This window comes from Heliomarina sp. (genome assembly GCF_052826185.1).
The window spans coordinates 1-57,671 of record NZ_JBRBUI010000048.1; the positions used below are offsets into that span (position 1 = coordinate 1).

Genomic DNA, 57,671 nt, shown 5'->3' on the forward strand with positions numbered 1-57,671 from the left:
ATGCATGGGCATATCTTCTTGTCTTGCAAGGCCTTCCTGAACCAGTCGGCATCGTAGCCACGATCGCCGAGCAGCCCCTTCACGTTGGGCTACCCGCTGAGCAGCGCTCGCGCCTCAATGTAGTCGCTGACGGGGCTGGCGGTCAGAAACAAATCGATTGGGCGGCATTGGCTATCGTAAATGGCGTGCAGCTTCGGGTTCCGTTTTCGGGCGAAACGGTCACCCGGACCGTTTCTTAATCCCTCAAACCCTTTGGTTCGGCCAATCAAGCGTCCACGCCCCCCTTTTAAAGCCCAGGCTGTGCGCCCTGCCATGGGCCTTCAGATGTGTAGTGTCGATCATCACAGTCGTTTCTTCACCATGCTCGGCGGCCAGACCCGCTATGATCTGGGCGAAGACGCCCTTATCGCTCCATCGTTTCCAACGGTTGTAGAGTGTCTTGTGGGGGCCGCACTCCGTTGGGGCGTCGCGCCACCGCAAACCGTTGCGATTAATGAAGATAATGCCACTTGGAAGACGTCGATCATACACTCGGGGCTTGCCATGAGACTACAGAAAGTAAGGCTCTAGACCTCCCATCTGTGCGGCGCTCAAACAGAAAAAATCAGACATTGTCACCACTCGTTTTCAAACGGTGGACCATGCACGCCCAACCAATCCAATGAGGCATGAGAATGAGATTTAGCTACCGCCGCTTCGATGGCTTCAACAGGGTAATCACGTTGAAGGAGTCCAAAAACATGATCTATACCAATTGCACCAGGTACACCGGATCGTGCTTCGGCGACTTCATTCAATAGCCTCGCTGCACTTGCATTTTCGCGGACCTTTAACTCTTTTAAAATGTCCGAAGCCAAGCCCAAAAAATTTGAAAGTTTTGCTTTGGCTTGTGATACTCCTTCCCCACAAAAGAAGACGACTCGGCCTGGATCGCGAGACCAAAGCAGTTCGTTAAGTAGAATCGGATCATCCGTCAGAAATCTCATTTCCCACCTTAATCGGGTTCGGAGGCTAAAGTTCGCCGCCCACCCCCTCCATTGACCTTAGCGTGGTCTAGTTTTGATTTACATTGGCTTCTGGCTGTTTCAGGCGTCAACTCGGTCAAGGCAACAAAATCCTTCTGAATCAGATATTTGCCTTGCCACTGCAACTCCGTGTGCAAATTGCGCCAATGTGTCAATTTGAGAGAAATCAAAGGTTGGAGGCGACTAGCTTGGCCCTGAAGGTCGAATAGTTCTCAACAGTCATGAAACGAGAAACCGTGGAGTTACTAATTGTTCGCAGGCTAACTATTTTTTGATCTGTGGATGTAGTCTGGATATCAGAACAGTGCGCCGGCTTCAATTCTCGCCCATACGGAGAAGCAAACTTCGCTTACAGGTACTTAAAGTATCGCAAGTAAGGGATATTTCTTGGTATTCTACCATCTTCCAATTGATTATTTATCAGTCGAACGTCCCGGTTTAGATACCAAGATTTCGGCCGAAAGTATTAAAAAAAAGGGAGATTCATCCGTAGATCGTAAGCCAATGTGCGACGAGCAAGTGTATAAAAGAATTCTAAGTTCGCGCACCGAAAAAAGTGTGCGGAAATTGTTTCTTAGACTAATTGTAGCTATATCAACCTCTTATGTTGATCTGGAGAGGGTTCTGTTTTGAGGCCACGAAACGCCGCCGCACACTCTCGGCGTTCAATTGCTACATTCCAAAAAAATTAGTCAGAATATCGGTCGTAGGTATCTGATTTTGTCTCATAAATTTGGTGCCCCCACACGGACTCGAACCGCGGACCTACTGATTACAAATCAGTTGCTCTACCAGCTGAGCTATAGGGGCTGCCGTGACACGAAGTGTCTCGACAAAGCGTAACACGCTTTTTCCTTTTCCCGCCTGTGCAGCAAAGGTTCAGGTGCGGCCCGTTTAGCAGGGGTTCTTAGTTCGGACAAGGGCAATTGCTGCAGAATCCGGAGGTAGAGTGCCACGCCGCGTCGACGAGGGAGAGATGGTTGTGTGGGACGTTTGAACGCCTGTTCCAGCGATAAATTTAGCGGCTGACCAGGGCGCAGGTAACTCTGATCTGATTTCTCAAAAAGGACCGTTTGCAGACTTCGGAAACTGAAGCGGCTTTTGCCTATCGATCGGCAAGTGCGCGGGCAAGATATAGCGGCGGCATGAAGATTCGGCGGATCGATGCAAGCGGGAAGGTTGCGAGAGGTTGCTTCATCGCGGCCGGATAACGATCTCTTCCTTGGATCAGTTCAGCAAGAAGCATACCGGAATAACTGCCCATGGCGACGCCGTTGCCATGATAGGCCATGCCCGCGTATAGACCAGGATGCCCGGGAACCTGACCGACAAAGGGAAGCCTGTTTTTGGCTATGCAAACCATGCCGGACCAGCTGTGTGGCGATTCCACATTGCGCCAAGCCGGGAACATCTGTTCGAAGTCTCGGCGATTATTGGCCCGGGCCCGTTGCTCTGCCTGGGGCGACGATTGCAAACCTCCTCTCATGCCGAAGAGAAAGCGCCTGTCTGGCATCAGCCGGAAATAGTGAAGAAGGTTCCGCGTATCGTAGCTCGCCTGCTCACTGGTCCATCCTTGCGAGTCCAGTTCTTCTTGCGTGAGCGGCCGTGTCACCAGCACGTTTGATTGCGCAGGCATGTAGCGCCCGCGCAGCCAGTCAGGGATATCTTCGCTCGAGTATCCGTTCGTGCCGATAATCACCCGTCGTGCACTCACCTTGCCGGAAGGAGTGGTAAGCTGAAAGGTCTCCGACAATCGCTTGATGTCGGAGACAGGTGCGTTGCGAAACAGTCTCGCGCCGTTATTCCCGGCAGCTTCGGCGATACCGAAAAGGTACTTCCTTGGATTCAGCCCAAAGCCGATCGGCAATGTCAGGGCTCCGTGGAAAGGCCCGCCAAGCCCATGCGCGGCCAGATCCTTTTTTTCGATCAGGATCGGCTCAACGCCGGAGGCGGAAATTGCTTCGGCCGATTTCCGCAAATCCTCCATGTCCTTTGGGCGGTGAGCAAGTTTAGTTTCACCGTTGGAATGCCGGTCAACGTCCATATCGAAGCGGTTGATCAGGTCTTCGGCAAAACTGACTGCATCTTGCTCGGCCTGCCAGTATTCGCTCGCAGCATTGGATCCAATCCGTCTGCTAAGGGCCTTCTCGGAAATCATTGACCCGCCCAGACAACAGAAACCACCATTGCGACCTGATGCACCCCATCCCGGATAATGGGCTTCCAGAAGAGCAACTGAAATTCCCGCCTCGGCAAGGTGCAGCGCTGCGGAGACACCGGTGAATCCGCCGCCTATGATGGCAACATCGGTATGTAGGTCGCCCTCAAGCTGCGGCCATTCAGGCGCTTCGATAGTCTCGTCCCACCAGCATCCCGACCGCGGGCCGCTTCCATAGGCATAGTCTGAATAGATGCGTTTCATCAGCTTCGCGCAGCCATAAATTCTTCCTCGCGCTCCCGCACCAATTTGCGCTTGGACAATAGAGAGGCCGTGATCACTCCAACGGTTACGATTGCTATCATAATAGTCGACAGAGCGTTAATTTCGGGACTGACCCCAAGCCGCACGGCAGAGAAAATCTTAATCGGAAGCGTCGTTGCCGAAGGACCGGTTGCGAACGAAGCAATGACCAGATCGTCAAGCGACAGGGTGAAAGCCAGCAACCATCCCGAAATGACTGCCGGGGCGATGATCGGCAGAGTGACAAGCCGAAACGCCTGTGCAGACGAACATCCAAGGTCAAGCGCTGCTTCCTCGAGCGACTTGTCGAATGTTGCAAGTCGCGACGACACGACAACCGAGACGTAGCACATCGAGAATGTCGTATGAGCAAGAACGATGGTTAGAACGCCCCGCTCCAACCCGATCCCGATGAAGAGCAGCAGTAGTGACAATCCGGTAATGACCTCTGGCATGACCAGTGGCGCGTAGATCATTCCCGAGAAAAGTGTACGTCCGAAAAAACGCCCGGAACGGATCAGTACGTAAGCTGCCGCTGTGCCAAGGACTGTGGCAAGCGTCGATGAAAAGACGGCCACGCGCAGTGTCACCCATGCCGCATCGAGAAAGGCTTCGTTGGCAAGCAACTCTCCGTACCACTTGGTCGAGAAACCGGCCCAAACAGTGACAAGCTTGGATTCATTGAAACTGAAGATGACCAGAATGATCATCGGGATATACAGGAACGCGAACCCGAGGGTGAGCGATACCGCGTTGAACCAGCTGAACCTGCTCATTGATCAGCCTCCGATGCACGCTGCTGGTTACGCTGGAAAAGCACGATCGGGATGATGAGGATCAACAGCAATACCACTGCGACGGCAGAGGCCACGGGCCAGTCGCGGTTTGAGAAAAATTCTTCCCAAAGAACCTTACCAATCATCAATGTCCCTGAACCACCAAGCAGCGAGGGGATTACGAATTCACCCAAAGCCGGAATGAAAACAAGGAAGCAGCCAGCAATGATCCCGTTGCGCGACATTGGCACCGTCACGAGCCAGAAGGCACTTAGCCGCGAACAACCAAGATCTTCGGCAGCCTCTATCAATGACCCATCAAGCCGGTCGAGGGCTGCATATATTGGCAGAACCATGAACGGCAGATAGGTGTAGACGATCCCGATATACACCGCCGTGGTGGTGTTAAGAATCGTCAGTGGCGTCGAAATGATGCCGGTCCACAGGAGGAATTGGTTCAGGAAACCTTCCTGGCTAAGGATGCCCATCCATGCGTAAACGCGGATAAGGAAAGACGTCCAGAACGGCAGGATGATCAGCATCATCAGCGTCGGGCGCCATTCTTCCGGTGCGCGGGCCATTCCGTAGGCGACCGGATATCCGATCATCAATGTCAGGGCAGTTGAAACCAGCGCGATGAAAAGGCTCGAGAGATACGCTTTCCAGTACAGGCTGTCCTGCGTCAGAAAGACGAAGTTTTCGAAATCCAGTTCGGCCAGAAACGCGCCGATGCCTTCATCCCAGCTGAACTGGGGAAAATACGGCGGGATGGAAAGGGCAACGTCTGACAGCGAGATCTTAACGACGATGAGGAACGGCACCAGGAACAGCGCAAGCAGCCAGGCATAGGGCAGGGCAATCAGGGCAAACCGACGCATCAGGATGCTCCTCGTTTCATCGTGCCAGCATCACGCCAGCAGTCGCAGTCCATGACAGCCAGACCTGATCTTCCCAGGTGAAAGAACGGCGTGCGATGCGGCGAGTGTTGGCCGTCTGAGCCTTGATAATCGTGCCGTTCGGCAATTCGACATGATAGGTCGAGAGGTTGCCGAGATAGGCGATGTCGTGGATCTTTCCTTGAACGCAATTGTCGGCAGCCTCAGGCCTGTCAGCCGTGATCGTAATCTTTTCGGGGCGGATCGCCATATAGCAGGTTTGCCCGTTGTCGAACTTTGCCGAGGTCGCAGCATGGAGCGCTTGCTGACCCTCTGCCCAGTCGATTTCGTACTGTCCTTCTTCAAGGAATCGGGCACGGCCTTCGATGATGTTCACGTCACCGATGAAGTCGGCGACATAGACGGAATTGGGCGTTTCATAAATGCGGTCAGGGGTTGCGACCTGCATCAGCTTTCCTTCGTCCATGACGGCGACCCGGCTGGCGACGGTCATCGCCTCTTCCTGGTCGTGTGTCACGATGACAAACGTGGTCCCGGTCTTCTCCTGAATGTCCATCAGTTCGAACTGGGTATCCTGACGCAGTTTTGCGTCCAAAGCGCCAAGCGGTTCATCAAGCAACAGAAGTGTTGGCGCTTTTGCCAGTGATCGGGCAAGCGCAACGCGTTGCCGCTGACCGCCGGAAATCTGGTGCGGTTTCCTTTTGGCAAACCGCTCAAGTCGTGTCAGGCGCAGCATTTCATGTACGCGTGTCGCGATGGTTTCTTTGTCTTTGCCTTCGCGCTTCAGACCAAATGCGATGTTTTCCCAGATGGTCAGATGCGGAAACAGCGCATAGGACTGGAACATCATGTTCACGGCGCGCTTGTTCGGGGGTACGGGTACGATATTTCTTCCAGAAAGCTCGATCTGGCCGGACGACGGATTCTCGAACCCTGCAAGCATGCGCATCATCGTCGTCTTGCCGCAGCCAGAAGGGCCGAGCAAAGCAAAGAATTCCCGCTCGTAGATATCGAGCGACAAGTTGTCGATGGCGGTAAAGCTACCGAATTTCTTTGTAACGTTTTGAAACCGGATTAGTGGTTTCTGTTCCGGGTCTTCCCATGGGGCGAATACGGTCGAATTCAAAAGCCGTCCCTCGTTTTGATTGTCGGGGCAGGCCACTGTAAGCCCGCCCCGAAGCCCGGTATCAGGTGCCGGATTTTACCTTGGTCCACAGGCGCGTCACGACACGCTGCACTTTGGCACCGTAGGGTGTCGTGGTGTACAGGTTTTCCAGCGTCGCCTCATCCGGGTAGATCGCCGGATCGCCGATCACATCCTCTTCGAGGAATTCCTGCGATGCCTTGTTGCCGTTCGCGTAGTAGACGTAGTTCGACGCAGCGGCCATGTTCTGCGCGTCCATGATAAAGTTCAAAAAGGTATGCGCGGCTTCCGGATTGGGCGCATCCACCGGAATCGCCATCTGGTCGAACCACATCAGGGCGCCTTCGTTAGGTGCGTTATAGGCAATTTCGACACCGTTATCGGCTTCCGCTGCACGGTCGCGCGCCTGAAGGATGTCACCGGACCATCCGAAGGCGACACAGATATCACCATTGGCAAGCGCGTTGATGTATTCAGAGTTGTGGAATTTCTGAACATAGGGGCGAACAGCGGCAAACACCTCTTCGGTTTTCGCGATGGTGTCCGGGTCTTGGCTGTCGGGGTCTTCCCCGATGTACTTTAGCGCAGCCGGGATCATTTCGGTTGGCGCGTCAAGGAAATGGACACCGCATTCGGCCAGTTTTTCCATGTTGGCCGGATCGAAAATCAATTCAAGCGAGCCCATTGGGGCGTCCTCGCCGAGAATCTCGGTTACTTTGCCTACATTGACGCCAATTCCCGTGGTGCCCCACATGTAGTTGATGGAATATTCGTTGCCCGGGTCATATTGCTCGGTACGCTTGGCCACCACGTCCCACATGTTTTCGATGTTGGGCAGCTTGGACATGTCAAGCTTCTGAAATGCTCCGGCGCTGATTTGGCGCTGCAGGAATGTACCGGAGGGAACGACGACATCATAACCCGATCCGCCTGCCAGCATCTTGGTCTCGAGAACCTCGTTGCTGTCGAAAACGTCATAAATCAGATCAATGCCTGTTTCCTGCTCGAATTTCTCAAGGAGGGACTCGTCGATATAGTCAGACCAGTTATAAACGCGAACCTCATCGGCCGACGCCATCGCGCTGGTCAAAGCAAGCAGCGAAGCCATTGTCAAAGTGTGCAGTCTCATGAGTATCTCCCTAGGCGCCCCGGGTTGTTCCCGGTGGCTTGGATTTGATCAAGTTTTGCCCTTCCTGGCAATGTCCGATATGTTTCCACGGGGGCAGAGACAGCGCAAGGGACGTTGTTTGATCGATGTTTGATCGGAGCAGGGCGGGAATGAAGTTGGTGAAAAATACGGCAGATCAGGCAGGCGTACCTATCCGATCACTGCCCGTGCATGAGCAGGTTTATCAGGATCTTCGCTCACGGATCCTTTTCGGAGAAGCCGCGCCGGGGCAGGCGGTTACCATTCAGGGGCTCGCCGATGCGCTGGGCGCTGGCATGACACCCGTGCGGGAAGCAATCCGCCGGCTGATCTCTGACGGTGCCCTGCTATTTCAGGGTAACCGTCGCGTCATCGTTCCGACCTTGGATATCGCCGCATTGGAACAGCTTGTTTTTATAAGGAAATCAATAGAATCCGAACTTGCTCGCAGAGCGGCCAGACATGTCGGTCCAGAATTCGTGGACCGGCTGAGTGAGATCGATGCGGCGCTGGATGCAGCCATTTCACAAGGTGACGTTCCGGGTTACTTGCGCTTGAACTACCAGTTTCACATGGCGCTCTATGCGCAGGCCAAGGCCCCAATCATGGCCGAACAGGCCGACCGTCTGTGGCTCCGGTTCGGCCCCTCGCTAAGGGTCGTTTGCGGTCGCTTCGGCACACAGAATCTGCCGGACCGGCATAAGGATCTGCTTAGTGCTCTCGCAGCAGGTGACGAAGATGGCGCAGCCGTCGCCGTGACCCAGGATGTGACCCAGGGCATGGAGCAGATTGCCGCTGTCCTTGAAATCCGGGAGTGATTCGATTGACAGTCAAAAATTTGATCATATTCTGCCCGCAACTTTTACATTGAAAGGATTCAGGCCGTGTCCGCGATAACAAACCACATGCCTACAGCCGAGTTACAAAAGCTGGATTCGGCGCATCACATGCATCCTTTTACCACGGGAAGCGAACTTGCCGCAAAAGGGGCCCGGGTCATCACGCGCGCCAAGGGCGTCTACTTGACCGATAGCGACGGTGTCGAAATCCTCGATGCGATGGCAGGCCTTTGGTGCGTGAACATCGGCTACGGTCGTGACGAACTGGCCGAGGTCGCCGCGCGCCAGATGCGCGAACTGCCGTACTACAATACCTTCTTCCAGACGACGCATGTGCCGGTGATTGCACTGGCGCAAAAGCTGGCTGAACTGGCACCGGGCGATCTGAACCATGTTTTCTTTGCCGGTTCCGGCTCCGAGGCGAATGACACTAACATCCGCATGGTACGCACCTATTGGCAGATGAAGGGCAAGCCGGAAAAGAACATCCTGATCTCGCGCAAGAACGCTTATCACGGCTCTTCGATGGGTAGCGGCTCGCTTGGCGGGATGAGCGGCATTCACGCACAGGGCGGCCTGCCGATCCCGAATATCCATCACATCAACCAGCCCGACTGGTACAGCGAAGGCGGTCAATCCACGCCCGAGGAGTTCGGTCTCGCGCGGGCGCAGGAACTCGAAACGGCTATTCTCGAACTTGGCGAAGAGCGCGTCGCGGCCTTTATCGCCGAGCCGATCCAGGGCGCGGGCGGGGTGATCATACCGCCATCGACCTATTGGCCGGAGATTCAGCGCATTTGCGACAAATACGACATACTCCTGATTGCCGATGAGGTGATCTGCGGTTTCGGGCGTACCGGCAACTGGTTCGGCAGCGAAACCGTCGGCATCCGCCCGGATATCATGACTGTCGCCAAAGGTCTGTCTTCGGGTTATGTGCCGATCGGCGGGTCGATCGTCAGTGACGAGATCGCCAGCGTGATCGACAGCGGTGAGTTCAATCACGGCTACACCTATTCCGGGCACCCGGTTGCAGCCGCTGTCGCTCTCGAAAACTTGCGTATCCTCGAAGAAGAAAACGTCGTCGATCACGTGCGCAACGTGGCCGGACCCTATCTCAAGGAAAAATGGGAAAGCCTTGCGGATCACCCGCTGGTCGGCGAAGCCAAGATCGAAGGTATGATGGGCTCGATTGCGCTGACCCCAAACAAGGCAACCCGCGCAAAATTCGCATCTGATCCGGGAACTGTCGGCTACATCTGCCGCGAGCGGTGCTTTGCGAATGCATTGGTCATGCGTCATGTCGGTGATCGTATGATCATCTCGCCGCCACTGGTCATGAGGCCAGAAGAGATCGACATCCTTATCGAGCGTGCGCGGCTTTCGCTCGATGAATGCTATGAAAAGCTCAAAGAAGACGGTCTGCTTGTCTCCGCTAGCTAAAAGCGTTCTGCGCTCTCCCGCGAGGGAGGGCGCACCCGGCGATCAAGCTGTCAGCTGATCGCCCAGACGTTCCAGCATGGTCAGGCAGCTTCTTATCTGTTCGACGCTGACGAACTCATCGGGTTTGTGCGCCTGGTCGATAGAACCGGGCCCGCAGACCACCACCGACATGCCAAGTTCCTGGAAAAGTCCGGCTTCAGTACCAAAAGGCACGACATGGGCGCCATTCGCGCCGACAAGCCGCGAGACGAGATCCCGTGCAGCATTGTCATCCATAACTTCAAGCCCGGCGACTTCACCAATGACCTCCGTCACTATATCGGCGTCGGGGTGAACGTTCTGCATAGCGGGTAGCAACTCGCGTTCGACAAAATGGTGAATTGATCTTTTTACAAACTCGCCATCGCTGTTCTGAACTGGTCGCATTTCCCATTCGACCTCTGCTTTGCCGGCGATCACGTTGTGCGCGACACCACCGTGGATGGCGCCAACATTGATGGTGGTCCAGGGCGGGGTGAATGGGCTCTGGATCGGCGCGCGCTGAACAAGATCGTTGCGCAGGCTTAAAAGATGCATGACGTATCGTGCGGCGTACTCGGCTGCATTCACGCCCAGATCCGGAGAAGACCCGTGCCCCTCAAGACCGTTGAACCGGACGGTGTATTCGCAGCATCCCTTGTGGCCTTCGATCACCCGCATTGATGTCGGTTCGCCGATGATGGCCATTGCAGGTTTGATGCCGCGTTTGCGCAGCTCGGGGATGAGTGACCGTGCGCCAAGGCAACCGACCTCTTCATCATAGGTGAAAGCGAAATGCAGTGGCCGTTTCAACTCCAATTGGCTGTATTCGCGCGCCATCATAGTTGCCGCCGCGATAAAACCCTTCATGTCGCATGTGCCACGTCCGTATAGCCGTTCCTCGTGCTCGAGCAGAACAAAAGGATCGCTGGACCAGTCCTGATCTTCGACCGGCACCACATCCGTGTGGCCAGACAAGACAAGCCCCCCATCGCCTTCTGGACCAAGTGTCGCGAACAGGTTCGCCTTGGTGCCGCTCTCGTCCGAGAACAGATCGACACGGGCCCCACAATCTCCAAGCCGGGATGCAAGGTCCGCAACCATCTCGAGATTGCTGTCCGCCGAAACGGTCGGATAACCAACCAGCGACTGCAGCAGGTCCAGGGTATCCTCCAGCCGATCCGTCACGGCTTCACGAACAGCTGACGAGGGCGGTTGCAGAAGGTTTCCGCCGCCCCGGTTTCTCGGATGAGAATGCTCTCGGTGATTTCCAGCCCCCATGTATCGCGCCACAAGCCCGGCATGAAGTGAAACGTCATTCCCGGCTCAAGTACGGTTTCGTCGGTCGAACGCAAAGATATCGTACGCTCGCCCCAGTCCGGGGGATAGCTGAGACCGATGGAATATCCGCAACGGCCAACACGGTCGATCCCGTGCCGGTTCAACGCATCTGACAAGGCATTTGCAATATCGCAGGCGCGGTTGCCTGCACGGCCTGCCTCCAGCCCGGCTTCGAGCCCTTCGACAATCGCGGCCTCGGCGGCAAGGATATCCTCGGTCGGTTTGCCAAGGAACAGGGTTCGGCAGAAGGGCGTATGATACCGGCGGTAGCATCCGGCGATTTCAAAAAATGTCGCTTCGCCGGACTTGAACGGCCTGCCGTCCCAGGTCAGGTGAGGCGCCGCGGCGTCATCGCCCGACGGTAACATGGGCACGATGGCCGGATAGTCACCCCAAGCGTCCCCCACGCCGCGAATCGCATCCCGGTAGAGTTCCGCGACAACTTCGTTCTTCGCGACACCGGGTTCGACTCGTTCCAGCAACCCGTCGATCATTTTTTCGGAAATGGCGGCTGCCTTGCGCATAAAGGCGATTTCTGCCTGCGATTTAACCGCTCTCAGGTGATTTACGACCCCTGTCGCGTCCTCGAAAGTGGCATTGGGCAGCGAAGCTTCAAGTACGTGCATGGCCTTGGCGGAGAAGTAATAATTTTCCGTCTCAACACCGATCCGGCCCGCCGAAAGGCCGAGGCTGTCGAGCAGAACCGAAAGGTCCTGCATAGGGTGCAGTTCGGTTGATTGAACGAAACTGTCTTCATACCCGACGACACGATCAAACCCCATCCAGACGGTCCGCAAGGCGCCCTGCGTATCCATCAGTCTCCCCCACCATATGGGGTCGGCATCGGGAAGAACTACAACACCTTGATGCACGTAGAACGACCAGCCGTCATACCCGGTCAGCCACGCCTGATTGGAAGGATCGGTCACGAAAAGCGCGTCCAGACCGAGTTTCGACAGGGCTTGTCGGGTCTTTTTCAGGCGCGTCGCGTATTCTTCGATCGAAAAGGGCAGGGCCGACGCTGTCATATACTTTTGATCCTTCTGTTACGTGTGTTCTGGCGCCAGCCATATCTGAAATTCTCGGGCGTGAACGTCAAGCTGCCCCATAGTTCGGTAAAACTGTTTGTTTTTCGGTCTTTTACCCCATGTTGCTGCCTTCCAAATAATCATTCTCGTCAAGTTGGTTGCACTCTGGCGGTTCTCTGTGATTACATCTGCTCATGAAAACGCAGGAAAAACTGCGAAGTCCAAGGGGAGCCGCTTTTGGCTGATACGCAAAACACAGACGCGTTCGTCGAGTTCGAACGCGTACAAAAAAGCTATGACGGCGAGAACCTGGTCGTCAAAGATTTGAACCTTTTCATGCCCAAGGGTGAATTTCTCACCATGCTGGGGCCGTCAGGTTCCGGTAAGACGACGTGTCTAATGATGCTGGCCGGTTTCGAAACCGCGACGCACGGCGATATCCGACTCGACGGCACAAGCATCAATAATATTCCGCCGCACAAACGCGGGATCGGCATGGTCTTTCAGAACTATGCCCTGTTCCCGCACATGACAGTTGCCGAAAACCTCGCTTTCCCGCTTGAGGTTCGCAAGATCGGCAAGTCCGACCGAGAAGCCAAGGTCAAGCGCGCGCTTGACATGGTTCAGATGGGCGATTTTGGCGGTCGGCGGCCAGCGCAGCTTTCGGGCGGTCAGCAGCAGCGGATCGCATTGGCCCGCGCGCTGGTTTTCGAGCCCGAGCTGGTTCTGATGGATGAACCGCTCGGCGCCCTCGACAAGCAGCTTCGCGAAACACTGCAGTTCGAAATCACGCGGCTCGCCCATGATCTAGGCATTACGGTTGTCTACGTGACACACGATCAGACCGAGGCTCTGACCATGTCAGACCGCGTGGCTGTTTTCGATGATGGCCGTATCCAGCAGCTCGCGCCGCCGGACCAGCTTTATGAGGCGCCCGAGAACAGCTTCGTCGCGCAGTTCATTGGCGAAAACAACACGCTTGAAGGCGTCGTCAAAGAGATCAACGGCGATTCCTGCCTTGTCGAACTCGATGGGGGCGAGGTCATCGCCTGCAAACCGATTAACGTGAACAAACCGGGCGATCGCACCCGCGTTTCGATCCGACCGGAACGTGTCGAATATAATAAAGACCGGCTTCAGGAAGGCGCGCACACGCTCAAGGCCGAAGTGCTTGAGTTTGTTTACATGGGAGACATCTTCCGGACGCGGCTTCGTGTGGCTGGAAACGATGACTTTGTCATCAAGACGCGGAACGCGCCGGATGTGGAACGTCTTAAACCGGGCAGCCAGATCGAAATCGGCTGGTTGCCAGAGGATTGCCGCGCGCTTGATGCGTAGCGGCTGAAATGTATCGCGATAGGCCTCGGCCCACGCGATATTCGATGCGGAGCGAGGATAACGCCCGTTCCACCGTTCCGCAGCAAACCAATCGGGCTAAAAAGTCTGGGAGTAATTATTCTATGACACTACGCAAAACTATTCTCGCAACGTCGGCACTTTCCGTGATCGCCGGTGCAGCTGTCGCTGAAATGGCCAACGACATGACCCTCGTTTCCTGGGGCGGCGCCTATCAGAACAGCCAACAGAAGGCCTACGTCGAGCCCTACCTCGAAGCTCACCCGGAAGTCAGCGCGACATGGGACGAAAGCTCTGCCGAAGCAGTTGCAAAGCTGCGCGCCATGAACGAAGCGGGCAACATCACCTGGGATCTCGTTGACGTTGTCGCCGCCGACGCCATCCGTCTCTGCGACGAAGGTCTGGCGATGGAATACGACCCGGAAGAACTGCTCGCCGAGGGCGAAGACGGCTCATCCGCCGAGGATGACTTTGGCGACCTGATCGTCAGCGACTGCTTCATCCCGCAGATCGTTTACTCGACCACCTTTGGCTATCGCACAGACATGGTTCCGGAAGGCGTCGATGCACCGAGCGAAATCTGCGACGTGTTCGATCTGGAAACATATCCGGGCAAGCGCAGCCTCGAAAAGCGTCCGATCAACAACATGGAATGGGCGCTGCTCTGTGATGGCGTTGCCAAAGAAGACGTCTACGACGTTCTGGAAACCGAAGAAGGTCAAGAGCAGGCACTGGCCAAGCTCGACACCATCAAGGATAGCGTGATCTGGTGGTCCGCGGGTGCCGACACGCCGCAGCTGCTGGCCGATGGCGAAGTCTTCATGGGCTCCACGTATAACGGTCGTCTGTTCTCGGTCATCGAAGAGCAGGACCAGCCTGTTGCAATGATGTGGGACGCGCAGGTGTTCGACCTTGACGGCTGGATCATCCCCGCCGGCTTGCCCGAAGACCGTCTGGCACGCGTGAAAGACTTTGTTAAGTTCGCCACCGACACCCAGCGTCTTGCCGATCAGGCAGCTTATATTTCCTACGGTCCGGCACGTAAGTCCTCGGCACCGCTGGTTGGCAAGCATGCCGATCTCGGTATCGACATGGGTCCGCATATGCCTACCGATCCGGACAACGCGGCCAACACCTTTGTCTATAACTATGGTTTCTGGGCTGACTACCGCGACGACATCGACGCGAAGTTCCAAGCTTGGCTGACCAAGTAAGTTACTGACACGACACGACGGGGCCCAATTGGGCCCCGTCATTAAACAAAGGAATTTCAAAGCATGCCCAAGGGTTACTGGATCGTCCACGTTACCGTTACCAACCCCGAGGAGTATGCGGAATACGTCCGGCTAGATACGCCGATCGTCGAAGAATACGGCGGCAAGTTTCTTGTTCGGGGCGGGCAAAGCGAAACGCCCGAAACACCCCAGAAAGACCGCCATGTGGTGGTAGAGTTCCCTGATCTCGCTGCCGCTCAGAAGTGTTATCATTCAGACGGCTACCAAAAGGCCGCAAAGATCAGGATGGCGCATTCAGACAGCGATATCGTCATCGTCGAGGGGACATGAAATGACCAGCACGACAGAGACCAATGTGCCACTTGAAGGTCCGACGCCGGATGACGGATTGCGCGCGGCTGAACAGTCCGGTCCGATGCTCGCCGCGGACGGGACGCCGCTGAAACGCAGTCTGGCAAGGGCGCTGCGTCGCGAAAAACTGCGGGCTTTGATGCTGATCGCCCCGCTGTTGCTGTTTGTGCTGATTACATTCATCGCGCCGATTGGCGATATGCTGCTGCGCTCCGTGCGCAACGACATCGTGGCCGACACGCTCCCGGAAACGGTCGAGCAGCTCGGCATGTGGGATTCAGCGCAACAAGAGCTTCCGGACGATGCCACATGGACGGCGCTTTACATCGATCTGGTGCTCGCCGAAGAGCAAAAGTTGCATACCCGTCTGGGCAGCCGTCTGAATTATGAACTCACCGGCGCATCCTCGCTATTCCGCAAGACCGGGCGCGCGGTGGGTAGGTTCGATACCGACGTTTATACCGATCAGTTCGTCGCGCTGGATGAAAGCTGGGAGAACGCCGCCACCTGGGTGAATATGTTTGATGACTCCGACATTGCGGAGGCATTGCCCCTGACCGCACGGACTTGGGAGCGCTGGGCTGATTATCTGGAATCCGAAGACGACATTCCCGCCGAGGAAGACGTCGAGGATTTTCTCTTTACTGCGCTTTACGCGGATCTGACCCGGGAGGGCGCCGACGTATCGGGCCTGTCTTCCAGGTTGGAGCAAGCGGCCGCAGCAGTTTCGGGCTTTGAAACCGTCGATCTGCGAGAGCAGTTCGAGGACGCGGATGATGACTGGCTAGATCCCGAAATCATGCGTACGATCCAGACCTATTCGCCGCGCTATACCTCGGGATACTTCCTGAACGCGGTGGACGCGCAACTGACAGCAGATGGCGTCAGCATGCGCCCCGAGAACCAGCAGATCTATGGTATCCTGTTCAAGCGCACGATTTTCATGTCGCTGACCATCACGCTGAGCTGCATCATTCTCGGCTATCCGGTCGCCTGGATTCTGGCCAACCTGCCAACCCGTTCGGCAAACCTGCTGATGATCCTCGTCCTTCTGCCATTCTGGACGTCGCTTCTGGTGCGTACCTCGGCGTGGAAGGTGATGCTGCAACAACAAGGGGTCATTAACGATACGCTGGTCTGGTTAGGGCTCGTCGCCGACGATGCCCGATTGGTGATGATCAACAACCAGTTCGGTACCATCGTCGCGATGACGCATATCCTGCTGCCGTTCATGATCCTGCCGATGTATTCGGTGATGCAGACAATCCCGCCCTCTTACCTTCGGGCCGCGAAAAGCCTTGGCGCAACCAACTGGACAGCCTTCTGGCGCGTGTACTTCCCGCAATCAGTTCCCGGAATTGGCGCAGGGTCGATCCTCGTGTTCATCCTGTCCATCGGTTACTACATCACGCCGGAAATCGTCGGCGGTACGACGGGTACCTTCATTTCCAACCGGATTGCCTACCACATTTCTTCGTCTCTCAACTGGGGACTGGCTGCGGCGCTGGGCACGATCCTGCTCGCCGTCGTGCTTATCCTCTACTGGGCCTATGACAAGATCGTGGGCATCGACAACGTGAAGCTGGGATAAGCCAATGACTGCGAGCGATATCGTCATCACCGCGACAGAGAAAAAGCCGGTGTCATTCTATGCGTCTGTCGCGGCAGCAGCCGGGGCATTCGCAGGTATCTTCGTCGGAGCAGCGCAAGGGTCGACCCTGCTGGGGTTGATCTGCGGTGCGATCCTTATGGCTATCGTCGCCTATGTGGCGGTCGAAGTTCTGGGGCGCGAACAGGAAAAACCGCTGCGCTGGGGGCTTGTGATCCTCTTTGCCATCGCCGGCTTTCTGTTCGGCGGCACGCCGGGGGGCGTGATCGGAGCGTTGTTTGGCTGGTTCTTTGGCTGGTTCGTCTACTGGCTTGGCTTCAACCGCTACCGCGCACATCTTGTGCCGTATCTCACACCGGGGCAGGTACTGTGGCACTACGCCTTCCGGGTGATCTGCGGAGCGATTTTCGTCTTCCTGATTACGCCGATCCTCGTCGTGATGCCGCTTTCCTTCAACGCCGAGAACTTTTTTACCTTTACGCCCGAAATGCTGCGGTTCGATCCCGAAGGATATTCGCTGCGCCATTACCGCGACTTCCTGACGAACACGGAATGGACCAACGCGGTGAAGAACTCGCTGATGATCGCGCCGGTCGCGACACTGATTTCGGTCAGTCTCGGCACGCTGGCGGCCATCGGCCTCAGCCAGTCTCATGTGCCGGCCAAGCGCGCCATCATGGCGATCATGATTTCGCCGATGATCGTTCCGCTGATCATCTCGGCGACCGGCATGTATTTCTTCTACTCGAAGATCGGGCTGGTTGGCACCTATTGGGGTATCGTGCTTGCCCATGCCGTTCTTGGTATCCCCTTCGTGATCATCACAGTCACGGCTACACTTGTTGGCTTTGACAAGTCCCTCACCCGTGCTGCGGCCAACATGGGCGCCGATCCTGTGACGACTTTCTTCCGGGTGCAGATGCCGCTGATCCTGCCGGGCGTTATCTCGGGCGGCCTGTTTGCTTTCATCACGTCCTTCGACGAGGTTGTTGTTGTCCTCTTTGTGGGCTCTGCCGAATTGCAGACCCTGCCTTGGCAGATGTTCACCGGTCTGCGAGAGCAGATCTCTCCCACGATCCTTGCCGCTGCGACAGTTCTGGTGGCGATCTCCATTGCCCTGCTGACGGTCGTGGAATTGCTGCGCCGCCGTTCCGAGCGGCTTCGCGGCATGTCACCGGGCTAAGAAACCCGTTCCGACAGAAACAAAAAAGGCGCGCCTCAGACCGAGACGCGCCTTTTTAAATTCTGCTGCTACAATTACCGCAACCGTTCAAGAAGCCTCAGCGAAGCATAACCATCCGGCTGCATGCCTTCCGCCACCTGATAGGCCCGTACCGCGTTGATGGTCAGCGGTCCGATACGCCCGTCGATCTTCTGGGTGTCATACCCCTTGGAGGTCAGACGCTGTTGCAATTCCTTGCGTTCGGTGAAGGTCAGCGCACGATCTCCGCGCGGCCAGTCTCCCTTGATCGCGGGCTTGCCGACGATCCGGTCGCTCAGGTGCCCGACACCGATCACATAGGCGTCTGCCGTATTGTAGCGCTCGATGACATCGAAGTTGCTAAAGATCATGAACGCCGTTCCCTTGCCGCCTGCTGGAAGAAGGATAGACGCTTCACCATGATTGGGCACTGCACGCCCGTCCATATCCGTGATCCCCAGCGCGGCCCATTCCGCCGGCGATTTCATGACATTGCGGTTCGCGAGCATGAAATCAAAGCTCGATGGCAGCCGCACTTCGACGCCCCACGGCTGGTCCTTGGTCCAACCGAAATGTTTCAAGTAATTCGCGGTCGATGCCAGCGCGTCGCTTGGATCGTCTGACCAGATATCCCGTTTACCATCGCCGGTGAAATCCACCGCGTGTTCCTGAAAAGACGTGGGCATGAACTGCGTATGTCCCATCGCGCCCGCCCAGCTTCCCTTCATCCGGTCCGGCGTCACGTGGCCATCCTGAAGGATGCGCAGGGCCTGCATAAGCTGCTCCTCAAAGAACTCCTTGCGTCGCGCATCATAGGCAAGGGTCGCAAGGCTGCGGATCGTGCTGTCGGTGCCCCGATAACTGCCATAGGCGCTCTCCAGCCCCCAGATCGCCACGACGACCTGCTTGTCGACGCCATATCGCGCTTCGATCCGGTCGAGAACGGCGCGGTGCTTGTTTAGCGCCGCCTGCCCGTTGGAAACGCGCGCGCTGGATACGGCGGTATCGAGATACTCCCAGATCGGTTTCGTAAACTCGGCCTGGCTGCGGTCACGACGGATGGCGTCGGGGTCAAAGGTTACACCGGCAAAAGCCCGGTTCAGGGTGTCGCGGCCAATTCCCCGCGCTTCGGCGCGCTGTCGGAACTCACCAAGCCATGTACCGAAGTCGTTTCCGTCCTTTTGCACCAACTGCGTCTCGCCCTTTGCCGCTGCCGTTTTGGGGCGATCCTCCGGTCGCGGAGATTCGTCTATTGCCGCCGCTGCGAGATGGATCAGATTATCCTGCGTAAAGGGGCGGATGTTCGGCCTGATCGAGGCGTCGGGCGCCCCGCTTATGGCTGTCGTTCCCCAAAAAGTCGCAAGGCATACTGCACTTGATAAAATGCGCATTTTCTTTGTCCTGCTTTCTGCTCAACTCCGAGTCTAGCCGCAAATCGCTTTTTCGCAAAGCGACCAATCCGGAGAATCCGCAAAGTTTCGCGCATGGCGGGTGCGAAAAGCCTGTTTGACATTTCACCACGATTGGGTCGAAATCGCTGCGAAATTGTAAAGGAAGTGCCTCGTGATTGATCTGGAAAAGGTTCGCGCCATCGATATCCACACCCATGCCGAGGAGCCATGCGGTTGCCATGCGGACGATGGGTACGATGACCTGCAAAGTGCGATGGCCAAGTACTTCGGCGCCCCGTGGGACCATCCGCCCACCATCGAGGAAACCGCCGCTCATTATCGTGAAAAGAATATCGCCGCTGTGATCTTCCCGGTCGATGCAGAACGCGAAACCGGCTACCGACGTTACAAGAACGAAGAAGTAGCCGAACTGGCGGCCCAGCATTCCGACATCCTGATCCCCTTTGCTTCGATTGACCCGCACAAGGGCAAGCTCGGCGCACGTGAGGCCCGTAACCTTGTCGAGAACTACGGCGTGCAGGGGTTCAAGCTGCATCCCACCATGCAGGGTTTCTATCCGAACGACCGCATGGCCTATACGCTGTACGAGGCGATTGCTGAAACCGGCAAACCCGCGCTTTTCCACACTGGGCAGACCGGCGTCGGTTCGGGCATGAAGGGCGGCAACGGCATGCGGCTCAAGTACTCCAACCCGATGTATATCGACGATGTGGCCGTGGATTTCCCGGACATGCCGATCATTCTCGCCCACCCGTCCTTCCCGTGGCAGGAAGAGGCGCTGGCCGTCGCCCAGCATAAACCGAACGTCTACATCGATCTGTCGGGGTGGTCGCCAAAGTACTTCCCGCCGATCCTGGTCCGCTATGCCAATACGCTCCTGAAGAAAAAGATGCTCTTCGGCTCCGACTGGCCGATGATCGCGCCCGAGAAATGGCTCGATGCCTTCGACAAGGCCGATTTCCGGGACGAGGTTCGCCCCGGTATCCTCAAAGACAACGCAGCGCGTCTGCTGGGTCTCAAGTAATCCACTGGTCAGGCGATGGGGATCAAAGGTTTCCCGTCGCTGCCGACCTGTTCGGTATCCAGCGGGGCAAAGCTTGACGCATCGGCCCGCTGCCAGCGGGTCAAGTACCCGTTGCCAAGACTTTCGCCCCGCAGCAGGAATCCTTCGGGCAAATAGGGATAGATCTGGTGACCCGTCACCATGTCCCGGTCCTTTTCACGCATCATCAGGTGGTAGGGCTGAAAGCCCCCTGGGTGGTCTAGTCCGGCAGCTCCCGTCAGCTCGCCCAGCGCGCGCAGGGTATTCTTGTGAAAACGGTAAACCCGCTCGGCCTTGGTGGGCACGTGTAGCGCCCGCTGACGCCGCTCATCCTGTGTTGCCACGCCCACCGGACAACGATTGGTATGGCAGGACTGGGCCTGAATGCATCCGACAGAGAACATGAAACCACGCGCCGAATTGGCCCAGTCCGCACCAAGCGCCAGCGCCTTGGCGATTTCGAATGCGCTGATCAGCTTGCCAGAGGCCCCGATCTTGAGCCGATGACGCAGCCCGGCGCCTCGCAAAGTATTGTGGGCGAACGTGAGGCCTTCGATCAACGGCATACCCATGTGGTTTGCGAATTCGACCGGCGCGGCCCCGGTGCCGCCCTCCTTGCCATCAATGACGATGAAATCCGGTACGATGTCGGTTTCCAGCATGGCCTTGACGATGCACATGAATTCCCGCCGGTGCCCGATGCACAGCTTAAAACCCACCGGCTTTCCGTCGCCATGCTCCCGCAGTGTGCCGATGAACTGCATCAGTTCGATTGGGGTCGAGAACTCGGGATGCGCCGAGGGCGAAACGCAATCCTGGTCCATCGGGATGTCACGGGCTTCTGCGATTTCCGCAGAAATCTTCGACGCGGGCAAGACGCCGCCATGCCCGGGTTTCGCACCTTGGCTCAGCTTCAGCTCGATCATCTTGACCTGCGGATTACGCGCCTGCTCGGCGTACTTCTCAACGTCGAACCGGCCTTCGGGCGTACGACACCCGAAATAGCCAGATCCAATCTCGTAGATCAGGTCGCCACCACCTGCCCTGTGATACTTGCTGATGCCGCCTTCCCCGGTGTCATGAGCGAACCCCCCTTTCGCCGCACCGGTGTTCAGCGCCTGGATCGCGTTGGCCGATAGCGCGCCAAAGCTCATCGCCGAGATGTTGTAGATCGATGCCTCATATGGCTTCTTGCATTGTTCTCCGCCGATCTTGACGCGAAAGTCATGACCCTCGAGGTGCTTGGGCACAACCGAATGCGTGATCCACTCGTAGCCGGAGTCATATACCCGCTGTCGCGTGCCAAAAGGTCGTTTGTCCTCGACGCCTTTCGAGCGCTGATAAACCAGCGAGCGCTGATCACGCGAAAACGGTTCTTCGTCCTGATCGCTCTCGATAAGGTACTGACGGATTTCGGGCCGGATTTCTTCGAATAGATAACGCAAATGCCCGATCACGGGGTAGTTGGCGAGAACCGCGTGACGCTTCTGGAAATAGTCGTAAACCCCCAGAAGAGCCGTAAGACCAAATACAACGGCGGGCAGCCAGAACCATGCGCTGCTCCCGATGGCAGCGATGCACAGAATGGCAATCACGGCCGAGCCGATGAATATCACGTATCTCATGTGGTCTCCTGCGGATGGCTGGCACTATCTTTATTTATCAGGTGTTTGCCTTCAACCACCTTCACATCAAACAGGAGTGACAAGAGCGCGCAATCGTTTTGATTGCGCGCCCTGCGTCAATTTCAGCCAAGCTGTCGCAGCAACTCCAGCGAAGGCTCTCCGGTTTCCGGGAGACCCCGGCTGCGCTGGTAGTCGCGAATGGCGGACTCGGTGTTGGGGCCGATGACACCATCGGCACCGCCGGTATCGAACCCACGAGCGGTCAGCCTTTGTTGCAGCGCCTTGCGATCATCGATCGTCATGCCGCGCGCATCCGGTCCGAACGAACCCTGTAGCGGCCCGCCGCCCGCGATTCGATCCGCCAGATGGCCAACCCCAATCGCGTAGCTGTCCGAGTTGTTATAGCGCTTGATGACATCGAAATTGCGGAACACGGCAAAGCGCGGCCCGCCGGGCTGCGGCTGCAGCACCCGCAGGGGTGTACCGCTGTTGGCTGCGGCAGAACCGACCTCACCACCCCAGGGCTGAGACCGGACCCAGCCAGACCGGCTGAGATAGGCCGCGGTGGAAGCCAGCGCATCCGCCGGGTCGTCCGACCAGATGTCACGACGGCCATCGCCGGTGAAATCGACAGCGTAGGCAAGGTAAGACGTCGGGATGAACTGCGTATGTCCCATCGCCCCGGCCCAGCTGCCCGTCATGCGAGAAGCCGGGATGTCGCCATTCTGCAAGATCTTCAGCGCGGCGATCAGCTGGCTTTCGAAAAATGCGCTTCGTCGGCCGTCATAGGCGAGTGTCGAAATGGCCGAGATCACCGGCACGTCACCACGTCTTTCACCGTAAAAGCTCTCAAGCCCCCAGACCGCCGTAACTATGTTCGCGGGCACGCCATAGCGCGCCTCGATGGCATTCAGCGTGCTGCGATGCCGTGACAACGCGGCCCGGCCTTTGGAGACCCTTTCGTCCGACGCGGCGATGGCAAGGTAATCCTCCAGCGTGCGGGTGAATTCGGTCTGGTTGCGGTCCCGCTCGATGACCATTGGCATGTACCCGGCCGAGCGGAAAGCCGCGTCGAGCGTGGTGCCGGAAATGCCCTGCGCCGCCGCGCGTTGCCGGAATGAAGCCACCCACGTGTCGTAACCCGAATTGTTTACGGTCTGATAATTTCGCCCTCCGGTCGGGGCACTGCTGCTGCCGGTGCGTTCAGTGCTGCACCCTGCGAGGGCCGCGCCGGCCAGCCCGGCGACCATGAACCTGCGTGTAATAACCATGCTACCTCTGCTTCTCGGCGGTATTTTCCGCTCTTGCAGCTCAACTCTAGTGGATTGTGGCGCCGGGGCAAGGAGAGGCAAAACCGCTGAGCCGAAGTCAGCTATTCGGGTTCATTGCCTTGACTGAGTTCGTTCAGCAGGTCGAGCAGCGCGTCATAGCGGTCCGGTCCCATGTCCTGACGTATTTCTTCCATCAGTTTCTGGCTGGTCTCGAGATGCGCTTCGATAAGCCGGGTGCCCTTGACCGATATCTTGACGATCTGACGACGCCGGTCGTTTTCGTCAGGCTTGCGCAGGATAAGGTGCTTTTCTTCAAGCTTCTGAAGGATGCGCGTCAGGCTCGGCAACAATAGACAGGCCTGTTCCGCGATATGTGTCGGTTCGAGCGCGCCTTTTTCGTCGAGAACGCGCAGGACGCGCCATTGCTGTTCGGTCAGCCCGACATCCGCGAGCATCGTACGGATCGGCGCCATCACCTTTTCCCGTGCCCGCAAGAGCGCGATAGGTAAAGAGCGTGAAGTGGAAAGGCTACGTTGCGACATATGTTACTGTCGCCGATTGGCCGGATTTTCGCAATCTTTCAAAATGATTGATAAAAAGAATTCTGGCCTAGGCAATTGGCGGCCGCAATTTTGAAACCGGTGCACCACCTGAGGTCGGAACTGCACGTAGTGGTTGTGCCTTAAGGGGCTTTGCCCCTCTTGGCCTCGCGGCCAATTCACCCCAGGATATTTTGGACCCAAAGAAGTTGTGACGGATCGTTTTTAGTCTGAAATGGTGCGGCGTGAAAAAGGAGTGCGTTTCGGTGGAATGGAAAGATTTTGGCGATTGGGGCGGACGGATATCCGAGTGGGCAGAGGATTATCACCTTAGCGTCGGGGACCGCCCGGTCCGGTCTCGTGTCAAACCGGGGGAAGTTCTTGCGTCATTGCCCGCGGTGCCGCCGGAGCAGTCCGAAGATATGGAGAAGATCTTCGAGGATTTTGAAACCATCGTGATGCCCGGCATCACCCATTGGCAACATCCGAGGTTTTTTGCCTATTTCAATTCCAATGCCGCGCCGGCATCCGTTCTGGCAGAATTCCTGACGGCAGCCCTCTCCCCCCAATGTATGCTATGGCAGACCTCTCCAGCGGCGACGGAGATGGAGACCTGCATGATGGGCTGGCTGCGCCAGTCTCTGGGGTTACCGGACGGGTTTTCAGGGGTGATACAGGACAGCGCGTCGTCGGCGACGCTGGCAGCGGTGCTGACCATGCGCGAGAGGGCGCTGGAGTGGACAGGCAATACGGTCGGGCTGGCGCGCAACCCGCAGCTGAGGGTCTATTGCTCTTCCGAGGTGCATACATCCGTTGATCGGGCGATCTGGGTGTCGGGCATCGGGTCGGATAACCTTGTCCGGGTGCCGATTTCGGGGGCATGGCGGGGCATGGACCCTGACAAGCTGGAGGCGCTGATCGAAGCGGATCTGGCGGCTGGTCACGTCCCGGCGGGCGTCATACTTTGTGTGGGCGGCACAGGGACCGGGGCCACCGACCCGATCGACGTCTGTATCGCGGTGGCCGAAAAATACGGGCTGTTCGTTCACGTGGATGCCGCGTGGTCGGGGTCTGCGATGATCTGCCCCGAGTATCGCCATTACTGGGAAGGTGTGGAGCGGGCCGACAGTATTGTTTTCAACCCGCACAAGTGGCTTGGGGTGCAGTTCGACTGTTCGGCGCATTTCCTGAAATCCCCGGATGATCTTGTGCGAACGCTTGCGATTCAGCCGGAATATCTCAAGACCCACGGCGCAGATGGCATCATAAATTATTCCGAGTGGTCAGTGCCTCTGGGCCGCCGGTTCCGGGCGCTGAAGATCTGGTTCGTGCTGCGGGCTTATGGCCTTGAAGGGCTGCGTGAACGGCTGCGAAACCACATCAACTGGAGCGGAGCGCTGCATGATCGGATTTCCTCCACGGAGGGGTTCGAGATCGTGACGCCGCCGATGTGGTCGCTGTTTACCTTCCGGTACTTGCGCGACGGGGTGGAACCGGACGTCCTGAACCAGCGGCTGATCAACGCGATCAATGACGATGGCCGGATCTATTTGACCCAGACGCGGGTCGACGGTGACCTTGTCATCCGATTTCAAGCCGGGCAGTTCGAGACCACCGAGGAGGATGTGAAGATGGCCTATGACGCGATCGTGGAACTGGCGGAGGCGCTTGAATGACACCGGATGAAATCGAAGACGCCGCCGATACACTTTTTGCCGCCGAGCATCTGAACAGTCAGACCGGGCTGCTGTCGCGGCGGTTTCCGGGCATGACGATGGATGACGCCTATGCGGTGCAGGCGAGGTTCGTGGCGAAGAAAATCGAAACCGGGCGCAAGAGGATCGGGTGGAAGATCGGTCTGACCAGCCGCGCTATGCAGGATGCGCTGAGTATCGATACGCCGGACAGCGGCGTTTTGCTGGACGATATGCTGTTCGAGGATGGTGCCACGGTGCCGGGCGGGCGGTTCATCCAGCCGAGGATCGAGGCCGAGATCGCCTTTGTGATGAAGGCGCCGCTGGCCGGGGAAAGCGCCACGCGGGAAGAGATGATCGCAGCGACCGATTATGTCGCGCCATCACTGGAAATCCTCGATACGCGGATCTTGCGTGCGGATCCTGAGACGGGAAAGGCGCGGGTTGTAACGGATACGATTTCCGACAATGCCGCCAATGCTGGGCTTGTTCTTGGGTCCGCGCGACATGGCGTAGATGCCCACGATCTGCGCTGGGTCGGCGCGATCGTCAGCCGCGACGGGGTCGTCGAGGAAACCGGTCTGGGGGCCGGTGTGCTGAACGATCCGATTACCTCGGTTCTATGGCTCGCGCGGCGGATGGCCGGTTACGGGCAGCAGATCGAAGCGGGGGATATCGTCTTGTCCGGGTCCTTCATCCGGCCGATAGAGGCAACGCCTGGTTCACATATTACGGCCGATTTCGGATCCTTCGGGTCTGTTTCGGTTTCATTCGACTGACAGAGGAAAAGAGATGCCCGCGCCCGAGAACAAATTCAAGAAACGCCTGCTTGCCGGTGAGGTCCAGATCGGATGCTGGCTGGCCACGGGGGACGACTACGTGGCCGAGGTCATGGGCACGGCGGGGTTCGACTGGCTCGTGGTCGATGGCGAGCACGCGCCTAATGATATCCGGTCGCTGCGTGCGCAACTGACGGCGCTTGCCGCGAGCGACTCGCATCCCGTCGTTCGGGTGCCGGTTGGCCATACGCGCATCATTAAGCAGGTGCTTGATATCGGGGCGCAAACGGTTCTGGTGCCGATGGTCGAAACCGCTGAACAGGCGGCGGAACTGGTGCGCGATTGCCGTTATGCCCCCGCCGGAAGGCGCGGTGTGGGAGCGGCCCTTGCCCGGGCCAGCGGATTTAACGCGATACCCGATTACGTCGGGACGGCGAATGACCAGATATGCCTTCTGGTGCAGGTCGAAAGCGTCTCGGGGATGCAGAATGTCGAAGAGATCGCCAGCATCGACGGCGTCGACGGGGTGTTCATCGGCCCTGCAGACCTTGCTACCGATATGGGGTTCACAGGCAATGCCGATGCGCCCGAAGTGCGCGAGGTCATTCGTGACGGGCTGGCAAAGATCGCGGCCGCTGGCAAAGCGCCCGGCATCCTCGCCATGAAGGATGAGGTCGCGCGCAGATATCTTGACGAAGGCGCGCGTTTCCTTGCGGTGGGGGCCGATATCATGCTGCTGGCTACGGCGGCGAGGGGCCTTTCGGCGAAATGGAAATCCTAAACCCGTGATTTCATGCGCGCCGCGGCCTGGGTGTATCCGCCCGCGGCGCCATCAACGAAATGGACATGGTCGCCCTTCATCGCAGAGGGTACGATACAGGTCATCATCGCCTCGTCCTGCTCGAACAGCCCAAAGTCGATGACATTGCGGTTTTGAGCGTCCACCAGCACTTCCTCAAGCCGGGCGAGCGTCGCGCTGTCACAATCCAACGTCATCTTGAGCCCGTCGTCGAACTTGCGGAAATCCGCGTTTCGTCCGACGCTTTGCCGGTATTCCGCTGGCTTGAAATCTCCGAGTTTGATGCCGGATTTCAGCACGACCCATGCGACAAAAGTTTCCACCAGCAGTTTGGCCTTGTGCCTCATATAGGATGCCTTACCGCGAAACGCCTGCACCTCGGTCTCCAGCCCGGCGGGGGGCCAGCTTACGCCAGCTCCGGCGATCGGTACCGGGTGACCGTCGCGCTCCAGCGTATGCGCAATGGCGATGATCGCATCCGCAACCCGGGCGAATTCGGAAGAACCCGCACCCTCGACCGGTTGGACAACGACCGAGACAATCCTGCCGTTACGCGCCCGCATCGGCGCCCATCGACAACTGAGCCCGGTCAGGTCGGGCTCGTTACCCGGTCCAGCAGGGGTAACGGCAAACTCGCCCGCTTTCATTTTCGCTTCGGCCCATGACACCCCGCCACCCGAGAACATGGCATAGTCCACTTCTTCCGAGACCTGATGCCGAGCAACCGATACATCGAAACCGGCGGTACGTATGGTTGAAACCGGGACCATCGCTGCCCTCAGATCAAAGCCAAATGCGTCACGTGCCCAAAGCTGGACGGAAGCAAGTGCCTCGGCGGCGGTTTCCGCGCGTTCAGGCGGAACAGCAAAGGCCGCGCCATCGCCGCCGAAGATATAGGGAAAAGCCTGACCGTCGCTGGTGTTGAGCTGAGCCGAGATGACTGCCGCGCCAACCATGTTCACGGACTTGTACTTGCCCTCGGCGATAGCCTTGGTCGACCCGACGATATCCGCCGTACCCAGAAGCCAGTCGTCTGGCAGACGGACATAGCTGGCGGGGTCCGTCAACGCCTGGAAGGAGGCAAGCCGGGGTACGGTGTCGTAAAAGGCGCGGGTATCTTTCATGCCGCCTTGTAGCACCGAGTATCTGCAATGGGGAAACACTTGCCAGCCAAATGAAGCGAATGTGTTCTTGCACCCGATTTTACCCCGTGTAACGTCGCCCGGTCAAAGGAGAGTAATACGAATGCAGACCGGCCTGATCATGCTGTGCCTTGCCTACCTGCTGAGCCAGTTCTTTCGGGCGTTTCTTGCGGTTCTCGCGACCTTCCTGGAGCGTGATCTTGGGGCGGGAGCAGATGATTTGGCTTTTGCATCAGGGCTTTGGTTCCTGTCGTTTGCGTTGATGCAATTGCCGCTGGGCTGGTTGCTGGATCGCAGCGGGCCCCGCCGAACGGCCTCGGCACTGCTACTTTTGGGCGGTGGTGGCGGGGCGGCCTTGTTCGCTCTGGCAACCACGCCTGCTCATGTCAGCGCGGCAATGTTCCTGATCGGCATCGGCTGCGCCCCGTGCTTGATGGCCTCATATTACATTTTTGCCCGCGAATACCCGCCCGCGAAATTCGCGACGCTCGGGTCGCTGATGCTGGGTGTGGGCTCGCTTGGCAATCTCATCGCCTCCTATCCCGTGGCGCTTGCGGCGGAAACCATCGGATGGCGCGCTAGTCTCTGGAGCGTTTCGGCGCTCTCCGTGCTTGTGGCGCTGGGCATTTTCCTCAAGGTCCGCGACCCTGCCCCAAGCGACAGCGAAGAGAAAGGCACGGTGCTCGATCTGCTCAAGATGCCAGTGATGTGGGCCATCCTTGCGCTGATGTTCGTGATGTACGCCCCGACCGGTGCGGTGCGGGGTCTTTGGATCGGTCCCTATCTCAGCGATGTCTTCGGCCTTGCGCCGTCGCAGATCGGAACGGCCTCGCTCATCATGGGGATATCGATGATTATCGGCACGCTGACTTTCGGGCCGCTCGACCGGATCTTCGGAACCCGCAAATGGGTCATCTTCGCAGGCAATTTCGGTAGCGCCCTGACCATGCTCGCGCTGGCCTTTTTCATTGGCACCAGTGCAACGCTCAGCATCGCCATCATGGCGACGGCGGGTTTCCTGGGCGGCACCTATGCGGTGATGATCGCCCATGGCCGCGCCTTTTGCCCACCGCATCTGGTGGGGCGAGGCGTGACCCTCGTCAATCTGGCCGGGATCGGTGGTGTCGGCGTGATGCAGTTCGTTTCGGGCCGAATACATGAAACGATGCAGGGAACAGCGACGGTCACCGCGCCCTACGCGACGATCTTTGCTTTCTTTGGCCTCGCCCTGCTGGCCGGGTCGCTGATTTTCCTCTTTGCGCGGGACAACGTGGACTGAGCTTTACCCCGCGCGACAGACCCTATATGAGACCGCTGCCGGTAAAACCCCGGCAGAGATTGGAGAACAATATGGGTTATCGCGTCGTTGTTGCGGGCGCCACGGGCAATGTGGGCCGCGAAATGCTTAACATCCTGGCCGAGCGCCAGTTTCCAGTGGATGAAATCGCCGTACTGGCGAGCCGTAAGTCCTTGGGAACAGAGGTGAGCTTTGGCGACAAGACACTGAAGACCCAGGATCTGGATACTTTCGATTTCACAGGCTGGGACATGGCGTTGTTTGCTATCGGTTCCGATGCGACCAAGACCTATGCGCCCAAAGCGGCCAAGGCCGGTTGTATCGTGATCGACAACTCGTCGCTCTACCGCTACGATTCGGAAGTGCCGTTGATCGTCCCCGAGGTGAACCCGGACGCGATCATGGGCTATTCCAAGAAGAACATCATCGCCAACCCGAACTGCTCTACCGCGCAGATGGTTGTCGCGCTTAAGCCGCTGCATGACCGCGCGCGGATCAAGCGTGTAGTGGTTTCGACCTACCAGTCGGTTTCCGGCGCGGGCAAGGCCGGCATCGATGAACTCTGGGACCAGACCAAATCGATCTACAACCCGGTTGATGACAAGCCGGCCACCAAGTTCACCAAGCAGATCGCTTTCAACGTGATTCCGCATATCGACGTCTTCATGGAAGACGGCTCGACCAAGGAAGAATGGAAAATGGTCGCCGAGACCAAGAAAATTGTCGATCCGTCGATCAAAGTCACCGCAACCTGTGTGCGGGTGCCGGTCTTTGTCGGCCATGCGGAAGCGATCAACATCGAGTTCGAGGACCATCTGGACGAGGACGAGGCCCGCGACATCCTGCGCGAAGCGCCTGGCATCATGGTGATCGACAAGCGCGAAGACGGTGGCTATGTGACCCCGGTCGAATGCGTCGGCGATTTCGCCACCTTCATCAGCCGTATCCGTCAGGATTCGACAATCGATAACGGCCTGAACCTCTGGTGCGTGTCCGACAACCTCCGCAAGGGTGCAGCGCTCAACGCGGTGCAGATCGCCGAGACACTCGGTACGCGTGTGTTGAAAAAGGGCTAAACCGTTAGCCTGTTCTTAACGGTCGATACGCATACCATGCGCGACATTTAACGTCGCGCATGGGAGCATTCATGGAAGAATTGCATTTCAACTGTCCTGCTTACCTGTCTCAACGGTTCTGGCTTTTATGCTCCGAACGCAAAGAGACGCCGGGCTCTGTCCTTCGCTCCTTCATGTACGAAGAGATCGCAAGGTCCGACGCAAGTTTCATCTATGATCTTAAGGAAGTGACCGGCATGGACGAATGGGCGGTCAGACAGGGCTTAACTCCCGGCAAGAAATAACCCTCGCCGGGCAGGTTTTCCTTATCAGACGGGTACGAAATTCCCGGTCGCAGGTTCGTAATTCGACAACCCGCCTTCACCGATTTCTGTCCAGAGGCCATGAAGGCTCAGGCTGCCTTCTTCCACCGCCGATTGGATAAAGGGAAAGGTCATCAGGTTTTCCAGTGAGGTGACGACGGCATGCTGTTCCAGTTGCCGCGCCTGTTCCTTGGGGTCTTCAACCTTTTCGACAAGATTGTACTTCGGACGCAGCAGATCCATCCAGCGCCCGACAAAGCTCTCTTTGCTTTCAAGCTCAGGGGCCTGACCGTTGCACATGTCGATGCAGCCCTGCACGCCACCGCATTGCGAATGGCCCAGCACGACCAGGTGAGAAACCTTGAGCACGGTCACCGCGTACTCGATCGTCGCCGAGGTACCGTGCTGGAACCCGTCGGGTTCATAGGGGGGCACAAGGTTCGCGATATTGCGGTGGATAAAGAACTCACCCTGATCGGCACCAAAGATGGAGGTCACATGCACCCGGCTGTCGCAGCATGAAATGACCATCGCGCGTGGCCGCTGGCCTTCGGTTGCGAGACGACGATACCAGCCCTTGTTCTCGGCATATGTGGTTGCTTTCCAGCCATGGTAGCGCTGGACGAGATAGGCGGGCAGGGGCTTGGCATGTTTCACGGAAGAATCCCACTTTCCTACAGGTTTACCCTCCAGATACAGGGCATTGGCGTAAAATTTAAGAGACTAAGTGGCGAATATTCAACCTTATGCAAACTCCGATGGTCCAAAACTGCCCGACGGTTGGGACGAAACAGGTACTTGGGGTGATATTGGTGAGTGATGTTTGTGAATTAATTCAATTTGAAAAAGTGAGGCTGGATCCGGATCGATTAAAGACGCTCTATCATCAGATGGGTGAATCCGGCGCAGAAGAGGTCGTGTGCCGCGCGATCGAGGAACTGGCCGTCCGGCTGAGCCACTGCGAAAGGTTATGGCACAAGCGCGATATCGAAGGGTTGCGCAAAAGTGCTCGTTCGCTTGTCGCGATTTCAGAGCAGATCGGCATGACAATGCTGGCACGTGTGGCGGGCGACGTCACCAGATCCATCGATCAATGTGATCTCGCGGCAATCGGCGCGACGCTATATCGGCTTCTCCGGATTGGCGAACGGTCGCTTGTCGCAGTCTGGGATCTTCAGGATCTTTCCCTCTGAACAGGACTTGCAGCGCGGGCTGGGGCGATTAGGCTGCGCGCAAGAACTGTTCAAGGAAAATGTTTAGAATGCCCCTGAGTTTCGCCGAGCCGGTAGAATCCGCTATCCCTCTTCACATCGTCGAAGGAAATACCATTGACGCATGGCTATCCGACAAACCGGCAGATGTTGCGGAATGGGTGCGTCTCAACGGGTTCGAAGGTGGCATCGGGCAGGTACTGATCGTGCCATCGGGGCCCGACCGTCCGGTTTCCGCGCTCGTCGGCTATGGTACTGCCACCAAACGCAAAAGGGGCAGGTACGCGCTTGCATCCGCCGCCGCGAAATTGCCCGAGGGCGTGTATCGCATCGCATCGGGCGCCCCGGTAACGGGTCTTGAGACCGAATGCCTTGGCTGGCTGCTCAGCGCCTATCGTTTTGATCGTTATCGCAAAAAGCCGTCGAAGCCTGCCCGGCTGATCGCGCCCGAAGGTATCGACGCGAAGCGGGTTGAAATTATCGCGGCAGGCGAAGTTCTGCTGCGTGACCTGATCAATACGCCAACGTCTGACATGGGTCCCGACAAACTTGAAGAGTCGGCATCTGCGCTCGCTTCGATGCACGGCGCACAGTTTTCCTCGATCGTCGGTGACGATTTGATCGATCATAATTTTCCGATGATTCACGCCGTTGGTCGCGCATCCGAAACGCCGCCTCGGCTGGTCGAATTCAACTGGGGCACCACGGGGCCCAAACTGACGCTGGTCGGCAAAGGCGTCTGTTTCGACACGGGCGGGCTGGACATCAAGCCGCCGTCGAACATGCTGTTGATGAAAAAGGACATGGGCGGCGCGGCCAACGTGCTGGGCCTTGCACATATGATCATGGCGCTGAACCTGCCGGTGCAGCTTCGGGTGTTGATCCCGGCCGTGGAAAATTCGATTGCGGGCAATGCCTTCCGGCCCAGTGATATCCTGATGTCGCGCAAGGGGTTGACGGTGGAGGTGAACAATACCGATGCCGAAGGCCGGCTTGTTCTGGCCGATGCGCTGGCGTTCGCGGAAGAGGGCGGGCCGGATCTGGTGATCTCGATGGCGACGCTGACAGGGGCCGCGCGGGTGGCGGTGGGTCCTGATATTGCACCGTTTTTCACCGATGACAGCGATGCAGCGACGGCGCTATCGCGGGCTGCCAGCAGCGTGGATGACCCGGTCTGGCAATTGCCCTTCCATGAACCCTATGAGGAGATGATCGAACCTGCCTATGCCGATCTCGACAACGCGCCGTCGGGCGGTTTTGCCGGAGCGACGACCGCCGCGCTCTTTCTGCGGCGCTTTGCGGGAGAGGTCCGTTACATGCATTTCGACATCTATGGCTGGTCGCCGACGGATCGGCCCGGTCGCTCCAAGGGTGGCACCGGTCAGGGCATCCGCGCGCTTCTCGAAGCAATGCCAGAGCTGCTGAAGCTGTGAGCGACCGGCGCAGTCACTTTGCCAACGCGCGCGTCGCCCATATCAGCCTGCGCGGGTATGTCGAGGCTGAGCGATTTATGGATGGCACCTGGATGCGGGTGACCCAACCGGTTGCCGATCTGCTCGCCGCGCCGGGCAGCGCTGGGCCAGACCGGCAAGTGATCTGGGGGGAGCCATTCCATGTGCTGGAAATCCATGAGGGTCTGGCCTTTGGTCGCTGCGGTCTGAACGGCCATGTGGGTTATCTCTCCGAGCAGGCACTTGGCGAAGCGGACACACCCACTCACCGCGTCAAGGTACGGCAAACGCTCGGCTTTTCCCGTCCCGACTTCAAGGACCCGCAGCCGGTTGGCCTTAGCATCGGAAGTCGTTTGAGCGTGACCGGCGAGACTGGCCGGTTTCTGGAAACCACAGACGGGATGTTCATTCCAAGGGTGCATCTCGCACCGCTGGAAACGCCCGAAAGCGATCCGGTTGCCGTGGCAGAAAGGTTGGTGGGGACGCCCTACCTGTGGGGCGGAAACAGCCATCTGGGGCTCGATTGCTCGGGTCTCGTGCAGGTTGGGATGCAGGCTTGCGACCATGCCTGTCCCGGCGACAGCGACCAGCAGCTGGCGCAGCTTGGGCCGTTATTGCCAGAAGGGACGGAGGCTTGCCGAGGTGATCTCATTTTCTGGAAAGGGCATGTGGCCTGGGTTGCGGGGCCAGACATGTTGCTGCATGCGAATGCCTATCACATGGCGGTGGCATACGAACCGCTGAAAGAGGCAACCACCCGGATCATCGATCAGGGCGACGGGCCGGTGATCGGGCATATCCGGCCTCTAGAATAGGGCAAAAACGCGATGCACAGGTCGTACACCCCCTGTACACCCCCTGTGCATCGCAATGGCACTATTTGACGGCGCGGATCAGTTTCTTTTCCAGTACGCGCAGCACGGATTTCAGATCGGCCCCGCGTTTGAGGATCTGGCCGTCCATCCCCACGACCGCGTACATGCCCTGTCGGTTGCGCAGCTTGGGATGCTTTTCGATCCGGTAGAGCGGATTTTCCGCCGTTCGCCGGAAGACCGAGAAAATTGCCGAGTCGCGCAGCGAGGAAATACCGTAATCCCGCCATTCGCCCGCGGCCACCATACGTCCGTAAACTGAAAGAATGGTCTGCAACTCGCGCCGGTCAAAGGACACCTGTCCAGGGATACCGGTGAACGAGCTGGGAGGATGAATTGTCATGTATCGAGATTTGCGCCAAACGGCTGACAAATCAAGCCTCTTGCAGCCCGCCAAATCGTCGCGCCAGCCGCGCATCGGCAGGCGGCATCGGCGCGAGATCGCCATCGGCGCTGTCGAGCCAGGTTTCGGCGGCGGGGGCAAGCCTGCGATAGGCTTCGGCAACGGCGAGGCGCGGGTTCTTCAGCGGCGCGTCTGCAGGCATCAGTTCCGGGGCGATGTCACCATAGCGAAGGGTGATCCGGCGCCAGCGGTGGATCAGCAATAGACGTGAGGCGGCAGCGTCGAGATCGCTTTCCAGCCGTGCGGATTCCAGCGCTTCGAGGTCATCGCGCAATCCCTCCAGCGCAAGGCGATGCCCTTCACCGAGGAGCGTGGCGCGGTAGCTTTCACTGATCGTTTCGATCGACCCGATCAGGCGCAGGTCTGCGGTAGGGATGTCCGCGCCCGCCGGGCTAAGTTCGATCTGTTGGGCGCCATCCGCAGCGATGTTCAGCGTCATTGCCCATCGGGATACGGGCACGGTCTGCGGCGCGGCATAGATCTGCGTTGTCGCGGGGGCGAAGCGATCAAGCCCCTGCTCGCTGAGCCGATAGAGGCTGAGCCGTCCGGAACGGGTGCTGGTCACCCAACCGTCGCGGTTCAGGCGTGACAGGGCGGTGCGAAGGGTGCCCTGTTCGATCCCGACCCGATTGAGCAATGCCCCAAGCCGAGCGGTCGAGATCTCGCCGCCCCGGTCCTGCACAAGATCCCCGAAAGCGGTGATCACGAGCGACCAGACCCGCAGGCGGCCCTGGTTGTGCAAGGCATTGATCAAAGGGGAAATAGGGTCGCTCATAGGCGACTGTCATAGGGTTAGGCTAAGTTTCGCACAAGGGTGAGGCGGCGGGCAAAGGGTGTAGCGTTGCCCGCCGAACATTGCCTATTCGGGACGGTCATAGCTGACCATCGTCAACAGTTCGTATTCCGCGACCTGTTCGTCGTCCTGATTGGTCAGCGTCGCATTCCACGCGACTTCGCCATAGGTGTCGGTGCGTTGCGTCTTGCGCTTGCAGGTGAGGCGCACCTTGATGCTGTCGCCGGGGCTGACCGGTTTCTGGAAGGACAGGCTGTTCAGGCCGGTATTGGCCAGAACCGGACCGGGATCGGGTTGCACGAAAAGCCCAGCGGCAAAGGACAAGAGCAGGTAGCCGTGGGCGACCCGGCCCGGGAAGAAGGGGTTCGCCTTGGCGGCTTCCTCGTCCATATGCGCGTAGAAGGTATCGCCGGTGAAATGAGCAAAGTGCTCAATATCGTCGAGCGTGACGGTGCGCGATTCGGTGTGCAGCGTCTCGCCGATCCGGATTTCGCGGAAGGTGCGCTGGAAGGGATGGTCGGGCCCTTCGATTTCGGGCGCGCCGGGAATCCACTGGCCGGTGATGGCCGAGATAACATCGGGGCCACCCTGAATCGCTGTGCGCTGCATGTAATGCATGACGCCACGAATGCCGCCCAGTTCTTCGCCCCCGCCCGCGCGACCGGGGCCGCCATGGACCATGTGCGGCATGGGGGAGCCATGGCCGGTCGCGGCCTTGGTGCTGTTGCGGCCTGTGATGTAAAGGCGCCCGTGCCAAGCGGCGCTGTCGAGCACGACCTGCCGCGCGACCTCGGGATCGCCGGTCACCAGCGAGGCCACGAGCGAGCCGCCGCCCCGGTTGGCAAGCTGCGCTGCGTGGGCCAGATCGCGATAGGGCATCAGGGTCGAAACCGGGCCAAATGCCTCGAGTTCGTGGACCGCTTGGGCCGCGTCCGGGTCATCGCATTGCAGCAAGGTCGGCGCGAGAAAAGCGCCATCGGGTCCGGCACCGACCAGATCGAGCGTTTCCGGGTCGCCGGTCAGGCGGATGGTTTCACCGGAAAGGGCGCGAAGCTTGCCGAGTACGTCCTCTTTCTGGGCAGCAGAGGCGAGGGCCCCCATGCGGACCGAGTCGTCTGCCGGGTCACCGATGATGGTTTTCGACAGCCGTTCCATCAGCGCCTCGCTGACGTCTTTCATCGCGGAATCGGGGACAATGATACGGCGGATGGCGGTGCATTTCTGACCCGCCTTGGTGGTGATCTCGTTCGCGGTCTCCTTGATGAAGGCGTCGAATTCCGGGGTGCCGACGGTTGCGTCGGGGCCAAGGATCGTCGCGTTCAGGCTGTCCTGTTCGGAATGGAACCGCACCGAATTGCGCATCAGCGCGGGGTTGGCGCGCAGGTGCAGGGCGGTATCCGCTGAGCCGGTAAAGCTGACCACATCCTGCGGGGTCAGCCGGTCGAGCATATCGCCGGTGCCGCCGATCACGAGCTGGACCGCGCCTTCGGGGAGCAAGCCCGACTCGATGATCATGCGAAAGCAGGCCTCGGTCAGGTAGCAGGTCTGGGTGGCGGGTTTGACGATGGCGGGCATCCCGGCCAGCAGAGTCGGCGCGAGCTTTTCCAGCATCCCCCATACCGGGAAGTTGAAAGCGTTGATATGGACCGCAACCCCTTGCATGGGCACGCAGATATGCTGACCGAGGAAAGAGCCGTCGCGCGACAGAGCTTCGGGTGCGCCGTCGACATAGACGTGGCCGTCGGGCATTTCGCGGCGGCCTTTGCCTGCGATCACCATCATCGTGCCGATACCGCCTTCGATATCGACACCGCCGTCGCGGCGGGTCGCGCCGGTCAGCGGGTTCAGGGCGTAGAGTTCTTCCTTGCGCTCGGCGATGTACTGGCCGACCGCCTTGATCATCTTGGCGCGTTCATGGAACGTCATCGCGCGCAGGGCCGGGCCGCCGGTCAGCCGCGCCCAGTCGAGCATGGCCTGCACATCTAGTCCCGCGCCGCCTGCCTGCGCGATCAGCTTGCCATCGACGGGACCGTGAACGGCGCGCGCCTTGTCATCCGGCGCGATCCATTTGCCCGCCGCAAAACTTTCGGGTTTCAGCATGGTCTCTCTCCCCTTGTGGTTGGGGGCACCATGACCGAGGCGCAGGGCGAAATCAACACTATTGACCGCATGGTCGGTTTTGTGCAGGGTGCAGCCCGAGGAGCAAGAGGGGAGACAGCGATGACGCCGCAGGAGAGGGCAGAGCGCAGCGCCGAGGCGATGTGGGCCACGGATTCGGCCTCGAAATGGCTGGGCCTGTCGCTGGATGCCATCGGGCCGGGCACCGCGACAATGTCGCTTACCGTGCAGGAGCATCACCTGAACGGCCATCGTATCTGCCATGGCGGCTATATCTTTACCCTTGCCGACAGCACATTCGCCTTTGCCTGCAACAGTTACAATCAGGTGACGGTGGCGCAGGAAAATTCGATCACCTTCATCTCGCCCGGCCAGCCGGGAGAGCGATTGACGGCGCGGGCCGTCGAGTCGGCAAAATCCGGCAGATCGGGCGTTTACGATATCACCGTGACAGGCGAAGATGGGCGCAAGGTGGCCCTGTTCCGGGGCCTCTCACGTACCATCAAAGGTCAGAATTTCGAGGAGACATCATGACTGTAGCTTATATTTGCGACGGGTTGCGTACCCCCATCGGGCGTTACGGCGGCGCGCTTTCGTCGGTTCGCCCCGATGACATGCTGGCCCATGTGATCAAGGAGGTCATGGCGCGCAACCCGGGGCTGGAAGTCGATGAGGTTCTCGCCGGCTGCGCCAACCAGGCGGGTGAAGACAACCGTAACGTCGCGCGTATGGCGGTTCTGCTGGCGGGCCTGCCCGACACCGTGCCGGGGGCGACGATCAACCGTCTCTGCGGTTCGGGCCTTGATGCTGTCGGTTCCGCCGCGCGTGCCGTGCGCACCGGTGAGGCCGAGGTGGTCATCGCCTGTGGCGTCGAAAGCATGAGCCGCGCGCCGCTGGTCATGCCCAAGGCAGACAGCGCCTTTTCGCGCAAGGCGGAGATCTACGACACAACCATCGGCTGGCGTTTCGTGAACAAGGAAATGCACAAGCATTTCGGCACCGATTCCATGCCGGAAACCGGTGAAAACGTCGCGGCCGACTTCCAGATCAGCCGCGAGGATCAGGACAAGTTCGCCCTGCGCTCGCAGGAGAACGCCGCCAAGGCGATTGCCTCGGGCCGCATGGCGCAAGAGATCACCCCGGTGTCGATCCGCCAGCGCAAGGGCGACCCGATCATCGTCGATACCGATGAACACCCCCGCGCCACCACGCTGGAAAAGCTGGGCAAACTGCCGACCCCGTTCCGCGAGAACGGCACCGTGACGGCGGGCAATGCATCCGGCGTGAACGATGGCGCGGCGGCGGTGATCATCGCCTCGGAAGCGGCGGTCGAGAAATACGGCCTGACCCCGCGTGCCCGCGTCGCAGGTATGGCAACGGCTGGCGTGCCGCCCCGGATCATGGGCATGGGCCCGGCCCCGGCGACGGAAAAGCTGATGGCGATGCACGGGTTGTCGATTGGCGATATCGACCTGATCGAACTGAACGAAGCCTTTGCGGCACAGGGGCTTGCGGTGATGCGCCAGCTTGGTCTGGCCGATGATGCCGAACACGTGAACCCCAATGGCGGAGCCATCGCGCTGGGCCACCCGCTTGGCATGTCTGGCACCCGTCTGGCGCTGACCGCCTCGCAGCAGATGATCAATGAAGGGCTCGACCGCGCGATCTGCACCATGTGTATCGGCGTGGGGCAGGGTATCGCGGTGATGCTGGAGAAAGTGTGATGAAAGACCTGACGCCTCGTAAACAAGACCTGAACCCCATCGAGATTGCCAGCCGCGACGAGATCGCCGCGCTGCAGCTTGAACGGATGAAATGGTCGCTGGCACATGCCTATGGAAACGTGCCCTTTTACAAGGCGTCATTCGACAAGGCGGGAGTACATCCCGATGACCTTCAGAGCCTCGCCGATCTGGCGAAGTTCCCTTTCACGGTCAAACAGGATCTGCGCGACAATTACCCGTTTGGCATGTTCGCCATCCCGCGCGAACAGGTCAAACGCATCCACGCCTCGTCGGGAACAACAGGGCAGCCCACGGTTGTGGGCTACTCTGAAAACGATCTGAAGAACTGGGGCGAGGTCGTGGGCCGGTCCTTGCGCGCCTCCGGTCTTTGCCCCGGTGACATCCTGCACAACGCCTATGGCTACGGGCTGTTCACAGGCGGTCTGGGCATTCACCTCGGCGCGGATTCGCTGGGGCTGACGACGGTGCCTGTCTCGGGCGGGATGACCCAGCGACAGGTGCGGCTGATCGAAGATTTCAAACCCAAGGGGATCACGGTGACACCGTCCTACGCGCTGTCGATCCTCGACGAATACGCGGCGCAGGGACTTGACCCGCGCGACAGCTCGCTTGAGGTCGGCATCTTCGGTGCCGAACCCTGGACCAACGCGATGCGGCTGGAAATCGAAGCCGCCTTCGACATGCACGCGGTCGATATCTACGGATTGTCCGAGGTGATGGGGCCGGGCGTGGCCAACGAATGCGTGGAAACCAAGGACGGGCTGCATATCTGGGAGGATCATTTCTATCCCGAGATCATCGACCCGACGACCGGCGAGGTGGTGGCCGAGGGCGAACAGGGCGAGCTTGTCTTTACCTCGCTGACGAAAGAAGCCTTTCCGATCATTCGTTACCGCACCCGCGATCTGACCCGCCTGCTGCCGGGCACCGCGCGGTCGATGCGGCGGATGGAGAAGATCACCGGGCGCAGCGACGATATGATCATCCTGCGCGGCGTGAACGTGTTCCCGACCCAGATCGAGGAACAGCTGATGGCCGTGAAAGGTCTGGCCCCGCATTTCCAGATCGAGCTGAGCAAGCCCGACCGGATGGACCAGTTGACCGTGCTCTGCGAAGCCGCGCAGGACAGCGCCGGGGAGGATGCGCGCAAGGCGGCGGCCGGGGATCTCGCCCATAAGATCAAGGCAACCGTCGGGATCAGCGTGAAAGTGCTGATCGCCGATCCCGGCGGGGTCGAGCGCAGCCAGGGCAAGGCGGTGCGGATCATCGATAACCGCCCCAAGAGCTGATGCCCCGGGGCGTTGCACGCGATCACGACGAGAAACGTGCCGCCCTGCGCAAGGGGGCGGCGCGCTATTTCGCGCGCCAGGGTTATGACCGCGCCTCGATGACTGGTGCCGCCCGTGAATGCGGGGTCTCCAAGGCGCTGATCTATCACTATTACGACCGCAAGGAGGCGCTGCTCTTCGACATTCTCGAGGCGCACCTGACCGAACTGGTCGAGATGGTGGAAGAGGCGAAAGACGATGGCCTGCCGGGACTGATCCGTGCGATCCTGATGGCCTATGCCGATGCGGACGCGGAGCACAAATTGCAGATCGACGCGTTGGAAACCCTGCCACCAGAAATGCAGTCTCCCCTGATCGCGCTGCAGCGCCGTCTCGTGGTAATCTTTTCCGACGCGATTCGCGCAGAGCGCCCCGACCTGCAGGCAGACAGGCTCCGCGCGCTCACCATGACGGTTTTCGGTATCCTGAACTGGTTCTACATGTGGCACAGACCTGACAAGGGCCTGACCAGGGAAGATTATGCCGAATTGATCGCCAAGTTCGTCGACGCGGGCCTGTCTGGCCTCTCTGATTGAGGCACCTTCGGTGCCGTTTCCTTCTACTCGTCATCCGCCTTCGGCTGCTTCCTCGGAGGTGCCTCCGGCGGGGATATTTTGAGACCCAAAGAAGGGGTTTGTGCTTCTTTGGGTCTTAATAATCCCGGGGGTGAATTGCCCGTAGGGCAAGAGGGGGCTGGCCCCTTTCTGCCGTTGCCGCTAGGGAAAGCTTCCGTGGCAGAACCAGTTTGGAAGCAGGATCGCGCCTCGACCAAAGTAAATCCAGAGAGGTTTTCCGAACTCGTGGAAAGCTTTCCAGTAATCGCGGATGCCAGTACGCCAGTCGGCCAGATCGAACCACCACTCGGGTAGTATTCGTTCGGGTCCTTGCAAGGCGACAAGCGACCATTGGCGACCGCGCCAGCGGAAAGACGCTTTTGGTGCTTCCGAGGCGGGATGGTGGACAGGTTCGGGCGGCCAGATCAGCAGCGGCCGTGGCGCGGCGGGCGGCGGCCAGTCGCTGGCGGGATCGGACCAGGCTGCGGCCAGTGTCAGCGCGGATTTATCGGGAAGGTGACTGGTGCCGGGATGGCGGCGGGTGACGGTTTCCAGCCCGATACGGGCTCCGATCTTGCTGACCAGATCGTGCAGGAGAGCAGGATCGGTGCGTTTCTCTCCGGCGGTCCTGTTGGCCTGCAGGTGACCGACAGGCTTTTTGCGGGTGGGTTCCTCGGTCGAAATGCCCACGAGCCGCAGCATGTCGATACCGAATTCCGCGTCTAGATCTTCGATCTTCATTTCCAGCAGCGGGCGGATCCGGTCGGGAGAACAGGTCGCCCGGGCAAGCTGGATGAGGCGGATATCGGCCTGCCCGTCGGGACGGTGAGCTTCGAGGCGCAAGCTGCGCAACCCGCGCCCCTTGTCCTGGATCTTTTTGCAGAGGGAGGGCAGCATCCGGTCAAGCGCGGCCATCACGTCCTCTTTCAACCCGATCGGGTCGGGCATCGTCATTCTCACGGCAAAATGTTCTTCGGCCTCTGCGGGCGAGACCGGTTCGGGCACGCTGCCCAGGGCCTGGTCAAGGCGCAGCAGGAGAGATTTTCCAAAGCGGCGGGCGAGGGCGGCGCGGGGTTGACCGATGATGTCCCGGACATGCCGCAGCCCGAGGCGGTTGAGCTGTTCCGTGGTTCCGGGGTCCAGCCGGAGGGCGGTAACGGGGAGCGGGGCGAGCGCGGAGTGGTTTTGTCCGGGAGCGGCGATGCGGCCGGTGAGGGGAGTTGTGCTGCGGGGGGCCTGCGGCGCGGTGCCGCCCTTGCTCCAGTGTTTGCGCTTGCCCGCGCGGGACCGGGTTGCCCGGGCTTCCTGATCAATCGCATCGCCATTGCGCAGGCTTCCCCCGGATTCGCCGGAAAACCGGGCCAGCGCCCAGGCGGCGCCCAGCGTATCGGCGATGCCGCATTGCACGGTCAGCCCCATGTCCCGGCATTCCTCTTCGATCCGGGCGATCACGCCTGTTTCGCCACCGAAGAGATGCGCGCAGCCGGTCAAGTCGATTACCAGGGCATCGGGCGGGGCCTCTGCCACCCAGGGGCTGTATTTGCCGGACCACCGGCGCAGGGCATTGAGGAAACTGGTCTCGGCGGCGGGGTTGCGCATACGGGTATGCAGGCCCGCGCAGCTTGCCTGTGCATCGCGCAGCGACTGACCCACGTGCAGGCCAAGCTGCAAAGCGGGGCCGTTTAACGAGGTGATAACCTGCATGTTGGATTGTTCGGCCACGATGGCAAGCGGTGCATCTTGCATATGATGCTCGAACCGGAGGACGCGTTCGGCGCCAAGGCGCGGAAACCAAAGGGAAAGGATACGACGGTTGGGCATGATCAGGCGATTCTGGCGACTCATTTGTTCATGTTTTGTTCTGTATGACTCGAATCCTTTTCGGAGTCGAGATGCCCGGAGTGGTCGGCTGTCACAGCGTGGAATTGTTCTTGCCGTTCTGACTGCGCTGGGGCTGGCGACAATGGCGGTGTCGCAGGACACGGCATGGGATGGACACGTGCTACGTCGCGTTGCGGCGATGAATGATGCCCGCGTTGTGATGGGGCGGTTGCATGACATGGCGGGGGCGAATGCGATATTTCACCGGGATCGTGCGCGGCTGGATCGTAAGGCGTTGATAAAGTTTTCAAAATCACTGCCGCGCCTGTTCCGCAAAGAGCGGATGGACCTGCACAGCCGGGCAAGGCCGGGGATCTGGGAAAACCGGGCGCTGTTCCGGGTGCGGGCGCGCATCGCGCTTGCCGCGGCGCGCGGCATCAATCCGCGCTCTGCGGAAACGCTGCGCGCGACACTGCCCGACATGTTGCAGACCTGTTTGGATTGTCACAAGCAGTTCCGCGCGCCGCCGTGACCGGCGGGGTCAGGAACGATCAGCCACACCAGACGCGGGTGATCGTGTAATCCTCGGTGACATTCACGTTCACGCGCTGGGGCTTGTATTCCTGCGTGTAAAGGGAGTTGGGCGGGATGATCCGGACATCGGCAGGTAGGACCGGACGGGATTGGGCAAAGGGCTGACCGACAACCGCCTTCTGCTCTTCGCTGAGGCAGGCGGAGGCCACCGCCGACTGCTCTGGTGTGGTGGTCGAGGTGGCGGTCGTGGTCGCATTGGGGCCACAGGCCGCCAAGAGCAACACGAGGGGCAGCATCCATTTCATGCGCCGGTCTCCTTCCAGATTTCGTTCCGATCCTGCCCACATCATTGCACAAATGCGGGGTCGGACAACCCGGAGAATGCGTCCCGGCGCGGAAATCTACCGATACGGCAACGGGTTGGCCGTACAAGGCGGAACCGAATGCGGTGGAGCCCGGTTCAGCGCCGGCCCTCGCGCAGCCAGCCGCCGACGATCAGGACCGAGGCGATCAGCAGCACCAGCCAAGGCGGCAGCAGGGCCATCTGGGTGACATCGCGGGTTTCATAGGCGTCGCGCGGCGTAAGTCCGATCCAGCCCCGGCCCGAGGCGGGACGGCCGGGCCGGATGTCGCGCAGTGAGGGAATCTGGTCTTCGATGCGGAAGACACCGCCGCGCATCGGTTCGATCACGGGCGCAAGCACTGTATCGGTGGCGATGGTCTGCTCGAATTCGCGCGGCGCTGCGGGGCCAAGGCCAATCACCGCCTCACGTTCGCCCTCGGCCAGCCGGTAGAGACCGATATCCGCGCCCTCATAGGTGCTCTCGAAACGGCCCGGGCTGACCTCTTCCAGCGTGATGGTTTCGGTCGTGCCATCGGGTCTGGTGATGGTGACCTCGCCGATTTCCTCTTCGAGCGTGCGGCGGATGATCTTCAAGGTCTGGCCCGATGTGACCTCGGCCCAGAGCGCCTCTTCCTCGAGTTCGGGTTCCTTCATCATCCAGTGAGCGAGGCGGCGCAGCAGTTCAAGCTGCGGGCCGCCGCCCTCGTAGCCGCGATTCCAGAGCCACGCGTGGTCGGATGCAAGCAGGGCGACACGACCTTCGCCAACGCGGTCGAGGATCAGCAGTGGCCGGTCGTCGATGCCGGACATGACGATATTGCCCGAACGCGGTTCGAGTTCGATCTGGCGTAGCCAGGGTCCCCAGGTATCGGCGCCCTGGAAATCGCTGGTGACCGGGTGGCGCTGGCCGAGATCCGTGATCTCGGGGCGGTAGCGCTGTTCGATCACCCGGGCGGTCGGTTCGGCGGGCAGCACCCGTTCGAGGGGGGAGCGGAAGATACTGTCGGCGCTGGCAAAATCAGGACCGGCCGCGACAAGGACGGCACCGCCCTTGTTCACATATTCCGCCACGTTGTCGAGGTAGAGCGCTGGCAGGATGCCCCGCCGCTTGTAGCGGTCAAAGATGATCAGGTCGAAATCGTCGATCTTTTCCAGAAACAGCTCGCGGGTGGGAAAGGCGATGAGGGAAAGCTCGCCCACCGGCACACCATCCTGTTTCTCGGGTGGGCGCAGGATGGTGAAATGGACGAGATCGACGGAACTGTCCGATTTCAGCAGGTTGCGCCATGTGCGGCCACCGGGGTGCGGTTCGCCTGAAACCAGCAGCACCCGCAGGCGGTCGCGCACACCGTTCATCTGGATCAGGGCCGTGTTGTTGCGGTCGGTCAACTCGCCCTCCGCTTCGGGGACGGTGAACTGGATGACGTTGCGCCCGCCATGGGGCAGGGTGAGCGGCAGGTCGATGTCCTGACCGATGGGCACGTCAAAGCTCTGTGGTTCCCCGCCGTCGACCGAGATTTCAAGCGGTGCTGTGGCACCTGTTGCCGGGGCCGCGCCGCTGTCTTCCACCCGCAGGGTCAGCGTGACGGGTTCGCCGATGATGGCAAAGGCCGGGGCGTTGCGCACGATCAGGCGGCGATCCCAGTCCGTTTCATGCCCGGTCAGCAGCAGGTGCATCGGCGCCGGCAGGTCAGGCGTCATGTCGAGATCATGGGCCCGCCCGTCGCTGAGCGCGACGATCCCGGCGATGCGGGCGCGAGGTTCCTCGGCCAGCGCCTCGGTCAACGCCGTCATCATGCGGGTGCCGGTATCGCCTTCGCCATCGGGGATCTGCACGCGGCGAATTTCGGTGTTGTCGCGGGCGGCAAGTTCGCCGGTAAGCTCTTCGACGGCGCTGGCCAGTTGTTCGGGCCTGTCGGACAGGCGCTGGCTGGCGCTTTCGTCTTCAAGCAGGATCACGATGTCGGAAAGCGGCGCGCGATCTTCTTCCTGGTAGACCGGACCGGCGAGCGCCCCGAGGATCACTAGCGCAGCAAGGCCACGCAGCGCCCAGCCGGAAAGCCCGCGCCAGAGCGCGAGCACGATGCCGGCAAAGGCCAGCACGGCGAGCCCGGCCAGCAGGGGCCAGGGGATCAGCGGATCAAAAAGAACGGTTCCGGTCATTGTCCAAGCCTGTCGAGGAGGGCGGGAACATGGACCTGATCGGATTTATAGTTACCGGTCAGCACATGCATTACGAGGTTTACGCCAAAGCGATAGGCCAGTTCGCGCTGGCGTTCGCCGGAAAAGCCGCGGCCCACGGGCAGCAGCGCGCGTCCCTGAGAGTCGACGGCCCATGCAGCGGCCCAGTCATTGCCGCCGATCACCACCGGGGTCACCCCGTCATTGAGATTGCGGAAGGGCATGCCTTCGATCTGTTCGGCATCCGGCGGCGCGGCTTCGACCCAGACATCGCGGCTGGTATGGCGACCGGGGAAGTCCTGCAGCAGGTAAAAGGTCCGCGTCAGCACGTGATCGGCGGGCAGCGGTTCGAGCGGTGGAATATCGAGCGGCGCGGCAAGTTCCTCCAGCTTGCGTCCGTTCGGGCTCGACGTGCCAAAACGGGCGGTGTCCGCATCGCGGGTATCAAAGAGGATCATGCCGCCGGAGCGCAGGTAGGTATTCAGCTTGGCATAGGCTTCTTGCGAGGGGATTGGCTGATCGGGGGTGATCGGCCAGTAGAGCAGTGGGAAAAACGCCAGCTCATCGGTTTCGAGGTCGATGCCCATCGGCACAGAGGGTTCGACCGAGGTGCGGAAGTAGAGCGTATCGGCCAGCCCGCGCAGCCCGGCCTGCGCCACCTCGTCCAGCTGTTCGTTGCCTGTCAGCACATGGGCAAGCACCAGTTCCGAGGTCGCCTCGATGGCGAAAGTGTCGGGGTCTTCGGTACCTTGGGCGTGCAGGTCGCCGGGCTGGAACAGCAGCAGGCCCGCCAGCGCGGCGGCACCGGCGCGGGACAGCGCGAGACGGCCCGACAGCGCCAGCGAGGCGACGATATCGGCGGCGAGAAGCAGGATCGCGAGGCTTAGGAGCGCCCCGCCAAGCGGCTGTTCCTCTTGCACGGCGAGACCTTCGACGGGCACGTCGGCGGGCCATGTGGCCGGGGTCAGTTCGCTATCGCCGGTGAGCACGTTACGCGCCAGACGCCGGTCGCCGTTGCGGTAGAGACCGGGGCGCAGATCGGGGCCGGTGGGGCTTGCCACGAGGGCCGGTCCGTCGACGCCGGGCATGGTCGAGGCATCGGAAAGCGCGCCGAACCCGTCCATGATCTGGAGCGGAGTCCAGACCGTGCCTTCGAGATCGGCGGCCTCGGGCGTCTTGGCGGTGGAGGACACGGCGAGCCGTTCCAGCATCTCGACAAAGAGACCGGACAGCGGCAGCGAAGACCATTCCGCATTGGCCGTCACATGGAACAGCACGACCTGTCCCTGACCGATCATCTTGCGGGTGACCAGAGGCGTACCATCGGTCAGACGGGCAATGACCCGGTCGGCCAATGTGGGGTCGGGCTGGGCCATGACCTGCGCGGAGACGGTGACATCTTCGGGCACATGCAACCCGTAGAATGGCGATTCCGGCGGGAAGGCATCGAGCGATTTCGGCTCTCCCCAGCTCATCGCGCCACCGACGCTGCGGCCACCGGCACGCAGGCGGACCGGCATCAGCGTGTCTTCCTCATTGCGGGAAATGTCGCTTGCTGCGAGGCGTGTGCCCGCAAAGCGGAGCAGCAGCCCGCCTTCTTCGACCCATTCGGTCAGTGCGGTCTGCTCGCCGGGGGCAAGCGTGGCCACGTCAGCGAGCACGATCACGTCCGGGTTGGCGGGCAGAACGTCCATCAGCGCGCCGTCGAGCAGGTCGGCAGTGGGGATCAGTGCCTGTTCGAGATAGTGCAGCGGTGAGAGCAGTTGCAGACCTTCGCGGTCGTCACGACCCGCGATTAGCGCGACCTCGCGGCGCCGTAGACCATCATCGGTGAGGGTGACAGCCCCGGCGGCGCGCTGGCCACGGATTTCAAACCGGGTGATGCGGGCGCGCAGTTCCGACGGCAGGATCAGCTCGGCGGTAGCCGTGGTGTCGCCATCGGCAAATGTGGCGGTGGCCTGCGAGAGGGTGCGGGCGGTGCCTGCGGGGTCGCGACCCTCGGCCAGAATGGTGATCTCGCGTTCCGGTCCGGGCTGCGAGCGGCGGGCAGTCAGCTGAATGGCGCTGTCCTCAAACGTTACGGGGGCGAGGCCCATGACGGAATTGCCGGTCTGGTAGACGCGCAGGGCGCCGCGTTCGCCAAATGCCTCGGTCAGGCGGGCGCGGCCGGGATAATCGAGGGAGTCGCTGAGCCAGTGGGTGTCGAACCCCTGAGCCGGGTCCGGCAGGCTGGCGATGATGGAGGTGATCTGCGCTTCGCTCGGGCTCCACGGGGCCGGGTTCAGCCCGGCGAGCCGGTTGCGCCAGGTATCGGCGGACTGGAATTTGACCTCTTCCGGGTTCGTCAGGCGCAGGATGGCGACGGGACGGCCCGCGCGGGCGGCTTCGGTCAGCTGGGCGTCGATCAGGTCGATCTTGTCGGTCCATTGGGTTGCGCCTGCCCAGCTTGCGTCGAGCGCGATGAGCAGCGGGCCGGACCCGGTTTCGGCGCGGTTCGGATTCAGCACGGGACCGGCAAGGCCGATGATGATCGCGGCAACGGCCAGCATCCGCAGCAGCAAAAGCCACCACGGCGTGCGGTCGGAAACGGATTCGTCATCCTTGAGGCCAAGCAGAAGTGCGACGCCGGGAAACCGTCGCCGTATCGGCGCGGGCGGCACGGCGCGCAGGATCAGCCAGAGGATGGGCAGGACCAGCAGCCCCAGCAGAAGCCAAGGCGCGGAAAAGCCGATACCGGCGAGAACGGTCATGATGTGCCCCTGTCCAGCGCGCGATAGAGCCAGAGCAGCGCCGATTGCGCCGAGTCGCCGGTGTGATGCGTGCCATAGTGCCAACCGGTCAGGCGGCAGAGCTGGCTCAGCTCTTCGCGCCTTTCGTGCAGGCGCTCGAGATAGCGGTCGCGCAGGTCGTTGGCCTTGAGCGTTTCGTGGCGCAGCGAACCGCCGACGCTTTCAAAGATGGTGCGGCCGCGAAAGGGGAACTGTTCCTCGGAGGGGTCCAGCACCTGCATCAGCACGCCGCGCACACCCCGATCGGCGGCCTTGGTGAGCGCCAGCCGGACCTCGGACATGTCGCCCATGAAATCGGAGATAAAGAGCGCGCGGGCATGGGGGATCATGGCGCGGTGCTCGGGGGGTGCGTAATCTTCTGAGGAGTCGACGCTGAAACTTTCGGCGAGCCGCATGATCTGCGCTTTTCCGCGCCGGGGCGGCAGGGCCGTGCCGGTCAGGCCGACGCGTTCGCCGCCGCGTACCAGAAGGATGGCGATGCCAAGCCCGAGCAGCCGGGCACGGTCGGCCTTGGTTTCCAGATGGGTGTCCGAGGAAAAGCGCATCGATGCGCCCTGATCGACCCAGAGCATGACCGATTGTGCGATCTGCCATTCACGCTCCCGCACGAACTGGTGATCGCCGCGCGCCGAGCGGCGGTGGTCGATCATGCGGCGGCTGTCGCCGATCTGGGCAGGACGGTATTGCCAAAAATCATCGCCCATGCCTGCGCGACGGCGGCCGTGATCGCCCAGCAGCACGGTGCCGGCCAGATGGTCGGCGCGCGCAAGCAGCGGGGGTAGTCGACTCGCCTCGGCTTCGGCACGATGGCGAAGGGCGTTTGATTGTGTCACGCAGCAGCCTCGGTCCGCGTCAGGCTTGTCGCGGTGGTTTCTATGAGTTCGGCAAGGCTGTCGCCGCGGGCGCGCGCGGCAAAGTTCAGGGCCATACGGTGGCTGAGAACCGGACGGGCCATGTCGATCACATCCTCGGCGCTGGGCGCGAGGCGTCCCTGCAGCATGGCGCTGGCGCGGACGGTCATCATCAGGGCCTGCGCGGCACGCGGGCCGGGGCCCCATGCGACGGTATCGCGCACCCGTTCAGAGGCATCCGGTTCGTCCGGACGGAAGGCGCGGACCAGATCGAGGATCATTTCCACCACCGATTCGCCCACCGGCATGCGCCGCAGCAGGGTCTGGGCGGCCAGCAATTCGTCGCGGGTAAAGACCGCTGTCGCCTTGTCTTCGCTCACGCCGGTGGTGGCGAGGAGGATGTCGCGCTCGGTGTCGCGGTCGGGATAGTTCACGTCGATCTGGACGAGGAAACGGTCGAGCTGCGCTTCGGGCAAAGGATAAGTGCCCTCTTGTTCAATGGGGTTCTGGGTGGCCAGAACGTGGAAGGCGAGGCCAAGGTCACGGTCAGCCCCGGCGACGGTCACGACCCGTTCCTGCATGGCCTGCAGCAGCGCTGACTGGGTACGCGGGCTGGCGCGGTTGATTTCGTCCGCCATCAGCAATTCGCAGAAGATCGGCCCCGGAACGAAACGGAAATTCCGCGTGCCATCGGCGGAGGTGTCCAGAACTTCGGAGCCGAGAATATCGGCGGGCATCAGGTCGGGGGTGAACTGGATACGGTTTCCATCAAGGCCCATTACCGTCGAAAGCGTTTCGACAAGGCGGGTTTTCCCAAGCCCGGGAAGGCCGATCAGCAGCGCGTGACCGCCGCAGAGCAGGGCGGCGAGAGTCAGGTCGACGACCCGTTCCTGACCGATGAAACGGCGCGTGATGGATTGCTTGGCTTCGGCCAGTTTGCTTTCCAGCGCCTCGATCTCGGCAACCAGATCTGAGGTATCGGACATGACTTTCCTTTCGGGCGACGTATATGACCTGTATGACTGTTACTCAGTGTATCGTGCAGAAAGGAAATGGCAAAAGCTATGAGCGGACAAAATGCCGTTACCCCGTCAGCCGAAGGCATCGCTGCCTCGATCCGAGCCGCAAAGACGCGCGGATTGCCGCCGGTTCATCTTTGGGATCCCGAGTTTTGCGGCGATCTGGACATGACGATCGCCCGCGATGGCACCTGGTTCTACCTTGGTACGCCCATCGGGCGGCCCGAACTGGTGCGATTGTTTTCGACGATTCTCAAGAAGGAAGACGACAAGTATTTCCTTGTGACGCCGGTCGAAAAGGTCGGCATCACGGTCGAGGACGCGCCTTTTGTGGCGGTGGATTTTGAAACCAAAGGTGAAGGGCGTGATCAGTTTCTGACCTTTACCACCAATGTGGGCGACACCGCGATGGCCGGGCCGGACCATCCGATTCGCGTTGAGCGGGACCCGGAGACCGGCGAACCGTCGCCCTATGTGCTGATACGCGCCAATCTCGAGGCGCTGATCGATCGCAAGAGCTTTTACCGGCTGGTCGAGGTGGGCGAACATCACGAGGACTGGTTTGGCATCTGGTCGGGAGGTCAGTTCTTTCCGATCATCCCGTCCAAGGACCTGCCTGCCTGATCTATCCGGCAAATTCGGGTGGGACGGGTTGATTTTCTCAACGGATTAAGGTTTGTTATCGCTAACATCTTGATGCCTGAAAACAGGACGATCATCGCCGTGCAGCCAGAACCGAAGGTGAGGAAGCTATCATGGCCCTGAATTCTACCGTCGCTCGCGTGACCGAGCGGATCATCGAACGCAGCGCGCCGACCCGGCAGCCCTATCTTGAACGGATGCGGGCCGCCGGAGAGCAAGGTCCGGCGCGGGCGCATCTTTCGTGTAGCGGACAAGCGCATGCTTATGCGGCGGCGGGCGAGGACCAGGAAGAGCTTGCTACCGGTTCTGCGGGTAATCTCGGGATCGTGACGGCATATAACGATATGCTTTCGGCGCATCAGCCGTTTGAGCGGTTTCCCGAGCTGATCCGCACGGCCGCGCGCTCGGTCGGCGGGACGGCTCAGGTGGCGGGCGGGGTGCCTGCCATGTGCGACGGGGTTACCCAAGGCGAGGCGGGGATGGAGCTGAGCCTGTTTTCGCGCGATGCCATCGCGATGGCGACTGGGGTGGCTCTGTCGCATAACGTTTTCGATGCGGCGGTTTTCCTTGGAGTATGCGACAAGATTGTGCCGGGGTTGGTGATCGCGGCGCAGGCATTCGGGCATCTGCCCATCGTGTTTCTGCCCGCCGGTCCGATGACCAGCGGCATCAGCAACGACGAAAAGGCCAAGGTGCGTCAGCAGTTCGCTGCCGGCGAAGTCGGGCGCGAAGAATTGATGGCGGCGGAGATGGCGGCCTATCACGGGCCGGGGACCTGCACCTTTTACGGCACGGCCAACACCAACCAGATGCTGATGGAGTTCATGGGCCTGCACCTGCCCGGCTCCAGCTTTGTCACGCCCAATACCGGTTTGCGCGATGCGCTGACACAGGAAGGCGCGCGGCGGGCGCTGTCGCTGAGCGCGCTGGGCAATGATTATACGCCGACCTGCGATATTCTGGATGAACGCGCCTTTGTGAACGGGATCGTCGGGCTGAACGCGACGGGCGGGTCGACCAACCTGCTGATCCATCTGGTGGCGATGGCGCGGGCCGGGGGGATCGTGCTCGACTGGGAGGATTTCTCGGAACTGTCCGATGCGACGCCGCTGATGGCGCGGGTCTATCCGAACGGTCTGGCCGATGTGAACCATTTCCACGCGGCAGGCGGGCTTGGCTATATGATCGGCGATTTGCTGAAAGAAGGGATGCTGCATCCCGATACCAAAACCGTCGCGGGGCAGGGGCTTGAGCATTACACGGCGGAACCCAAGCTGAAGGGCGACACGCTGGTCTGGGAAGCCGGTTCGGGCGAGAGCCTGAACGAAAAGATCCTGCGGCCTGCAAGCGATCCGTTCCAACCGACGGGCGGGTTGAAACGACTGGCGGGCTCGCTCGGGACGGCAGTTATGAAGATCTCTGCCGTGGCACCGGAGCATCGCGCCGTCGAGGCGAAAGTGCGTGTCTTCCACGATCAGGATGCGGTTAAGGAGGCATTTCGCGCCGGGGAGTTCACCGAGGACACAATTGTAGTCGTGCGCTTTCAGGGGCCCAAGGCGAACGGGATGCCCGAGCTGCATTCGCTGACGCCGGTGCTGGGGGTCTTGCAGGGGCGTGGGCTGAAAGTGGCGCTGGTGACCGATGGCCGGATGTCCGGGGCCTCGGGCAAGGTGCCCTCGGCGATCCATGTCTGCCCCGAGGCGCTGGACGGCGGGCCGATTGCGCGGTTGCGTGACGGGGATATGCTGCGGGTCGACGCGAATACCGGAGAGCTGGAAATCCTGACGGAAGGCGTGATGGACCGTGATCCGGTCGTGCCGGACCTTTCGGCCAATGAATTCGGAACAGGGCGCGAGCTTTTCTCGGTCTTTCGGCGCACCGTCGGCGCGGCCGATACCGGCGCAACCGTATTTGGAGTTTGAACATGTCGATGACCGGAAGCGAAGCGAGCCGCCGCACGCGCGAAATTTGCCAGACCGCGCCGATCGTGCCGGTGCTGGTGGTCAAGGATGCCGCGAAGGCCCGGCCTCTGGCCGAGGCGCTGGTGGCCGGGGGGCTGCCGGTGCTGGAAGTGACCCTGCGCACGCCGGCGGCACTGGACGTGATCCGCGAGATGTCCGGGGTGACGGGCGGCATTGTCGGAGCCGGAACGCTGGTGACGGCAGAGGATGTGCGAGCGGCCAAGGATGCCGGGGCGACATTCGGCGTATCGCCCGGCGCGACTGACGAATTGCTCGCAGCCTGCGAGGCCGAGGATCTGCCGCTTTTGCCGGGGGCGGCGACCGCCACCGAGGCGATGCGGCTGCTGGCGCGGGGCTATGACATGATGAAGTTCTTTCCCGCCGAAGCCTCGGGCGGGGCACCGGCGCTGAAGGCCATCGGCGCGCCGCTGCCTCAGATTTCCTTTTGCCCGACCGGGGGCGTCAGCCTGTCGAACGCGCCGAGCTATCTTGGCCTGTCGAACGTGGTCTGCGCCGGGGGCAGCTGGGTGGCACCGGGCGATGCGGTCGAGGCCGGGGACTGGGCGCGGATCGAGACGCTTGCGAAAGAAGCCAGCACGCTTTGATCGTGGCCGCGCAATCTGAGCGTGATTTGGCTGCAATCACAGGTTACGACTTGGTGAACGAGTGTTGGAGCCTTCATGCCGAGATTTGCCGCGAACCTGTCGTTGCTGTTTACCGAGTTTCCCTATCTGGAAAGATTCGAAGCAGCGGCCCGGGCGGGATTCCGGGCCGTGGAGATCCTGTTTCCTTATGAATTCCCGGCTGGGGAAACCCGGCGTGCGCTGATCTCAAACGATCTCGAACTGGTTCTGATCAATGCGCCGCCGCCGAATTATACTGGCGGAGATCAGGGGTTCGCAGGCGTACCGGGGAGCGAAGCGCGGTTCCAGTATGACATGCGCCGGGTCATGCGTTTTGCCGGGGAATTCCATCCCGGCGTAATCCACCTGATGGCGGGGTACAGCGAAGACCCGGCGGCGGTGGATGTATTGGTGCAGAACCTGCAATGGGCGGCGGATATGGCGCCGATGCAGCAATTCACCATCGAACCGCTGAACCGCACCGACCAGCCGGGCTATGTGCTGAGCGATTTCGACCTTGCGGCGGAGGTATTGGCCCGGGTGGGGCGCGACAATGTCGGGCTGCAGTTCGACACCTATCATGCGCAGGTCATCCATGGAGATGCGCTGGCGGTCTGGGACCGGGTCGCGCCGCTGGTGCGCCATGTGCAGATCGGCGATGTGCCGGGCCGGGTGGAGCCCGGGGGCGGCCATTTCGATTTCAGGGGGTTTTTCGAGATGCTGGACGCGACCGGCTATGCAGGCTGGGTCAGCGCCGAGTATCACCCGAGGACGAAACTGACCAAGGACAGCCTTGGCTGGATGCGGTAGCGGGGGCTCTGCCCCGTCCGCTGGCGCGGACTCCCCGGGATATTTTCAGACCCAAAGAAGGATCAGTGCGCTTCGGCCCAGTTCTGTCCGCGTCCCGCATCGACGGTCAGCGGCACGGCGAGATCGACCGCCGGGAGAGCGGCGGATTCCATGACCTCGCGGGCTTTTTCGATGGTCTGGTCGACGTGGTCGTCGGGGACTTCGAAGAGCAGTTCGTCATGGACCTGCAGCAGCATGCGGGCGGGCAGATCTTTCAGCGCGGCGGGCATCCGGGTCATGGCGCGGCGGATCACGTCGGCGGCGGTGCCCTGGATCGGGGCGTTGATCGCGGCGCGGCGGGCGAAGCCGGCATGCGGACCCTTGGCGTTGATCTCGGGCGTGTGGATGCGGCGACCGAACAGGGTTTGCACGTAGCCATTGTCCTTGGCGAACTGGATGGTGTCATCCATGTAAGCGCGGATGCCGGGGAAGCGTTCGAAATAGCGGTCGATAAAGCCCTGCGCCTCGGCCCTTGGGATGCGCAGGTTGCGGGCGAGGCCGAAGCCGGAGATGCCGTAGATCACGCCGAAGTTGATCGCCTTGGCCTGACGGCGGATGTCGGGGGTCATTTCATCGAGCGGCACGTCGAACATTTCCGACGCGGTGAGCGCGTGGATGTCGATGCCGTCGGCAAAGGCCTGTTTGAGTTCCGGTATGTCAGCGATATGGGCGAGGATGCGCAGCTCGATCTGGGAATAGTCGAGCGAGAGCAGGGTGTTGCCCGGCTCGGCGATGAAGGCTTCGCGGATGCGGCGGCCTTCTTCGGAGCGGACCGGGATGTTTTGCAGGTTGGGCTCGTTGGAGGAGAGGCGCCCGGTGTTGGCGCCGGTGATGGAATAGGAGGTGTGGACGCGGCCGGTGTCGGCGTTGATGTGGTTCTGCAGCGCGTCCGTATAGGTCGATTTCAGCTTTTGCAGCTGGCGGTAATCAAGCACTCGGGCGGGGAAATCATGCAAGGTCGCGAGGTCTTCGAGCACATCGGCGGGGGTGGACCACTGGCCGGTCTTGGTTTTCTTGCCGCCCTCGAGGCTCATCTCTTCGAAAAGGATCGCGCCGACCTGCGCCGGGGATTGCACGTTGAATTCGTGACCGGCAAGGTCGTAGAGTTCGGCCTCGAGCCCGGCCATTTTCTGCGAAAAGGCGTTGGACATGCGCGAGAGTGTGTCGCGGTCGACCTTGATTCCGTGCATCTCCATCTGCGCGAGCACCGGCACCATCGGGCGTTCCATGGTCTCGTAGACGGTGGTGACGCGGGCGCGGTGCAGCTGCGGTTTGAAGGTCTGCCAGAGGCGCAGGGTGATATCCGCGTCCTCGGCCGCGTAGGGGGTGGCATCCTCGATCGGGACCTTGTCGAAGGTGATCGCCGATTTGCCGGTGCCGAGCAGCGGTTTGATCGGGATCGGCGTGTGGTTGAGATAGCGTTCGGAGAGGACATCCATGCCGTGGTTATGTTCGCCCGCGTGCAGCGCGTAGGACATGAGCATGGTGTCGTCGATCGGCGCGATGTCGATGCCGTTGCGGGCAAAGATCTTGGCGTCGTATTTCATGTTCTGGCCGATCTTGAGGATGGCGGGATCCTCGAGCACCGGTTTTAGCAGGTCGAGCGCCTCTTGCAGGGGGATCTGGCCGTCGAGCAGCCCATCGGAGCCGAAGAGATCACCGGCCTTCCCATCCTTGTGGGTCAGCGGGATGTAGCAGGCATGGCCGGGGTCGACGCAGAGCGAGATGCCGACCAGATCGGCGGTCATTTCATTGAGACCGGTGGTTTCGGTATCGACGGCGACGTGCCCGCGTTCGCGGATGCGCGCGATCCAGGTCTCCAGCGCGGCGGTGTCGGTCACGCAATCATGCTGGGCCTTGTCGAAGGCGGGCATTTCCGGTGCGTCCTCACCGGGTTGTTCGGCGGGCGGTTCGGGAATGGTTGGGGCCTCGACGTCGAGCTTGTCGGCGATGCGTTTGGTGAGCGTGCGGAATTCCATGCGGGTCAGGAACTCCATCAGCTTTTCAGCGTCCGGATCGCGGACTTCGAGATCGTCGAGGGTGAAGGTAAGCGGCGTCTCGCAGTCGAGCTGGACGAGCTTTTTCGACAGTTCGATCTGTTCTCGCATGTCGATGAGGGTCTGGCGGCGCTTGGGCTGCTTGATTTCCTCGGCACGGTCGAGAAGGGATTCGAGATCGCCGAATTCGTTAATCAGCAGCGCGGCGGTCTTGATGCCGATACCGGGCGCGCCGGGCACGTTATCGACCGAATCTCCGGCGAGGGCCTGCACGTCCACCACACGCTCGGGGAAGACACCGAATTTCTCGAAGACACCGTCACGGTCGATGCGCTTGTTCTTCATCGCGTCGAGCATTTCGACGCCGTCGCCGACCAGCTGCATCAGGTCCTTGTCGGAACTGATGATCGTCACCCGGCCGCCAAGGTCGCGGGCCTGGCAGGAGAGAGTGGCGATGATGTCGTCGGCCTCGTAGCCTTCCATTTCCTCGCAGGCGATGTTGAAAGCGATGGTGGCCTCGCGGGTCAGCGGGATCTGCGGGCGCAGGTCCTCGGGCATGGCTTCACGGTTGGCCTTGTACTGGTCGTACATGTCATTGCGGAACGTATGGCTGCCCTTGTCGAAGATCACCGCCACATGGGTCGGCGCATCGGGACCAGTGCTGTCTTCGACATAGCGTTGCAGCATGTTGCAAAAACCCGAGACCGCGCCGATGGGCAAGCCGTCTGATTTGCGGGT

Annotated in this window: 50 protein-coding genes, 1 tRNA gene and 1 pseudogene (1 of these 52 running past the window's edge); 26 read left to right on the forward strand and 26 right to left on the reverse strand. The window is 60.3% G+C overall.

What is annotated here, in order from left to right:
- The 8 genes and pseudogenes from ACU0FH_RS15910 to ACU0FH_RS15945 all read right to left on the reverse strand — a co-directional run.
- A pseudogene (locus ACU0FH_RS15910) lies at positions 1–612 on the reverse strand (IS5 family transposase); the annotation flags it as partial.
- 2 nt (positions 613–614) lie between these two features.
- Positions 615–986: a hypothetical protein gene (locus ACU0FH_RS15915; RefSeq protein WP_446195626.1), complete on the reverse strand. Its 372-nt coding sequence runs from the start codon at positions 984–986 to the stop codon at positions 615–617.
- A 773-nt stretch (positions 987–1,759) separates the two neighbouring features.
- Positions 1,760–1,835 (reverse strand) — tRNA-Thr (locus tag ACU0FH_RS15920).
- 295 nt (positions 1,836–2,130) lie between these two features.
- A complete protein-coding gene (locus ACU0FH_RS15925) occupies positions 2,131–3,447 on the reverse strand; it encodes an NAD(P)/FAD-dependent oxidoreductase (RefSeq protein WP_446195627.1) in 1,317 nt (438 codons plus the stop codon).
- On the reverse strand, positions 3,447–4,262 hold the full coding sequence (locus tag ACU0FH_RS15930; RefSeq protein WP_446195629.1) for an ABC transporter permease: 816 nt from the start codon (positions 4,260–4,262) through the stop codon (positions 3,447–3,449). Before ACU0FH_RS15930 ends, ACU0FH_RS15925 begins: the two co-directional genes overlap by 1 nt.
- Positions 4,259–5,140, reverse strand: coding sequence for an ABC transporter permease subunit (locus ACU0FH_RS15935; RefSeq protein WP_446195630.1), 882 nt, complete (start codon positions 5,138–5,140; stop codon positions 4,259–4,261). The genes ACU0FH_RS15930 and ACU0FH_RS15935 overlap by 4 nt, the downstream gene beginning before the upstream one ends.
- A 16-nt stretch (positions 5,141–5,156) precedes the next feature.
- A complete protein-coding gene (locus tag ACU0FH_RS15940) occupies positions 5,157–6,284 on the reverse strand; it encodes an ABC transporter ATP-binding protein (RefSeq protein ID WP_446195631.1) in 1,128 nt (375 codons plus the stop codon).
- 61 nt (positions 6,285–6,345) lie between these two features.
- Complete coding sequence (locus tag ACU0FH_RS15945; RefSeq protein WP_446195633.1) at positions 6,346–7,431, reverse strand: polyamine ABC transporter substrate-binding protein; 1,086 nt, start codon at positions 7,429–7,431, stop codon at positions 6,346–6,348.
- Between the two features lie 149 nt (positions 7,432–7,580).
- On the opposite strand from ACU0FH_RS15945, the gene ACU0FH_RS15950 reads away from it, so the two are divergent.
- Together ACU0FH_RS15950 and ACU0FH_RS15955 are read left to right on the forward strand one after the other, a co-directional pair.
- Complete coding sequence (locus tag ACU0FH_RS15950) at positions 7,581–8,267, forward strand: GntR family transcriptional regulator (protein ID WP_446195635.1); 687 nt, start codon at positions 7,581–7,583, stop codon at positions 8,265–8,267.
- Positions 8,268–8,333: 66 nt separating this feature from the next.
- Entirely contained in the window at positions 8,334–9,731 is a 1,398-nt protein-coding gene (locus ACU0FH_RS15955; RefSeq protein WP_446195638.1) for an aspartate aminotransferase family protein, read from the forward strand.
- A gap of 42 nt (positions 9,732–9,773) precedes the next feature.
- Here ACU0FH_RS15955 and argE read toward each other — a convergent pair whose 3' ends face one another.
- Both argE and ACU0FH_RS15965 read right to left on the reverse strand, forming a co-directional pair.
- Positions 9,774–10,937 carry an acetylornithine deacetylase gene (gene argE, locus ACU0FH_RS15960; protein WP_446195640.1) on the reverse strand — a complete coding sequence of 388 codons (1,164 nt, stop codon included), beginning with the start codon at positions 10,935–10,937 and terminating at the stop codon, positions 9,774–9,776.
- Positions 10,934–12,118 carry a M24 family metallopeptidase gene (locus tag ACU0FH_RS15965; RefSeq protein WP_446195642.1) on the reverse strand — a complete coding sequence of 395 codons (1,185 nt, stop codon included), beginning with the start codon at positions 12,116–12,118 and terminating at the stop codon, positions 10,934–10,936. Before ACU0FH_RS15965 ends, argE begins: the two co-directional genes overlap by 4 nt.
- 237 nt (positions 12,119–12,355) lie before the next feature.
- Here ACU0FH_RS15965 and ACU0FH_RS15970 point away from each other — a divergent pair, with 237 nt between their 5' ends.
- From ACU0FH_RS15970 to ACU0FH_RS15990, 5 genes are all read left to right on the forward strand, one after another.
- Positions 12,356–13,456, forward strand: a complete 1,101-nt coding sequence (locus ACU0FH_RS15970; RefSeq protein ID WP_446195644.1) for an ABC transporter ATP-binding protein — start codon at positions 12,356–12,358, stop codon at positions 13,454–13,456.
- A gap of 122 nt (positions 13,457–13,578) precedes the next feature.
- Complete coding sequence (locus ACU0FH_RS15975; protein WP_446195646.1) at positions 13,579–14,688, forward strand: extracellular solute-binding protein; 1,110 nt, start codon at positions 13,579–13,581, stop codon at positions 14,686–14,688.
- Between the two features lie 63 nt (positions 14,689–14,751).
- Positions 14,752–15,039 (forward strand): DUF1330 domain-containing protein, encoded by a 288-nt coding sequence (locus ACU0FH_RS15980; RefSeq protein WP_446195648.1) that lies wholly within the window; start codon positions 14,752–14,754, stop codon positions 15,037–15,039.
- Position 15,040: 1 nt separating this feature from the next.
- Positions 15,041–16,651: an ABC transporter permease gene (locus ACU0FH_RS15985; protein WP_446195649.1), complete on the forward strand. Its 1,611-nt coding sequence runs from the start codon at positions 15,041–15,043 to the stop codon at positions 16,649–16,651.
- 4 nt (positions 16,652–16,655) lie between these two features.
- Entirely contained in the window at positions 16,656–17,852 is a 1,197-nt protein-coding gene (locus tag ACU0FH_RS15990; protein WP_446195650.1) for an ABC transporter permease subunit, read from the forward strand.
- 74 nt (positions 17,853–17,926) lie between these two features.
- Here ACU0FH_RS15990 and ACU0FH_RS15995 read toward each other — a convergent pair whose 3' ends face one another.
- Positions 17,927–19,261, reverse strand: a complete 1,335-nt coding sequence (locus ACU0FH_RS15995; protein ID WP_446195651.1) for a lytic murein transglycosylase — start codon at positions 19,259–19,261, stop codon at positions 17,927–17,929.
- A 172-nt stretch (positions 19,262–19,433) separates the two neighbouring features.
- On the opposite strand from ACU0FH_RS15995, the gene ACU0FH_RS16000 reads away from it, so the two are divergent.
- On the forward strand, positions 19,434–20,306 hold the full coding sequence (locus ACU0FH_RS16000; RefSeq protein WP_446195652.1) for an amidohydrolase family protein: 873 nt from the start codon (positions 19,434–19,436) through the stop codon (positions 20,304–20,306).
- 8 nt (positions 20,307–20,314) lie between these two features.
- Here ACU0FH_RS16000 and ACU0FH_RS16005 read toward each other — a convergent pair whose 3' ends face one another.
- From ACU0FH_RS16005 to hpaR, 3 genes are all read right to left on the reverse strand, one after another.
- Positions 20,315–21,949 carry an FMN-binding glutamate synthase family protein gene (locus tag ACU0FH_RS16005; protein WP_446195653.1) on the reverse strand — a complete coding sequence of 545 codons (1,635 nt, stop codon included), beginning with the start codon at positions 21,947–21,949 and terminating at the stop codon, positions 20,315–20,317.
- A 122-nt stretch (positions 21,950–22,071) separates the two neighbouring features.
- Complete coding sequence (locus ACU0FH_RS16010; protein ID WP_446195654.1) at positions 22,072–23,220, reverse strand: lytic murein transglycosylase; 1,149 nt, start codon at positions 23,218–23,220, stop codon at positions 22,072–22,074.
- 101 nt (positions 23,221–23,321) lie between these two features.
- Positions 23,322–23,762: a homoprotocatechuate degradation operon regulator HpaR gene (gene hpaR / locus ACU0FH_RS16015; protein ID WP_238372884.1), complete on the reverse strand. Its 441-nt coding sequence runs from the start codon at positions 23,760–23,762 to the stop codon at positions 23,322–23,324.
- 263 nt (positions 23,763–24,025) lie between these two features.
- Here hpaR and ACU0FH_RS16020 point away from each other — a divergent pair, with 263 nt between their 5' ends.
- The 3 genes from ACU0FH_RS16020 to ACU0FH_RS16030 are packed head-to-tail and all read left to right on the forward strand — an operon-like array spanning position 24,026 to position 27,013.
- Entirely contained in the window at positions 24,026–25,435 is a 1,410-nt protein-coding gene (locus ACU0FH_RS16020) for a pyridoxal phosphate-dependent decarboxylase family protein (RefSeq protein ID WP_446195656.1), read from the forward strand.
- On the forward strand, positions 25,432–26,232 hold the full coding sequence (hpaH, locus tag ACU0FH_RS16025; RefSeq protein ID WP_446195657.1) for a 2-oxo-hept-4-ene-1,7-dioate hydratase: 801 nt from the start codon (positions 25,432–25,434) through the stop codon (positions 26,230–26,232). Before ACU0FH_RS16020 ends, hpaH begins: the two co-directional genes overlap by 4 nt.
- 13 nt (positions 26,233–26,245) lie before the next feature.
- Positions 26,246–27,013, forward strand: a complete 768-nt coding sequence (locus ACU0FH_RS16030; RefSeq protein ID WP_446195659.1) for an aldolase/citrate lyase family protein — start codon at positions 26,246–26,248, stop codon at positions 27,011–27,013.
- Here the strand turns inward: ACU0FH_RS16030 and ACU0FH_RS16035 are convergent.
- Positions 27,010–28,155 carry a DUF3095 domain-containing protein gene (locus ACU0FH_RS16035; RefSeq protein WP_446195660.1) on the reverse strand — a complete coding sequence of 382 codons (1,146 nt, stop codon included), beginning with the start codon at positions 28,153–28,155 and terminating at the stop codon, positions 27,010–27,012. The genes ACU0FH_RS16030 and ACU0FH_RS16035 overlap by 4 nt on opposite strands.
- Positions 28,156–28,276: 121 nt before the next feature.
- On the opposite strand from ACU0FH_RS16035, the gene ACU0FH_RS16040 reads away from it, so the two are divergent.
- From ACU0FH_RS16040 to ACU0FH_RS16050, 3 genes are all read left to right on the forward strand, one after another.
- Positions 28,277–29,452, forward strand: a complete 1,176-nt coding sequence (locus ACU0FH_RS16040; RefSeq protein WP_446195661.1) for an MFS transporter — start codon at positions 28,277–28,279, stop codon at positions 29,450–29,452.
- A 71-nt stretch (positions 29,453–29,523) separates the two neighbouring features.
- Positions 29,524–30,546 (forward strand): aspartate-semialdehyde dehydrogenase, encoded by a 1,023-nt coding sequence (locus tag ACU0FH_RS16045; protein ID WP_238372890.1) that lies wholly within the window; start codon positions 29,524–29,526, stop codon positions 30,544–30,546.
- A gap of 71 nt (positions 30,547–30,617) precedes the next feature.
- On the forward strand, positions 30,618–30,830 hold the full coding sequence (locus ACU0FH_RS16050) for a hypothetical protein (RefSeq protein WP_238372891.1): 213 nt from the start codon (positions 30,618–30,620) through the stop codon (positions 30,828–30,830).
- A 24-nt stretch (positions 30,831–30,854) separates the two neighbouring features.
- Here ACU0FH_RS16050 and ACU0FH_RS16055 read toward each other — a convergent pair whose 3' ends face one another.
- Positions 30,855–31,505: a carbonic anhydrase gene (locus ACU0FH_RS16055; protein ID WP_238372892.1), complete on the reverse strand. Its 651-nt coding sequence runs from the start codon at positions 31,503–31,505 to the stop codon at positions 30,855–30,857.
- Between the two features lie 146 nt (positions 31,506–31,651).
- Here ACU0FH_RS16055 and ACU0FH_RS16060 point away from each other — a divergent pair, with 146 nt between their 5' ends.
- The 3 genes from ACU0FH_RS16060 (at position 31,652) to ACU0FH_RS16070 (ending at position 34,325) form a co-directional block, all read left to right on the forward strand.
- On the forward strand, positions 31,652–32,041 hold the full coding sequence (locus ACU0FH_RS16060) for a hypothetical protein (RefSeq protein ID WP_446195662.1): 390 nt from the start codon (positions 31,652–31,654) through the stop codon (positions 32,039–32,041).
- A 68-nt stretch (positions 32,042–32,109) separates the two neighbouring features.
- Complete coding sequence (locus ACU0FH_RS16065; RefSeq protein ID WP_446195663.1) at positions 32,110–33,492, forward strand: leucyl aminopeptidase family protein; 1,383 nt, start codon at positions 32,110–32,112, stop codon at positions 33,490–33,492.
- Positions 33,489–34,325: a C40 family peptidase gene (locus ACU0FH_RS16070; RefSeq protein ID WP_446195664.1), complete on the forward strand. Its 837-nt coding sequence runs from the start codon at positions 33,489–33,491 to the stop codon at positions 34,323–34,325. Before ACU0FH_RS16065 ends, ACU0FH_RS16070 begins: the two co-directional genes overlap by 4 nt.
- Before the next feature lie 61 nt (positions 34,326–34,386).
- On the opposite strand, the gene ACU0FH_RS16075 is transcribed toward ACU0FH_RS16070, so the two are convergent.
- From ACU0FH_RS16075 to paaZ, 3 genes are all read right to left on the reverse strand, one after another.
- Positions 34,387–34,725, reverse strand: coding sequence for a DUF2794 domain-containing protein (locus ACU0FH_RS16075; RefSeq protein ID WP_446195665.1), 339 nt, complete (start codon positions 34,723–34,725; stop codon positions 34,387–34,389).
- Between the two features lie 31 nt (positions 34,726–34,756).
- Positions 34,757–35,560, reverse strand: a complete 804-nt coding sequence (locus ACU0FH_RS16080; protein WP_446195666.1) for a PaaX family transcriptional regulator C-terminal domain-containing protein — start codon at positions 35,558–35,560, stop codon at positions 34,757–34,759.
- Positions 35,561–35,644: 84 nt separating this feature from the next.
- Entirely contained in the window at positions 35,645–37,678 is a 2,034-nt protein-coding gene (gene paaZ, locus ACU0FH_RS16085) for a phenylacetic acid degradation bifunctional protein PaaZ (protein WP_446195667.1), read from the reverse strand.
- A 120-nt stretch (positions 37,679–37,798) separates the two neighbouring features.
- On the opposite strand from paaZ, the gene paaI reads away from it, so the two are divergent.
- Genes paaI through ACU0FH_RS16105 form a run of 4 tightly spaced genes read left to right on the forward strand, consistent with a single transcriptional unit; the run spans position 37,799 to position 41,305 of the window.
- Positions 37,799–38,230: a hydroxyphenylacetyl-CoA thioesterase PaaI gene (gene paaI, locus ACU0FH_RS16090; RefSeq protein WP_446195725.1), complete on the forward strand. Its 432-nt coding sequence runs from the start codon at positions 37,799–37,801 to the stop codon at positions 38,228–38,230.
- A complete protein-coding gene (gene pcaF, locus ACU0FH_RS16095; RefSeq protein WP_446195668.1) occupies positions 38,227–39,420 on the forward strand; it encodes a 3-oxoadipyl-CoA thiolase in 1,194 nt (397 codons plus the stop codon). The genes paaI and pcaF overlap by 4 nt, the downstream gene beginning before the upstream one ends.
- The gene (gene paaK / locus ACU0FH_RS16100) at positions 39,420–40,730 is read left to right on the forward strand and encodes a phenylacetate--CoA ligase PaaK (RefSeq protein WP_446195669.1); all 1,311 of its coding nucleotides are present in this window, start codon (positions 39,420–39,422) and stop codon (positions 40,728–40,730) included. The genes pcaF and paaK overlap by 1 nt, the downstream gene beginning before the upstream one ends.
- Entirely contained in the window at positions 40,730–41,305 is a 576-nt protein-coding gene (locus ACU0FH_RS16105; RefSeq protein ID WP_446195670.1) for a TetR/AcrR family transcriptional regulator, read from the forward strand. The genes paaK and ACU0FH_RS16105 overlap by 1 nt, the downstream gene beginning before the upstream one ends.
- Before the next feature lie 180 nt (positions 41,306–41,485).
- Here the strand turns inward: ACU0FH_RS16105 and ACU0FH_RS16110 are convergent, their stop codons facing one another.
- Entirely contained in the window at positions 41,486–43,168 is a 1,683-nt protein-coding gene (locus tag ACU0FH_RS16110) for a Y-family DNA polymerase (RefSeq protein WP_446195671.1), read from the reverse strand.
- Between the two features lie 118 nt (positions 43,169–43,286).
- On the opposite strand from ACU0FH_RS16110, the gene ACU0FH_RS16115 reads away from it, so the two are divergent.
- Entirely contained in the window at positions 43,287–43,676 is a 390-nt protein-coding gene (locus ACU0FH_RS16115) for a cytochrome c (protein ID WP_446195672.1), read from the forward strand.
- A gap of 19 nt (positions 43,677–43,695) precedes the next feature.
- On the opposite strand, the gene ACU0FH_RS16120 is transcribed toward ACU0FH_RS16115, so the two are convergent.
- From ACU0FH_RS16120 to ACU0FH_RS16140, 5 genes are all read right to left on the reverse strand, one after another.
- A complete protein-coding gene (locus tag ACU0FH_RS16120; RefSeq protein ID WP_446195673.1) occupies positions 43,696–43,983 on the reverse strand; it encodes an I78 family peptidase inhibitor in 288 nt (95 codons plus the stop codon).
- A gap of 155 nt (positions 43,984–44,138) precedes the next feature.
- The gene (locus tag ACU0FH_RS16125) at positions 44,139–46,184 is read right to left on the reverse strand and encodes a hypothetical protein (RefSeq protein WP_446195674.1); all 2,046 of its coding nucleotides are present in this window, start codon (positions 46,182–46,184) and stop codon (positions 44,139–44,141) included.
- Complete coding sequence (locus tag ACU0FH_RS16130) at positions 46,181–48,952, reverse strand: DUF4159 domain-containing protein (protein WP_446195675.1); 2,772 nt, start codon at positions 48,950–48,952, stop codon at positions 46,181–46,183. The genes ACU0FH_RS16125 and ACU0FH_RS16130 overlap by 4 nt, the downstream gene beginning before the upstream one ends.
- Positions 48,949–49,824, reverse strand: a complete 876-nt coding sequence (locus ACU0FH_RS16135; protein WP_446195676.1) for a DUF58 domain-containing protein — start codon at positions 49,822–49,824, stop codon at positions 48,949–48,951. The genes ACU0FH_RS16130 and ACU0FH_RS16135 overlap by 4 nt, the downstream gene beginning before the upstream one ends.
- Complete coding sequence (locus ACU0FH_RS16140; RefSeq protein ID WP_446195677.1) at positions 49,821–50,828, reverse strand: AAA family ATPase; 1,008 nt, start codon at positions 50,826–50,828, stop codon at positions 49,821–49,823. Before ACU0FH_RS16140 ends, ACU0FH_RS16135 begins: the two co-directional genes overlap by 4 nt.
- A gap of 78 nt (positions 50,829–50,906) precedes the next feature.
- On the opposite strand from ACU0FH_RS16140, the gene ACU0FH_RS16145 reads away from it, so the two are divergent.
- The 4 genes from ACU0FH_RS16145 (at position 50,907) to ACU0FH_RS16160 (ending at position 54,897) form a co-directional block, all read left to right on the forward strand.
- The gene (locus ACU0FH_RS16145; RefSeq protein WP_446195678.1) at positions 50,907–51,485 is read left to right on the forward strand and encodes a DUF1285 domain-containing protein; all 579 of its coding nucleotides are present in this window, start codon (positions 50,907–50,909) and stop codon (positions 51,483–51,485) included.
- A gap of 131 nt (positions 51,486–51,616) precedes the next feature.
- A complete protein-coding gene (gene edd, locus ACU0FH_RS16150) occupies positions 51,617–53,425 on the forward strand; it encodes a phosphogluconate dehydratase (RefSeq protein WP_446195679.1) in 1,809 nt (602 codons plus the stop codon).
- Positions 53,426–53,433: 8 nt separating this feature from the next.
- Positions 53,434–54,069 (forward strand): bifunctional 4-hydroxy-2-oxoglutarate aldolase/2-dehydro-3-deoxy-phosphogluconate aldolase, encoded by a 636-nt coding sequence (gene eda, locus ACU0FH_RS16155; RefSeq protein WP_446195726.1) that lies wholly within the window; start codon positions 53,434–53,436, stop codon positions 54,067–54,069.
- Positions 54,070–54,144: 75 nt separating this feature from the next.
- A complete protein-coding gene (locus tag ACU0FH_RS16160) occupies positions 54,145–54,897 on the forward strand; it encodes a hydroxypyruvate isomerase family protein (RefSeq protein ID WP_446195680.1) in 753 nt (250 codons plus the stop codon).
- A gap of 62 nt (positions 54,898–54,959) precedes the next feature.
- Here ACU0FH_RS16160 and polA read toward each other — a convergent pair whose 3' ends face one another.
- Positions 54,960–57,671, reverse strand: the 3' portion of a protein-coding gene (polA, locus tag ACU0FH_RS16165; protein ID WP_446195681.1) for a DNA polymerase I. The gene runs 93 nt beyond the window's last position; only the last 2,712 of its 2,805 coding nucleotides appear in the window; its start codon lies off the right edge, out of view; its stop codon occupies positions 54,960–54,962.

Excerpts from the sequence above, each read along its gene's own strand:
- ACU0FH_RS15915 (WP_446195626.1), bottom strand. The coding sequence starts at position 986 with ATGAGATTTCTGACGGATGATCCGATTCTACTTAACGAACTGCTTTGG.
- ACU0FH_RS15925 (WP_446195627.1), bottom strand. The coding sequence starts at position 3,447 with ATGAAACGCATCTATTCAGACTATGCCTATGGAAGCGGCCCGCGGTCG.
- ACU0FH_RS15930 (WP_446195629.1), bottom strand. The coding sequence starts at position 4,262 with ATGAGCAGGTTCAGCTGGTTCAACGCGGTATCGCTCACCCTCGGGTTC.
- ACU0FH_RS15935 (WP_446195630.1), bottom strand. The coding sequence starts at position 5,140 with ATGCGTCGGTTTGCCCTGATTGCCCTGCCCTATGCCTGGCTGCTTGCG.
- ACU0FH_RS15945 (WP_446195633.1), bottom strand. The coding sequence starts at position 7,431 with ATGAGACTGCACACTTTGACAATGGCTTCGCTGCTTGCTTTGACCAGC.
- ACU0FH_RS15950 (WP_446195635.1), top strand. The coding sequence starts at position 7,581 with ATGAAGTTGGTGAAAAATACGGCAGATCAGGCAGGCGTACCTATCCGA.
- ACU0FH_RS15965 (WP_446195642.1), bottom strand. The coding sequence starts at position 12,118 with ATGACAGCGTCGGCCCTGCCCTTTTCGATCGAAGAATACGCGACGCGC.
- ACU0FH_RS15975 (WP_446195646.1), top strand. The coding sequence starts at position 13,579 with ATGACACTACGCAAAACTATTCTCGCAACGTCGGCACTTTCCGTGATC.
- ACU0FH_RS15980 (WP_446195648.1), top strand. The coding sequence starts at position 14,752 with ATGCCCAAGGGTTACTGGATCGTCCACGTTACCGTTACCAACCCCGAG.
- ACU0FH_RS15985 (WP_446195649.1), top strand. The coding sequence starts at position 15,041 with ATGACCAGCACGACAGAGACCAATGTGCCACTTGAAGGTCCGACGCCG.
- ACU0FH_RS15990 (WP_446195650.1), top strand. The coding sequence starts at position 16,656 with ATGACTGCGAGCGATATCGTCATCACCGCGACAGAGAAAAAGCCGGTG.
- ACU0FH_RS15995 (WP_446195651.1), bottom strand. The coding sequence starts at position 19,261 with ATGCGCATTTTATCAAGTGCAGTATGCCTTGCGACTTTTTGGGGAACG.
- ACU0FH_RS16005 (WP_446195653.1), bottom strand. The coding sequence starts at position 21,949 with ATGAGATACGTGATATTCATCGGCTCGGCCGTGATTGCCATTCTGTGC.
- ACU0FH_RS16010 (WP_446195654.1), bottom strand. The coding sequence starts at position 23,220 with ATGGTTATTACACGCAGGTTCATGGTCGCCGGGCTGGCCGGCGCGGCC.
- hpaR (WP_238372884.1), bottom strand. The coding sequence starts at position 23,762 with ATGTCGCAACGTAGCCTTTCCACTTCACGCTCTTTACCTATCGCGCTC.
- hpaH (WP_446195657.1), top strand. The coding sequence starts at position 25,432 with ATGACACCGGATGAAATCGAAGACGCCGCCGATACACTTTTTGCCGCC.
- ACU0FH_RS16030 (WP_446195659.1), top strand. The coding sequence starts at position 26,246 with ATGCCCGCGCCCGAGAACAAATTCAAGAAACGCCTGCTTGCCGGTGAG.
- ACU0FH_RS16035 (WP_446195660.1), bottom strand. The coding sequence starts at position 28,155 with ATGAAAGATACCCGCGCCTTTTACGACACCGTACCCCGGCTTGCCTCC.
- ACU0FH_RS16040 (WP_446195661.1), top strand. The coding sequence starts at position 28,277 with ATGCAGACCGGCCTGATCATGCTGTGCCTTGCCTACCTGCTGAGCCAG.
- ACU0FH_RS16045 (WP_238372890.1), top strand. The coding sequence starts at position 29,524 with ATGGGTTATCGCGTCGTTGTTGCGGGCGCCACGGGCAATGTGGGCCGC.
- ACU0FH_RS16050 (WP_238372891.1), top strand. The coding sequence starts at position 30,618 with ATGGAAGAATTGCATTTCAACTGTCCTGCTTACCTGTCTCAACGGTTC.
- ACU0FH_RS16065 (WP_446195663.1), top strand. The coding sequence starts at position 32,110 with ATGCCCCTGAGTTTCGCCGAGCCGGTAGAATCCGCTATCCCTCTTCAC.
- ACU0FH_RS16075 (WP_446195665.1), bottom strand. The coding sequence starts at position 34,725 with ATGACAATTCATCCTCCCAGCTCGTTCACCGGTATCCCTGGACAGGTG.
- ACU0FH_RS16080 (WP_446195666.1), bottom strand. The coding sequence starts at position 35,560 with ATGAGCGACCCTATTTCCCCTTTGATCAATGCCTTGCACAACCAGGGC.
- paaZ (WP_446195667.1), bottom strand. The coding sequence starts at position 37,678 with ATGCTGAAACCCGAAAGTTTTGCGGCGGGCAAATGGATCGCGCCGGAT.
- paaI (WP_446195725.1), top strand. The coding sequence starts at position 37,799 with ATGACGCCGCAGGAGAGGGCAGAGCGCAGCGCCGAGGCGATGTGGGCC.
- pcaF (WP_446195668.1), top strand. The coding sequence starts at position 38,227 with ATGACTGTAGCTTATATTTGCGACGGGTTGCGTACCCCCATCGGGCGT.
- paaK (WP_446195669.1), top strand. The coding sequence starts at position 39,420 with ATGAAAGACCTGACGCCTCGTAAACAAGACCTGAACCCCATCGAGATT.
- ACU0FH_RS16105 (WP_446195670.1), top strand. The coding sequence starts at position 40,730 with ATGCCCCGGGGCGTTGCACGCGATCACGACGAGAAACGTGCCGCCCTG.
- ACU0FH_RS16110 (WP_446195671.1), bottom strand. The coding sequence starts at position 43,168 with ATGAGTCGCCAGAATCGCCTGATCATGCCCAACCGTCGTATCCTTTCC.
- ACU0FH_RS16115 (WP_446195672.1), top strand. The coding sequence starts at position 43,287 with ATGGCGGTGTCGCAGGACACGGCATGGGATGGACACGTGCTACGTCGC.
- ACU0FH_RS16120 (WP_446195673.1), bottom strand. The coding sequence starts at position 43,983 with ATGAAATGGATGCTGCCCCTCGTGTTGCTCTTGGCGGCCTGTGGCCCC.
- ACU0FH_RS16125 (WP_446195674.1), bottom strand. The coding sequence starts at position 46,184 with ATGACCGGAACCGTTCTTTTTGATCCGCTGATCCCCTGGCCCCTGCTG.
- ACU0FH_RS16130 (WP_446195675.1), bottom strand. The coding sequence starts at position 48,952 with ATGACCGTTCTCGCCGGTATCGGCTTTTCCGCGCCTTGGCTTCTGCTG.
- ACU0FH_RS16140 (WP_446195677.1), bottom strand. The coding sequence starts at position 50,828 with ATGTCCGATACCTCAGATCTGGTTGCCGAGATCGAGGCGCTGGAAAGC.
- ACU0FH_RS16145 (WP_446195678.1), top strand. The coding sequence starts at position 50,907 with ATGAGCGGACAAAATGCCGTTACCCCGTCAGCCGAAGGCATCGCTGCC.
- edd (WP_446195679.1), top strand. The coding sequence starts at position 51,617 with ATGGCCCTGAATTCTACCGTCGCTCGCGTGACCGAGCGGATCATCGAA.
- eda (WP_446195726.1), top strand. The coding sequence starts at position 53,434 with ATGACCGGAAGCGAAGCGAGCCGCCGCACGCGCGAAATTTGCCAGACC.
- ACU0FH_RS16160 (WP_446195680.1), top strand. The coding sequence starts at position 54,145 with ATGCCGAGATTTGCCGCGAACCTGTCGTTGCTGTTTACCGAGTTTCCC.